This is a genomic window from Pseudomonas sp. B21-031, from assembly GCF_024748985.1.
GTDB lineage: Bacteria > Pseudomonadota > Gammaproteobacteria > Pseudomonadales > Pseudomonadaceae > Aquipseudomonas > Aquipseudomonas kermanshahensis.
In genome coordinates, this window is sequence record NZ_CP087181.1 from 4,864,719 (window position 1) to 4,921,281 (window position 56,563).

Sequence of the window (56,563 nt, forward strand, 5' to 3'; positions counted from 1 at the left end):
TGACACCCGACGCGTTGCCTGCGGTGACCGTCTTGTCCGGGCCATTGACCGGCTTGAGCTTGGTCAATGCTTCCAGGGTGGTTTCCGGGCGCAGGTGCTCATCACGCTCGATGATAGTTTCGCCCTTCTTGTGGGCAATACGCACCGGCACGATCTCTTCGGCGAAGAAGCCGGCTGCCTGGGCCGCGGCGGCCTTTTGCTGGCTGCGCAGGGCGAATGCATCCTGGTCGGCGCGGGAAACCTGGTAATCGTCAGCGACGTTATCAGCGGTTTCCGGCATCGAATCGACGCCGTACTGGCTCTTCATCAGCGGGTTGATGAAACGCCAGCCGATGGTGGTGTCTTCAAGCTTCATGTTGCGCGAGTAGCCGCTTTCGGCCTTGCCCATGACGAAGGGTGCACGCGACATCGACTCAACGCCACCGGCGATGGCCAACTCCATTTCGCCACTGGCGATCGCGCGGAACGCCGTGCCGATGGCATCCATGCCCGAGGCGCACAGGCGGTTCAGGGTCACGCCAGGAATGCTCTCGGGCAGGCCCGCCAGCAGCAGCGCCATACGTGCCACGTTGCGGTTGTCTTCACCGGCCTGGTTGGCGCAGCCGAAGAACACTTCGTCGACCTGATCCCACTGCACCGAAGGGTTACGCTCGATCAGCGCCTTCAGCGGCACTGCCGCCAGGTCATCGGCGCGCACGCCGGCCAGGGCGCCGCCGAAGCGGCCGATCGGGGTGCGGATGGCGTCACAGATGAATACGTCGCGCATTAGGCTTCTCCTGCCATCTGGCCATGGGCCGCGGCGGTATGGGCTTCGAGGTCGCACAAGGCGGACAACTCGATTCGGGTGGATTCGGTGGTGGTCTGCACGTCGCCGGCAAAGCGGATCGCCCAGCGGATGGCCGCAACGATCTGCTCGCGGGTTGGCCCCCGAATGAACCGCAGCGACAGCGAATTCATGGGGTGCCGGCTCGCTTTGGAGACTCCCGGTCAGGGTTCATCAGTGCGTTCAGATTAAGGAGACTGGTAGGTCCCTTACAATCCGATAATCGACCTTATGTGCGATTATCGAACCATTTATGTATTTCTAAAGATGCCGCCATTGCCCCCCTGTAGGAGCAGCCTTGTGCCGCGAATGGGCCGCAAAGCGGCCCCCTTCGGCACTCAGGTCGCGTCCGCGTGGCTGACCAGCCCTTTCACGACCACACCTACCGTCGCCAATGCCGCCGGCACCAGCAGCGCTGTCAGCACCTGTTCGAAATTCCAGCCCAGGCCCAGCAGCGTCGCACCACTCCAGGCGCCGAGAATCGCGCCAAAGCGGCCGATGCCCAACATCCACGAAACGCCCGTGGCACGCCCTTGGGTTGGGTAGAAGCGGGCAGCCAGCGACGGCATGGCCGACTGCGCCCCGTTGACGCACATGCCAGCGACCAGTACCAGGGTGGCGAGCAGGGTGATGTTGCCCAGGCTCTGCCCAACCGCGTAGGCAAACACCCCGGCCAGCAGGTAGAAAATGCCGATGACCTTGTGCGGGTTGAAGCGGTCCATGGCCCAGCCCACCCCAACTGCGCTCAGCACGCCGCCAAACTGGAACAGTGCGCCAATGAACGCCGCCTGCTCCATGCTGGCCCCGCTATCACGCATCAGGGTCGGCAGCCAGCTGGTCAACAGATAGACAATCACCAAGCCCATGAAGTAAGTCAGCCACAGCAACATCGTGCCCAGGCCGTAGGTGCCGGAGAAGATGACCGCAAATACGTTGCGCGCCGCCACCGCCTTCTGCTCTGGCACGCTGAAGCTGGCCGCCTGGGCCACTACCTGCGGCGCAATCGGCGCCAAGGTTTTGCGCACTTTGTCCGTACCGCGATTACGCACTACCAGGAAGCGTGCCGACTCCGGCAACCAGATGAGCAACACCACCGCCAGCAACAGCGGCAGCACGCCACCGATCACCAGCAGGCTATGCCAGCCATACGCCGGGATCATCTTCGCAGAGATAAACCCACCGCCCGCCATGCCCAGGTTGAAGCCACAGAACATACTGGTCACCAGCAGCGATTTGAGCCGCTCAGGGGTGTACTCGGACAGCAGCGTCGTCGCATTGGGCATACCTGCGCCCAGGCCAAGCCCGGTGAGGAAGCGCAGGATCAACAACTGGTCGACATTGGTCGCGTAGGCCGAGGCCAGGCTGAAGCCGCCGAACACCAGCACGGCAGCCACCAGCACGCCTTTACGCCCGAAACGGTCGGCCAGCGGGCCTGAGCCCAGTGCGCCAAACACCATGCCGATCAACGCGGCACTCATGACCGGGCCGAGGCTGGCGCGGTCGATGCCCCACTCCTGCGACAAGGCCGGGGCGATGAAGCCCATGGCGGCAGTGTCCAGGCCATCGAGGAAAACGATCAGAAAACACAGCAGCACGACGCGCCATTGATAGCGGGACAGCGGCTGGTCGTTGATAAACGACTGGACGTCGAGGCATTTGCCGACGTTGGTTTGCGGTTGGTTCATTGTTGTTATCCAGAATTAGGGCACGGCCATGCCACTGCACTCAGCGCGCAAGTACAGGGTTCGATAATAGGAGGATGGCGGCCTGCGTCAGCCTGGATACAACAGTGCTGCGAGCGGGTGCGGCCGCGGCAGCGATGGGACAGTAGTCATGGTATGTGCCTCACATGTTTTTCTTGTTCGGTCGGCAAAGCCGACCGTTGCGAGAGACATTAATCAGCCTACCGGGACGACGCAATTCACTGAGTACGACATTGTGCGTTTATCGAACAGGAAAGGCGTCCGTGCTCGATAATGGGGCAATGAAGGGCGCTCAGCGGCCCTCCCTTGCGTTGCATCAACCAAACAATTGATGGCAAAGGTCTCGACTGGCTGCCAGCAGGATAGGCAAGAAGCGCTGCTCCAGTTCGCTGCGCGTCACACGCCCGACGTGGGTGCTGACGTTCAATGCAGCCAGCACCTGCCCCGAAGCGTCATAGATCGGCACAGCGATGGAACGCAGCCCTTGCTCCAGCTCCTGGTCCACCACGCACCAGCCCTGCGCACGCACCTGCTGAATGCAGGCAAACAACGATTCGGCATCGTGCAAGGTGCGACTGGTGCGCGGCTTGAGGTCAGCCCGGTCGAGGTACTCGCGCAGGCTGGTATCGTCCATCGCCGCCAGCAGAATGCGGCCCATCGACGTGCAGTAGGCCGGCAAGCGCCCGCCTACCGACAGGTCGACCGAGATCAACCGCTCCACAGTCGCCGATCGGGCTATATAAAGGATGTCGTCGCCTTCGAGGGTGGCCATGTTGGCCGCTTCGTGCAGTTGGTCACTGATGCGGTCCAGATACGGCTGGGCAGAAATCGCCAATGGCGTCGACGACAGGTAGGCATGGCCCAGGGTCAGCACCTTGGGCAGCAGTGAATACGTACGCCCGTCAGTCGTCGCATAGCCCAGCTTGATCAACGTATGCAGGCAACGGCGCACGGCTGCGCGAGGGATTTCGGTGCGGTGGCTGATCTGGGCGATGGTCAGGTGGCGCTTGCGCTCCTGAAATGCCTGGATAACTGCCAGCCCACGCGCGAGGGAGGTCATGAAATCCGGGTCGCCGGTAAACGCCTGAATTCGCTTGGCCGGCGACGCCACGATCGGCGGCGCCAGGGCGGGTGCGGCAGGGCGTGCCGACTCTGGGTTGGCAGATTCGTTGGCCGCTGTTTCGTCGCTCATCGCTCACCTCAAAAAAAACGCTGGTTCGTGCGATTATCGAACGAACGGCCGATAATCGCAATTGACCGCTGACACTTTTGCTTATACCTTTCTCATGCCACTTTGTGGCTTCTTTGGAGAGACTGGTCAGGTACCCACCGTAGAAGTCCCAGGCAACGGCCTCGCCTTGTGCGAGGCCGTTTTACTTTCTGCATTCGCCACGGCTGGGCGGAGAACTTTTGCCGCTCGCACCTTTCAAAGTTATACGCACGGTGTGACGCGTTACCCATTGAGCCCAACTACTTCGACGGGCGTGTCAGGCTTTGGTAAATATCCCTGTTCGAAGAATTATCGGTTGCTATAATCGATTGGGTTGTACGCCTTGTTGCTGTGGTAATGGAACACACCGCTGTCTCCAGCACTTACGGGCAACCCACGCATGTGCAGGTTCTGTATGGCACCCCCTCTGCTTTCCCTGTGGCATCCTTAGTATGCGCAGGGGCATGCTGTACAGCTAAAACAACAGTCTTAATTCAACTTACTCAGGTACTACTGTGACGAAAGATGAACTGCGCGCAGAACTCGAGCGCCAGGCTGAACGTTACAAGGATGTTTACGGTGGTGAAGTGACCACTTACGCCGCTCAACCGGACCCCGAACGCAAACCGTGGCGCAAGCGCGCCAGCGTGCGTGACCAGGCGTTCAACCAGGAACTGGAAAAAATGGAAAAGGAACTGCGCAGCGACAAGCCGTAAGCGCAACGTTCCGCCTTCCGCGTCGTCGCCCGGCGTGCCCGGGCGCGGTCGATCTTTACCCAGAGGTCGATGATGAAATGGAATTACACAAATTTCATACGGCCGTTTGAATCAGTCAAGCGTCGATTATTTCCCAGACATTTGCCGATTTTTTGAATATTTCACGCTTTTTTGCGTACGCTACTGCTCATGCAAGCGTTGGCAAGCGCGTGAAGGCTGCGTCACAGCGCGTGCTATTGGTCTGTAGCAGGTGCATCGATTGCCAATATTTTCTGGCATAATCCCGCCCCCCTAAGACCGCCAGACAACCTTCATGATCGATTTATTCAGCGGACTGGATGCCTGGGTGTTGGTGAGCCTCTTGCTCGCCTTGACCTTCGTACTCGCCTTCGAGTTCATCAATGGCTTTCATGACACCGCCAACGCGGTAGCTACCGTCATCTATACCAAAGCCATGCCGCCGCACCTCGCCGTGTTCTTCTCCGGCGTGTTCAACTTCCTCGGCGTTCTGCTCGGTGGTGTCGGGGTGGCCTATGCCATCGTTCACCTGCTGCCGGTAGAGCTGCTGATCAATGTGAACACCGGACACGGCCTGGCCATGGTCTTCTCGCTGTTGGCTGCGGCCATCACCTGGAACCTGGGCACCTGGTACTTCGGTATCCCTGCTTCCAGCTCGCACACGCTGATCGGCTCGATCCTCGGTGTTGGCCTGGCCAACGCCCTGATCAACGACATCCCGCTGGGCGATGGCGTCAACTGGCAGAAGGCGATCGACATCGCCATGTCGCTGGTGGTCTCGCCCATGGCCGGCTTCGCGGTCGCTGCGCTGGTGCTGATCGGCCTTAAATGGTGGCGCCCGCTGTCGAAGATGCACAAGACGCCTGAACAGCGCCGCAAGCTCGACGACAAGAAGCACCCCCCGTTCTGGAACCGCCTGGTACTGGTGATTTCTGCCATGGGCGTGAGCTTCGTGCACGGCTCCAACGATGGCCAGAAAGGCATTGGCCTAATCATGCTGGTGCTGATCGGTATCGTGCCGGCCAAGTTCGTGCTCGACCTGAACAGCACCACCTACCAGATCGAACGCACCCGCGACGCCACCCTGCACATGAGCCAGTTCTACGAGCGCAATGCCGCCACCCTGGGTGAGTTCCTGGCGCTGGGCAAGGCCAAGGCGAGCGACCTGCCGGAGCAGTTCAGCTGCAACCCGCAGCAGACCGAGCCGACCATCGCCGCATTGCAGGCCTCGCTCAAGGGCGTGACCGACTACCACACCCTGGATGCCGAGAAGCGCGTGGAAGTTCGCCGCTACCTGCTCTGCCTGGATGACACGGCGAAAAAGGTCGGCAAGCTGCCAGGCCTGGATGCCCGTGAAAAGGCGGACCTTGAGAAGCTGCGCAAAGACCTCACCGCCACCACCGAATATGCACCGTTCTGGGTGATCGTGGCCGTTGCCCTGGCCTTGGGCCTGGGTACCATGGTCGGCTGGAAGCGCGTGGTCCTGACCGTTGGCGAGAAGATCGGCAAGCAGGGCATGACCTACGCCCAGGGCATGTCGGCGCAGATCACCGCGGCCTGCGCCATCGGCATGGCCAACGTGTTCAGCCTGCCGGTATCGACCACCCACGTGTTGTCGTCCGGCGTCGCCGGTACCATGGTCGCCAACAAGAGCGGCCTGCAAGGCGGCACCGTGAAGACCATTCTGCTGGCCTGGATCCTGACCCTGCCTGCCTCGATGGGCTTGGCAGCTGGCCTGTTCTGGCTGGCGTCCAAGGCGATCGGCTGAGCGATACCGCTGTAGAAAAAGGCGCCTTCGGGCGCCTTTTTCATATTACCGCGCCGCTGTAGGAGCAGCCTTGCGCTGCGAAGAGGTCGGCAGAGTCACTACAGCTTCATGGGCTGCACCGGCCTCTTCGCAGCGCAAGGCTGCCCGTACAGTGGTGGCGCTGCTAGCGCTTCTTGCCCCCCAACAACGACCCCATCAGCCCGCGCACCAACTGCCGCCCCAACTGATTGGCCGCCTGCCGCACGGCGGACTTGATCGCCTGCCCCGCTGCACTCTGCAAAAAATCGCCAGCCTTGTCGGCAAAGCTCTCTTCATCGGCCTTCGGTACTGGCGCTGGCTCGACAGGCTCACCTTTGCGCTGAGTGAGCATTTCATAAGCCGATTCACGGTCCACCGGCTTGTCATAACGCCCAGCCAGCGGTGACGAGGCAATCAATGCCGTGCGCTCAGCCGCACTCAATGGTCCGATACGCGACTGCGGCGGCGCGATCAGCACCCGCTGCACCATGGCCGGGGTGCCCTTCTCCTCCAGCGTACCGACCAACGCCTCACCAATGCCCAGCTCAGTCAGCACCGCCAAGCTGTCGAACGCGGGGTTGGGGCGAAAACCATCGGCCACGGCCCGCAGCGACTTCTGCTCTTTTGCGGTGAACGCACGCAAACCATGCTGGATGCGCAAACCCAATTGGGCCAGCACGGCATCCGGCAGATCACCTGGCGACTGGGTCACAAAGTAGACCCCCACGCCCTTGGAGCGAATCAGCCGAACCACCTGCTCCAGGCGGTCCTGCAACGCCTTGGGCGTGCCATTGAACAGCAAGTGCGCTTCATCGAAGAACAGCGCCAGTACCGGCTTGTCGGCATCGCCGCGCTCTGGCAACTGTTCGAACAATTCCGCCAACAGCCACAGCAGGAAGGTTGCATACACCTTCGGCGCTTCATGCACCAGCCGGCTGGCATCGAGCAGGTGGATGCGCCCACGGCCGTCACTGCCGGGCCGCAGCAAGTCTTCGAGTTGCAACGCGGGCTCACCGAACAGCGCCTCGGCACCTTGCTGCTCCAGTGTCGCCAGGCGACGCAGCAAGGCCTGGGTGGAGGCACTGGTCATCAGCGCGCTGTCTTCACCCAGCATCTGCGGGTTGTCCTTCAGGTGCGCCAGCAGCGCCTTGAGGTCCTTGAGATCGAGCAATAGCAGGCCTTCACGGTCGGCCACCTTGAATGCCGCATACAAGGCTGCCTGCTGGCTGTCGGTCAGTTCCAGCAGGTTACCCAGCAGCAGCGGCCCCATTTCGCTGAGGGTCGTGCGCAAGGGGTGGCCGGACTGCCCGGCGATATCCCACAGGCTTACCGGATAAGCCTGCGGCGTATGCCCCAACCAAGGCATGCCGGCAATGCGTTCAGCCACCTTGCCCTGCGGCGCCCCAGCCGCGCCCAGGCCGCACAGGTCGCCTTTTACATCGGCCGCGAACACTGCCACGCCGGCATCACTGAACACCTCGGCCAGGTGCTGCAAGGTGACCGTCTTGCCGGTGCCAGTGGCGCCGGCGACCAGGCCGTGACGGTTGGCGAGGCGCATGGCTTGATTGACAGGCTGACCATCAAGGCCCGCCCCTACAACTATTTGCGAAGAATCCGACATCTTCTTTCATCCTCTTCTCAAGCTTTGCCGCGTATCGGCCGATACCTCGGGGTGATATTCGCCTAGAACACAGTAACAACCCAACTAGGACTTCCCGGGATGTTGCACTGTCTTGCAGATGTATTCGTGCGAACGCCCGATAAAACCTTAGCGGAACCGATTACTCCATGAGCAAAAGCCTTCGTTTCAGCCACAAGATTCTCTTGGCGGCCTCACTGATCGTGATACTCGCCTTCAGCCTGTTCACCCTCTATAACGATTATCTCCAGCGTAATGCCATCAGAGAGGATCTGGAGAATTATCTGACTGAAATGGGCGAGTCGACTTCGACCAATATCCGCAACCTGTTCGAAGGCCGTATAAAGCTGGTGGAGAACCTGGCACAGAACATTGCCCAGGCACCCAACGACGCTGAAACCCTGATGGGGCAGAATGCGCTGATCACAAGCTTCCTCACGGTGTACCTGGGCAAAGTCGATGGCGGTTTCAGCGTGCGCCCGGACGCCAAGATGCCTGAGGGTTATGACCCGCGTACCCGCCCCTGGTACAAGGACGGCATGAACGCCTCTGGCGCGACCCTGACCGAACCGTACATCGACATGACCACCAACAAGATGGTCATCGGCATCCTCAGCAAGGTCTCCAACAGCGTGGGCGTGGTCGGCGGCGACCTGGCCCTCGACGGCCTGGTGCAGATCATCAACTCGCTGAACTTCGGCGGCATGGGCTACGCCTTCCTGGTCAACGACCAAGGCAAGATCCTGGTACACCCGGACCAGAGCCTGGTGATGAAATCGCTGTCAGACCTGTTCCCTCAGCACACGCCGAAACTGTCCGGTGAGCTGACAGAAGTCCAGGCCCAGGGCGAGACCCGCCTGCTCACCTTCACCCCGATCAAAGGCCTGCCTTCGGCCAACTGGTACATCGGCCTGTCAGTGGACAAGGACAAAGCCTTCTCCATGCTCAGCACCTTCCGCACCTCGGCGGTAATCGCCACGCTGGTCGCGGTGGTCATCATCATCGGCCTGCTAGGTCTGCTGATTCGCGTACTGATGCAACCGTTGCTGACCATGACCCGCGCCATGGAAGACATCGCCGAAGGCGAAGGCGACCTGACCAAACGTCTGCGCATCCACAACCACGACGAATTCGGCCTGCTCGGCAGCGCCTTCAACCGCTTCGTCGAGCGTATCCACGGCTCCATCCGCGAAGTGTCCTCGGCCACCGAGCAGGTCAATGAAGTGGCCCTGCGCGTGATCAGCGCCTCGAACTCGTCGATGACCAACTCGGACGAGCAATCCAACCGCACCAACAGCGTCGCCGCCGCCATCAACGAACTGGGCGCCGCGGCACAGGAAATCGCCGGCAACGCCGCCCAGGCTTCGCAACACGCCAGCTCTGCACGGCTGCTGGCCGAAGAGGGCCAGCAGGTGGTCGAGCGCAACATCGCCGCGATGAACCGCCTGTCCGACCTGATCGTCACCTCCAGCGCGCACATCGAGACGCTCAACAGCAAGACCGTCAACATTGGCCAGATTCTCGAAGTCATCACCAGCATCTCCCAGCAGACCAACCTGCTGGCCTTGAACGCGGCGATCGAAGCCGCCCGTGCCGGTGAAGCCGGGCGTGGCTTTGCCGTGGTCGCCGATGAGGTGCGCAACCTGGCACACCGCACCCAAGAGTCGGCACAACAGGTGCAGACCATGATCGAAGAGCTGCAGGTTGGTGCCCGCGAGTCGGTCGACACCATGGGCCAAAGCCAGCGCCACAGCCAGGACAGCGTGCAGATCGCCAACCAGGCCGGCGAGCGGCTGGACAGCGTGACGGTGCGTATCGGCGAGATCGACGGCATGAACCAGTCGGTGGCCACCGCCACCGAAGAGCAGACAGCCGTGGTCGAGGCGATCAACATGGACATCAACGAGATCAACATGCTCAACCAGGAAGGTGTCGAAAACCTGCAGGCCACCCTGCGCGCGTGTTCGGACCTGGAGCAACAGGCTTCGCGCCTGAAACACCTGGTGGGCAGCTTCCGCATCTAGTGACTGCTCAATAGCCCCCCTGTAGGAGCAGCCTCGCGCTGCGAAGAGGCCAGTTCAGCTCACAAAGCTGTAGCGTGCGTGCCGACCTCTTCGCAGCAAAAGGCTGCGCCTACAAGCCCGCAGCAAGCAGCCCAACCTCGATCGAACAAACTATCCTTCTGGTAGGTCAACCTTTAGGCGCGTCATCGCCGGCCCATTACGGCCGGATGACAGACCCGAAGACGATCCCGGAGGGATGCTGATCGTGCACATTGCCGACATCACCATGTTCTACGCCCCCGCCAGTGGTGGCGTACGTACCTATCTTGATGCCAAACACCGCCGCCTCGATGCCACCCAGGGCGTGCGCCACAGCTTGTTGATCCCCGGCGCCAGCGCGCAACACACCGATGGCATTTACCAGGTGCCGGCCCCCCCCCTGCCCTTCGGCAATGGCTACCGCTTCCCGGTGCGCCTGGCGCCCTGGTGCAATGTGCTGCGCAGCCTCAAACCTGACCTGATCGAAGTCGGCGACCCGTACCTGACCGCTTGGGCTGCCCTGGAGGCACGCCGCCAGCTCGATGTGCCGGTGATCGGCTTCTACCATTCCGACCTGCCTTTGCTGGTCAGCAACCGCATGGGCAATTGGTTCACGCCCAATGTCGAAGCCTACGTCAGCAAACTGTACGGCAACTTCGACCGGGTGCTGGCCCCCAGCCAGGTGATGGCCGACAAATTGCGCCGGCTGGGCATACGCGATGTGCATGTGCAGCGCCTGGGCGTAGACCTGGCCACCTTCAACCCCGACCACCGCGACCCGCACCTGCGCGCGGAACTTGGGATTGCCGACACCAGCCGCCTGCTGATCTACGCCGGCCGTGGCTCGCGGGAGAAGAACCTGCCAGTACTGCTCGACTGCATGCAGCGCCTGGGGCGGCCCTACCACCTGTTGCTGGTGGGCTCCAACATGCCAGTGAATGTGCCGCAGAACGTCAGCGTGATCGACCACTTCTGCCCGCCACAGGAGGTCGCCAGGCTGATGGCCAGTGCCGACCTGCTGGTGCATGCCGGCGACCAGGAAACCTTCGGCCTGGTCATTCTCGAAGCCATGGCCAGCGCGACGCCAGTGGTGGCGGTGCGTGCTGGTGCCTTTGGCGAGATCGTCAACGAACAGTGCGGGCGGTTGTGCCAGGCCAATGACGGAGCGGCGATGGCGCAGGCCGTACGCCAGGTGTTCGAAGAGGGCGTGCGGACCCTCGGCACCCAAGCCCGCCGCCATGTCGAGCAACACTATTCATGGGACAACGTGGTCGCCGGCCTGCTGCAGCATTACCAGGCCGTGCTCGGCCATCAACCGCGGGCGCGGGCCCATGGCTGAAACCGGCAGCGCAGCACGCAGCCTGATGCTGGTGCTGCACGATATCGCGCCCGAGACCTGGCCCGACTACCAACCCTTTGTCGAAGCCGTCGACAAGATCGGCGGTGTGCCCATGACCTGGCTGGTGGTGCCAGACTTTCACCACCGCAACCCCCTGCACCGCTCGCCCACGTTCTGCCGCCTGCTCGAACGGCGCCTGGCGCGGGGTGATGAGTTGGCGCTGCATGGCTACTATCACGCCGACGACGGCGCGCCACCGCGCAGCCCCGGCGCATTCTTCATGCGCCGCATCTATACCCATGAAGGCGAATTCTACGGGCTGGATCAACGTCAGGCGCTAGCACGCCTGGAACAAGGCCTGGCGGTGTTCGAGCGGCAAGCCTGGCCGGTTGCCGGCTTCGTCGCCCCCGCCTGGCTGATGAGCGAAGGCACGCGCCAAGCCCTGCGCCAATTGCCGCTGCGCTACACCAGCACACCGCAGCACCTGTACCGCCTGCCTGAGTTCACCGCCATCGAGGCCCCCGGCCTGGTGTGGAGCGCACGCAGCGCCTGGCGCCGAAGGGTGTCGAAGGTGCTTTGCGACTGGCAATGCCGGCGCTGGCGTGGAGCAGACACCTTGCGCCTCGGCCTGCACCCGGTGGACATGCGCCACCGCGTATCACGCGACTACTGGTTACACACCTTGCAGGCGCTGCTGGCAGAGGGCCGCGAGCCATTGACCAAATCCGCCTGGCTGGACCGCCAGGCCAGCACATGAATCGCCTGGGCTGGCTAGGCCTGGCCCTGCTGGGCGCCGTGCTGGTACCGACACTGCTGGGCGGCAGCGAACTGCTGCCCAGGCTGCAACGCTTCGACCCCAGCCTGTTGCTGATGCTACTGGGCATGATCGTGCTGTGCTGGGTGATCAACGCCATTCGCCTGCGCCTGCTGCTCGGCCAGCAAGGCGCACAACTGCGGTACCTGCGCAGCCTCGGCGTGGTCATGGCCACCGAGTTCGCCATCTGTACCACGCCTGGCGGCAGCGGCGGCCCGCTGACCCTCATGGCCCTGCTGGCGCGCGACCGCATTGGCCCGGCGCGCAGCGGCGCGGTATTCGCCATGGACCAGTTGAACGACTTGCTGTTTTTCTTCTGCGCGATGCTGGCGATCGCCGGCTATGCGTTGTTCCACCGCCTGGGGCACAGCCAGCAAAGCATGTTGCTGGGCAGCGCACTGCTGCTGTGTGCGGCATTGGTGATAGTGCTGGGGCTGCTGCGCTACCGGCGTGGGCTGATGCGCTTGAACGGTCGCCTGTTACAGCGCCTGGGGATGTCTGCGGGGCGTAAACGCCGCTGGGCGCGCAAGCTGCTGCACTTCATCGACGCCCTGGCACAAACGTGGCGCCTGCCCAAGCGCACGCTGGCACTGGTATTCACCCTGACCTGCGCGCATTGGGGCCTGCGCTACAGCGTGCTGTACCTGGTGCTGAAGGGGTTGGGTGTGGAACTGGCGTGGATCCCCAGCTTCCTGGTGCAGATGCTGTCGCTCAGCGCCGGCCAGTTCAGCCTGTTGCCGGGTGGCGCAGGTGCCGCCGAATTGACCTCGGCAAGCCTGCTCACACCTTTGGTGGGCAGTTCGACAGCGGCCGCAGCGATCGTTATCTGGCGCGCGGTCACTTACTACTTTTATCTGCTGGCGGGTGGGCCGGTGTTCGCTTGTTTGCTGGCACGCCCGCTGCTGGAGCGTTGGCGGCGTCAGGCGGGTTGAGTTGCTGCCAGAGTTCGGCTGCACCGGGGAACTCGGTGCCGTCGGCGTCACTCAGGGCCTCGGGGTCATAGCGGGCCAGGCAGCCCTCGCCGAGGGTTGGCGGTGGTGAGGCGCCAGCTTTGTCACGTGGATCTGGCATGAGCGTTTCCTCGCGATTGAGGGGGCGCTTTGCGCCCCATCGCCGGCAAGCCGGCTCCCACCCGAACTGTGTAGCCTCCAAGGCTAGCGCCACACCTGTGGGAGCTGGCTTGCCGACGATGGGGCCAAACAAGCACCACAAGACAGTTGCTCCCACCCGAACTGTGTAGCCTCCAAGGCTAGCGCCACACCTGTGGGAGCTGGCTTGCCGGCGATGGGGCCAAACAAGCACCACAAGACAGTTGCTCTCACCCGAACTGTGTAGCCTCCAAGGCTAGCGCCATACCTGTGGGAGCTGGCTTGCCGGGGATGGGGCCAAACAAGCACCACAAGACAGTTGCTCTCACCCGAACTGTGTAGCCTCCAAGGCTAGCGCCGCACCTGTGGGAGCTGGCTTGCCGGCGATGGGGCCAAACAAGCACCACAAGACAGTTGCTCTCACCCGAACTGTGTAGCCTCCAAGGCTAGCGCCGCACCTGTGGGAGCTGGCTTGCCGGCGATGGGGCCAAACAAGCACCACAAGACAGTTGCTCTCACCCGAACTGTGTAGCCTACAAGGCTAGCGCCATACCTGTGGGAGCTGGCTTGCCGGGGATGGGGCCAAACAAGCACCACAAGACAGTTGCTCCCACCCGAACTGTGTAGCCTCCAAGGCTAGCGCCGCACCTGTGGGAGCTGGCTTGCCGGCGATGGGCTGCGAAGCAGACCGGCTCGGTATCAGTCGAACACCACGGTCTTGTTGCCGTGCACCAGCACGCGGTCTTCCAGGTGATAACGCAGGCCGCGGGCCAGCACCATCTTCTCGACATCACGGCCGAAGCGGACCATGTCTTCGATACTGTCGGCATGGCTGACACGTACCACGTCCTGCTCAATGATCGGGCCGGCATCCAGCTCTTCGGTCACGTAGTGGCACGTCGCACCGATCAGCTTCACGCCGCGCAGGGCCGCTTGATGGTACGGCTTGGCGCCGACGAAGGACGGCAGGAAGCTGTGGTGGATGTTAATCACTTTTTCAGCGTAGTCCTGGCACAGCTGCGGCGGCAGGATTTGCATGTAGCGAGCCAGCACTACCACGTCGGCCGCGTGCTCCTGGACCAGGCGCGACACTTCGGCGAAGGCTGGCGCCTTGTCCTTGGGGTCGACCGGTACATGGAAGAACGGAATGCCGTGCCACTCGACCATGCTGCGCAGGTCGTTGTGGTTGGAGATAACGCAGGGGATATCGCAATCCAGCTCATCGGTGTGCCAGCGGTGCAGCAGGTCGGCCAGGCAGTGGGATTCGCGGCTGGCCATCAACACCACGCGCTTCTTTTGCGCCGAGTCGGTCACACGCCAGGTCATGGAGAACTCTTCGGCGATGGGCGCGAACGCCTCGCGGAATGCCTCAATACCGAATGGCAGGGATTCGGCACGGATTTCATGACGCATGAAGAACCAACCACTCTGTTCATCGGAGTGGTGGCTGGCTTCGTTGATCCAGCCATTGTACAAGGCCAGGAAATTACTGACTTTCGCCACGATGCCAACACGGTCGGGGCAGGCGATCACCAGACGATAGGTGCGCATGAATGAGACTCCAGAACTTCGCAAAGGCGCTCATTCTAGCGGCCCGCCAGGAAAAACGCAGTATGGATCGCACCGCGTGCGTTGTGCACACCGCCAGGCACACAAGACGTGGTCCTGTTCAGCGGCATGACAAAACGCAGGGCTAATGTAAATTTTTGTTCACGCAGAGAAATGTTGTCACAGCTTAATTAACAGTTAATGGCCCATTTGTATGTTTACTTGCGAGTATCGCCTGTCTATTATTGGCCCACACATTTCTGAACACGCATTAAAGGAACTCTCCATGTCCCTGATTAACGAGTACCGCGCCACCGAAGAAGCCATCAAGGAACTTCAAGCCCGCCTGGCCAACCTGTCGCAAGACGACAAGCTGAAGCAAGAGCTGGAGTTCGAAGGCAAACTGCGCACGCTGATGGGCGAGTACTCCAAGTCGCTGCGTGATGTGATTGCCCTGCTCGACCCAGAGTCGAAACTGAGCAAAGCACCTCGCGGTGCGGTCAAGCCTACTGCCACTAAGCGTGCGCGCAAGGTCAAGCAATACAAGAACCCGCACAATGGTGAAGTGATCGAAACCAAAGGCGGCAACCACAAAACCCTGAAAGAATGGAAAGCCAAGTGGGGTGGTGACGTGGTTGAAAGCTGGGCGACCCTGCTGGACTGATAGTCCGCACGCTCAACGTTGCTTAGCGCAACAAAAAAACGCCGGCTCAATGCCGGCGTTTTTGTTTTTCCGTTCACTGCCCAATTGCAAATTGGGCCTGCAGTTTTCGCGCGTGTTCCTGCCACGCATCCAGCACCCGCCGGCCCGCCTCGTCGGCGCCTTCCCAGGCACGTTGCCGCGCCTGCTCGAAATCACCCAGGGTATTCGGCGCGCCCCACTGCGGGTCGCTCAGGCGTTGCTGGCAGAAACCATACCAACGCTGACGCTCTTCACTGTTCAGGGTCTCAGGGAAGTTGCGAGCCCGATAACGGAACAACAGTTCAGGCATGCGCGGGTCATCGAACATCCAGTGCCCCTGGCCCAATTGCGCGGGTTCCAGCGTGCGAACTTGCTCACACAAACGCCGATCACGGTCGCCCAGAAAACCGTCATACAACTGTTGTTCAGGATCTTCACTTGGCGTGAAATCATCCTTGCCGTAGATGTGTTCAAGCTTGTCTTGCCATTGTGCTTGTTGATTGGCCAGCTGTTCGCCACGCGATTGTAACAACGTCAAGTCGATGCCCAACCGTTGTTGATCGGCCGGGCGCAATACCGAGAGTGGCGCCAGCACTGGGCAACGATTGATCTGCACCAATTTAAGCGGAACGGGTAATTCGCCCTCGGCCAATTCTTCGTGGCGGGTATACAAGCGCTGACGAAGAACTTCAGGACTTTCCCGCAATAACGGTAGGGTTTCCTGATGCAGGTCGCAGACAATCAGGGCATTGCGATTGCGCGGGTGCCACGCCAACGGCAGGACCACACCCAGGTAATTACGCGCCGCCGAAAAACGCCCCGAAATATGTACCAGCGGCTGCAACAAACGGACCTGTTCCATCACTTTTTGTTTACTGCGAAGCTGAAACAGCCACTCATACAATTTCGGCTGTTTCTGCCGGATCAAGCGCGCCAGGGCAATGGTGGCCCGCACGTCGGAAAGTGCCTCGTGGGCATGGCCATGGTCGATGCCATTGGCTTTGCTGAGCAGCTCCAGACGCAGGCTGGTACGGCCATCCTGCTGCGGCCACTCGATGCCTTCAGGGCGTAAGGCGTAGGCCGTACGCACGATGTCGATCAGGTCCCAGCGGCTATTACCGCCCTGCCACTCACGGGCGTAAGGGTCGAAAAAGTTGCGATAAAGGCTGTAGCGCGTCACTTCATCGTCAAAGCGCAGGGTGTTGTAGCCGGCGCCACAGGTGCCTGGGCGCGCCAGTTGCGCGTGCACCCGGGTCATGAATTCGGCTTCGCACAGCCCTTGGGTTTCCAGCTGTTGCGGGGTGATGCCGGTGACCAGGCAGGCAGCCGGGTGCGGCAGGATGTCGTCCGAGGGGCGGCAATAGAGGCTGATCGGTTCTTCGATTTCGTTAAGGTCGAAGTCGGTGCGCACACCGGCCACCTGCAGCGGTCGGTCGCAGCGCGGGTTGATGCCAGTGGTTTCGTAGTCGTGCCAGAAAATGCTGGAGCTCACGGGGTCGTCCTGTATCGAGGTCGACCCGATTCTAGCGCGATTCTGGCGAGCCAAGGCTCACGGGGGGGCTCAGGCAGATGCGTTGGCCGGGCGGAAACTGAAATAGTCGTGCAGAGAGCGAACGAACTCGTCGTACTCGCGGGGCGCCTGCAGCAACATGAAGCCGGAGTCGTAATGGCCGGGCGTCTGGTCTTCGCGGCACCACAGGCAACTGGCGGTGAGGTTGATGAACTGGTGCCCGCCACCGGCCAGCGGCAAGCGCAATTGCAGCTCGTAATCCGGCCCGACCAGCACCGGCAGTTGGCTGATGAGCATCAAACCGTCTACTGAGGCATTACCCAGCTGGCCGATCGGCTGATCGGTAAAACGGTTGAAGACCTTGAGAACGCAGGGCAACTGATGGCGTTCGATATGCCGCTTGTTGAAGATGATCACAAGTGCAGTCCGTACCCGGTGCCAGGAATGCGCGGTACTGGCGGTTGTTGTAACAACTGAGTTACAGATTAGCGCAGCGCGCGCGGATAATCCCGTGAAATAAATCACACCTTGGTGTTAACGCCAAGGGGTGGTCTGCACCGGGTTGGCCACGGCAGCCTCGGCGCCACGGTAATGGCCAAGCTTCTCGAGGGTCTGCAGCCGGGCCTGGGCGCGGTACGCGTATTCGTTGCCCGGGTAGGCATGGATCATGTACTCGTAGGTCTGTGCAGCATCCACGAACAGCTTCTGGCGCTCCAGGCACTGGCCACGCAGCAGCGACACCTCGGGGTGGACGAACGGTCGCGCGCGGCTGGTGCGGTCGACCTGCGAAAGCTCCAGCATCACCCGCTGGCAATCACCGCGGTCGTAGGCACGGTAGGCATTGTTCAAGTGGTGGTCCATCGACCAGCGGGTGCAGCCGACGGCGCTGGCCGCCAAGGCTAAAACGATCAGGGCTCGCATGAGGGGTCTCCTTTGATGCCAGTGTATCGGCCTTTGCCCATAAATCTTCACACCCTTTTGCAAGGATGCCCTGACCGTTCAAACGCTACCCTGCCTTGGTCGCAGGTAGTGCAACGGAACAATGACTACAGCGAGATTCAGGAGTAGCCTTTCGCTGCGCTTCACTATAGGAGTCTGTGCATGACCATCCGCCGTACCAAAATCGTCGCCACCCTTGGCCCCGCCAGCAACTCGCCGGAAGTGATCGAACAACTGATCCTTGCCGGCCTGGACGTGGCACGTCTGAACTTCTCCCACGGCACGCCGGACGAGCACAAGGCGCGCGCTCGCCTGATCCGTGAAATCGCGGCCAAGAACGGCCGCCACGTCGCACTGCTGGGCGACCTGCAAGGTCCGAAGATCCGCATCGCCAAGTTCAGCAACAAGCGCATCGAACTGAAGATCGGTGACAAGTTCACCTTCTCCACCGCCCACCCGCTGACCGAAGGCAACCAGGACATCGTCGGTATCGACTATCCCGACCTGGTCAAGGACTGCGGCGTCGGTGACGAACTGCTGCTCGACGACGGCCGTGTGGTCATGCGCGTCGAGACCGCCACTGCTGATGCACTGCACTGCGTAGTGATCATCGGTGGCCCGCTGTCGGACCACAAAGGCATCAACCGCAAAGGTGGCGGCCTGACCGCACCGGCCCTGACCGAAAAAGACAAGGCCGACATCAAGCTGGCCGCGGAAATGGACCTGGACTACCTGGCCGTATCGTTCCCGCGTGACGCCAGCGACATGGAATACGCCCGCAAGCTGCGTGACGAGTCCGGCGGCAGCGCCTGGCTGGTGGCCAAGATCGAGCGTGCCGAAGCCGTTGCCGACGACGAAACCCTCGACAAGCTGATCGCCGCCTCCGACGCCGTCATGGTTGCCCGTGGCGACCTGGGCGTGGAAATCGGCGACGCCGAGCTGATCGCCATCCAGAAGAAGATCATCCAGCACGCCCGCCGCAACAACAAAGCGGTAATCGTCGCGACCCAGATGATGGAGTCGATGATCCAGAACCCGATGCCGACCCGCGCCGAAGTGTCCGACGTGGCCAACGCCGTGCTGGACAACACCGATGCGGTGATGCTGTCGGCCGAAAGTGCCGCCGGTTCCTACCCGATCGAAGCCGTCCAGGCCATGGCCCGCATCTGCCTGGGTGCCGAGAAGCACCCGACCAGCCAGAAGTCCAGCCACCGCCTGCACACCACCTTCGAGCGTTGCGACGAGAGCATCGCCCTGGCGGCCATGTACACCGCCAACCACTTCCCGGGCGTCAAGGCGATCATCGCCCTCACCGAGAGTGGCTACACCCCGCTGATCATGTCGCGCCTGCGTTCGCACGTGCCGATCTTCGCACTGTCGCCGCACCGCGCTACCCAGGCGCGCGCCTCGATGTTCCGCGGTGTCTACCCGATCGCCTTCGACCCGGCTTCGCTGCCGGCCGACAAGGTGAGCCAGGCGGCGGTCGACGAACTGCTCAAGCGTGGTTTGGTGGCGCAAGGTGACTGGGTGATCCTGACCAAGGGCGACAGCTACCACACCATCGGTGGCACCAACGGCATGAAGATCCTGCATGTCGGTGATCCGCTGGTCGGCTGATAGCCTTCAAGGGGGGCCGCTCTGCGGCCCTTTCGCGGGACAAGCCCGCGAAGAAGCCAGCATGAACACCTCAGACATTCAGGCATGCTCGACAAACACATCGGCAAACACCTGATTCCTCGGCACCCCGGCAATAAACAGCCGCCGCGCAAACCGCTCCACACTCCCCGCCGAGCCACACAGCAGCGCGACTGTCTGTCGCGATGACGGCCGCAACCGTGCCAGCGCTTCATCCAGTTGCTCCGTCAGCACCCGCTCCACCGTCACCCCCTCCATGGCCAGCAACGGCTCATGCAAATAGTGCCCAACGGGGTCACGTGCCACGTGCATCACCCGAATCTCCCCCCGATGCCCCTGCCGCAGCGCTTCCCGCAAAAGCCCCCACAGCGGTGCCAGCCCGGTGCCTGCCGCCAAAAACCAGAGCGGACGCTCCTGCCAGTCCAGGTCGTAGTGCAACGCCCCGCCTCTCAGCTCGCCCAGGCGCAGCTCATCGCCAACCCGCAAGCCCCGAGCGCTGTCACAAAAAGCCCCTGGCCGGCGGCAGTCGATATGAAACTCGAGAAAATCATCCTCACCCGGCAGGCTTGCCAAGGAATATGGCCGCGCGACCGCACCGTTCCACAGCACCAGATGCTGGCCGGCCTGGTACCGCAGTGCGCGCTCTGGCCGCAGGCGCAAGCGCAACACATCACCAAACCAGTCCAGCTCAGACACCGTTGCGGGCATGCCTTCGAGCAGCGGGTCGAACACCGCCACGCGCAGGTCATCCACCACCCGGCACTGGCACGCCAGGCGCCAGCCCTGTGCGTGTTTGTCCAGCGCCAAGGCCTCGGGCAGGGCATCCGCCGGTTGCCCGTCCAGGCAATGCACCAGGCAGGCGTGGCAACTGCCTGCGCGGCAGCTGTAGGGCACATTCAAGCCCGCCGCGTTCAAGGCATCGAGCAGGTTGCTGCCGGTGGGCACCGTCCAGCGGCGCTCGCCCACACAGAGTTCAGGCATGGTCATCATTTCTCCGGGTACACATCGTCACTCTAAGGCAAGCCGCTATTGGCAGCAAAAAGGATGCCCGTCAGCCTGCCGACCATGGTCCAGACCACACGCAGGTGTTTCGCACGGTGAGGCGCGCTATACTGCCGCGCCTTTTTACGTCGGCCTGACCTGCCGACGCCTTGCCAGGCGTTTCGACACACAGGTGTGCAGTGTCGAAGGGCCTTTACGAATGTTCCCGTCTTTAAGAGGAGCGCGCTGCATGACCGTGATCAAGCAAGACGACCTGATTCAGAGCGTTGCCGACGCCCTGCAATTCATCTCGTACTACCACCCCGTCGATTTCATCCAGGCGATGCACGAGGCCTACCTGCGTGAAGAGTCGCCTGCCGCGCGCGACTCCATCGCCCAGATCCTGATCAACTCGCGCATGTGCGCCACTGGCCACCGCCCGATCTGCCAGGACACCGGTATCGTCACCGTGTTCGTGCGCGTCGGTATGGACGTGCGCTGGGACGGCGCCACCCTGAGCGTCGACGACATGATCAACGAAGGTGTGCGTCGCGCCTACAACCTGCCTGAAAACGTCCTGCGCGCCTCGATCCTGGCCGACCCGGCCGGTGCTCGCAAGAACACCAAGGACAACACCCCAGCCGTCATCCACTACTCGATCGTCCCTGGCGACAAGGTCGAAGTCGATGTCGCAGCCAAAGGCGGCGGCTCGGAAAACAAGTCGAAGATGGCCATGCTCAACCCGTCCGACTCGATCGTCGACTGGGTGCTGAAGACCGTTCCGACCATGGGCGCTGGCTGGTGCCCACCTGGCATGCTCGGCATCGGCATCGGCGGTACCGCCGAAAAAGCTGCGGTCATGGCCAAGGAAGTGTTGATGGAGTCCATCGACATCCATGAGCTGAAAGCCCGCGGCCCGCAAAACCGCATCGAAGAGATCCGCCTGGAGCTGTTCGAGAAGGTCAACCAGCTGGGCATCGGTGCCCAGGGCCTGGGCGGCCTGACCACCGTGCTCGACGTCAAGATCATGGACTACCCGACCCACGCGGCCTCGCTGCCGGTGTGCATGATCCCGAACTGCGCCGCCACCCGTCACGCGCACTTCGTGCTCGATGGCTCCGGCCCAGCCGAGCTGGAAGCGCCGTCGCTGGACGCCTACCCAGAAATCGTCTGGGAAGCCGGCCCAAGCGCCCGCCGCGTCAACCTCGACGACATCACCCCGGAAGAAGTCGCCAGCTGGAAGCCAGGCGAGACCATCCTGCTCAACGGCAAGATGCTCACCGGCCGCGACGCCGCGCACAAGCGCATGGTCGAAATGCTCAACCGTGGCGAAGAACTGCCAGTGGACCTCAAAGGCCGCTTCATCTATTACGTCGGCCCAGTCGACCCGGTCGGTGACGAAGTGGTTGGCCCAGCCGGCCCGACCACCGCTACCCGCATGGACAAGTTCACCCGCCAGATCCTCGAGCAAACTGGCCTGCTGGGCATGATCGGCAAGTCCGAGCGAGGCCCGACCGCCATCGAAGCGATCAAGGACAACAAGGCCGTGTACCTGATGGCCGTCGGCGGCGCCGCTTACCTGGTAGCCCAGGCGATCCGCAAGTCGAAGGTCCTGGCCTTCGCCGAGCTGGGTATGGAAGCGATCTACGAGTTCGACGTCAAAGACATGCCAGTCACCGTCGCGGTGGACAGCAACGGTGAGTCGGTGCACATCACCGGCCCTGCGCTGTGGCAGAGCAAGATTGCCGAAAGCCTGGCTGTTGAAGTGAAGTAATTCGCTTCTGGCCTGATCGAAAACGCCCGGCATCCGCCGGGCGTTTTCATTTACAGCATCCGCTCGAACTGCTCTGGCCAGTCGCGCCGGGTAAACACCTGCCCCGCCTTCCTCACCCGCCGTACGGCCTCAAGGTCTACCTCACACATCAGCCATTGGCTGCCGACCGGGTCGAGCTGATCACTCAGCGCCACCACGCCATCTGCGGGCATCCCATGGTCCGGCGGTACAAACAACCCCGCACGCCCAACGTTTTCATCCAGCGCTGGCGACCACGGCGCCAGCCCTACCGTCGGGCTCTGCAGCACGGCAATCTGGTTTTCCAGCGCCCTGGCCTGGGCGCCGATACGCACCCGGTTGTAACCGGCTTCAGTGTCGGTGCAACTGGGGGCCAGAATCAGGTCGGCGCCCGCTTCAGCCAGGTGCCGGGCCAGCATCGGAAACTCGTTGTCGTAGCAGATCAGAATGCCCAGCTTGCCAAGCTTGGTCTCGAATACCTTCAGCCCCTCGCCCGGCGCGATATCCCATTGCTCGCGCTCGAAGCGGGTCATGATCAGTTTGTCCTGATAACCGAGCACACCGTCGGGGCCAAACAGCCAGGCGCGATTGCGAAAGCGGCCATCGCTGTCCTGCACCGGCAGGCTGCCGGGTTGCAGATAGATACCCCAGCGCCGGGCAATGCGCTCGCACAAGGCCTTCCAGGGTTCGATCAACGGCTGGATACCGGCGATGGAACCCTTTAGGTCACCCCGCTGCTCCTCGCGCAGCAGCCCGCTGAGCACCAGGCCCGCGTACTCCGGCAACAGCAGCAACTGGGCGCCATCTTGCACGGCTTCGGCGCACAGGCGCTGCAGGTGATCGACATAAGCATCCCAGGTCTTGTGCAGCGCGATGGCGTACTGGCAGGCCGCCAGACGGATCATATCGGCAGTTCCTTGAGCCAGAACGACATGATCTTTTCGGACGTTTCCTGCTCATCCAGGTCGCGCCAGCCATAGGTGGTGCGCAAAGAGGGGTCGTGCAGAAAGCCTCGATTGCGCCAAAACCCTTGCAAGGGCCTGTAATCGGCCGGCCGCCGGGGGTGCACGCCTGGGCGCTCGACGGCACAGAAGGCGCAATAGTCGAATTCGGCGAGCTTGTGGGCATAGGACTCGCGTTCGATAAAGAAGCGCACGCCCAGGCCTTGACCCCGGTACTCCGGCAACACGACCGATTCACCGAAGTAGTACACGCTGGCAGGGTCACGCCCTTGGGCCAGGAACGGTTGCTGGAACTCGGCGGCAACGTCCACCAGCGGCAGGCCAGTGGCGGCACCCACCACCCGGCCGGCGTCCAGCGCCAGCACCACCAGGCTGCGCCCGGAGCGGGCGTAAGTAGACAGGTAGTCGGCCTCATACTCCGGCGTGCCGTCGTAAAGGTAGGGAAACTCGCGGAACACGGTCAGGCGCAGGCGAGCGAGGTCATCGATGTAAGGCGCGATAGCGGCGCCGTGCAACAGGCGTATTTCCATGCTTGGCGGTCGTTTTGTCGATGTGGATGACGCGCTCGGCTAAGCCGGGCTTGAGGGGAAACCCTATCATCCGAACCCACGCTCCGCCTTTTCCCTACACGACAGGTATTGTTCCATGACCGCTACCGAACTGGTAAATGCATACTACGCAGCCTTCAATGCCGGTGACATGCCAGGCTTTCTCGCCCTGCTCAGCGAAGACGTGATCCACGACATCAACCAGGGCGAGCGGCAGATGGGCAAAGCCAGGTTTGCCGCATTCATGGACAAGATGAACCGCTGCTACCGCGAACGCCTGGCCGATATCGTGGTGATGCAGAATGCCGACGGCAGCCGGGCGGCGGCGGAGTTCACGGTGCATGGCGAATACCTCGCCGATGACGACGGGCTGCCCGCGGCCAATGGGCAGACGTATGTGCTGTCAGCAGGGGCGTTTTTCTATATTCACTGCGGCAAGATTGCCCGGGTGACCAACTACTACAACCTCAATGACTGGGTTGAGCAGGTTGGTTAAGGCTGTTCCAGCTGTGCTTCCTGTACGGGCCCTTTCGCGGGCAAGCCCGCTCCCACAGCTGCTCCACTGAACTGAAAAACAGCAGGTACCCTGTGGGAGCGGGCTTGCCCGCGAATGGGCCGGTTCAGGAAATGCGAGTCCCCAGCACCTTCAAAAATGCCGCCAGCCAGGCCGGGTGCGCAGGCCACGCCGGCGCAGTCACCAGGTTGCCATCCACGTGCGCCTGGTCCACCGCGATATCAATGAACGTGCCTCCCGCCAAGCGCACCTCCGGTGCACACGCCGGGTAAGCACTGCACTCGCGCCCTTCCAATACGCCAGCCGCTGCCAGCAACTGAGCCCCATGGCACACTGCGGCAATCGGCTTGCCCGCCTCGTTGAACGCCCTGACCAGGTCCAGCACTTTGTTATCCAAGCGCAGGTATTCAGGGGCACGGCCACCGGGGATCAGCAAGGCGTCATAGCTTTCGGCACGCACGCGCACGAAGTCATAGTTCAGGGCAAAGTTATGCCCCGGCTTCTCGCTGTAAGTCTGCTCACCCTCAAAGTCATGGATGGCAGTGCGCACGGTCTGACCTGCCAGCTTCTCGGGGCACACGGCATGCACCGTATGGCCCACCATGCTCAGGGCCTGGAACGGCACCATCGCCTCGTAATCTTCGACGTAATCACCCACCAGCATGAGAATCTTCTTCGCCGTCATCACATCCACTCCTTCCATTGCCTGTGAACAGTCACTGCACGATAGTCGCTCTTAGTCACGGCGGTCGAGTACGTTGACCACCAGCCGGTCGAGCCACCCCCACACCCGCTGTTTCACCCGCCGCCACAGCGGCCGGGCATGCCAGTGAGCGAGGTCGACTTCTTCGCTCAAGGCGAAATCACGCTCGAAACTGGCCACCACGGCAGCGGTCAGCGGCGGGTCCAGTGCCTCGATGTTGGCCTCGAGGTTGAAGCGCAGGTTCCAGTGGTCAAAGTTGCACGAGCCGACGCTGACCCAGTCGTCCACCACGGCCATTTTCAGGTGCAGGAAACACGGCTGGTACTCGAATATCTTCACCCCGGCGCGCAACAGACGTGGGTAATAGCGATGCCCGGCATAGCGCACCGACGGGTGGTCGGTACGCGGCCCGGTCAGCAACAAGCGCACGTCCAGGCCCTTGCTGGCTGCGCGGCGTAACGAGCGGCGCACGCTCCAGGTCGGCAGAAAATACGGCGTGGCCAGCCAGACCCGCTGCTTGCCGCTGTTCAGCGCACGCACCAATGCATGCAGGATGTCCTGATGCTGACGGGCGTCGGCATAGGCTACCCGGCCCATGCCCTGCCCTTGTGCTGGCACCTTGGGCAGGCGTGGCAGGCCAAAGCCTTCAGCCGGCCGCCAGGCGGTGCGGCGGTTGTTGGCGTGCCATTGGCGGTCGAACAGCAGTTGCCAGTCGGTGACCACAGGGCCTTCTATTTGCACCATCACCTCATGCCATTCGCTGGTAGCGGTGCCCGGCGTCCAGAATTCATCGGTGACACCCGTGCCGCCCACCGCCGCCCAGCGCTCGTCCACCAGCAGCAGCTTGCGGTGATCGCGGTAGAGGTTACGCAGGCCACGCTTCCAGCGCAGACGGTTGTACCAGCGCAGGTACACGCCGGCCTCAAGCAGCCGCTGGCGCAAGGCGCTGTTGAAGGCCAGCGAACCATAGTCATCAAACAGGCAGCGCACCCTCACACCGCGCCGGGCGGCTTGTGCCAGCGCGTCGACCACCGCATCGGCGCACGCGCCCGCTTCGACCAGATACAGTTCGAGGTCGACCTGGAACTCGGCACGCGTGATCGCCTGGAGCATGCGTGGAAAGAACTCGGGGCCGTCGATCAGCAGTTCGAACTGGTTGCCATCCCGCCAGGGGAAGACCGGCCCCGGCATGTCAGCGGGCGGTAAAGATCAGCACCGCATTAACCGGTACCGATGGGTTGATGGACTTGAGCCCAGCGAACTTGCGCAGGCTCTCCAGGCCCGGCACCAGGCCGAAATCCTCGGCGCGCAGTACCAAGGGCTCCAGGGTCACTACCTGGAAGCGCCGCTCGTCCAGCCGTGTGGCCAGCAGCAAGGCGTTGTAGCTGTGGGACTGGCCATGCAGCGTCACCGTCAGTGGCAAGCGCAGTTCGATCTGCGCACCGTTGGCCAGGTCGTTGATCGGCCGCAGGTCCAGCTGTGCCTTTACCGTGGCCTCGGCGAACCGCTCCACCTCGAACAGGCCGTCGCGCATGCGTTCGTCGCGCAGCGGGATGCCACTGCTGACCGAATCCATTTCGATACGCAGGCCAGCCGCCCCCTTGCGGTCCACCGTGCCATGCAGCACCAGAAAGCGATGAACTTCGGCTGTATCACCGTTTTTGCCGGTAATGAACGACAGGCGTGATGACTCGCCATCGAGGTGCCAGTTGGCGTGAGCGGGAAGGCATAGGGCCAGCAACAATGCGGGCAGGAGACGGGGCAACTTGAACATGACAGATCTCGTGAAACAAGACCGCAACCTTACCCGCCCGCCATCATGGCAGCAAGCGGCAGCCCTCGCGCATGCCCTGCCATGCAGCCTGGTTACGCCGGCCCAGGCCTTCGGCGGTAACGCGCCGTTGCTCGCTGCTTTCTTCAAGCAGGCTCAGCGGCAGCCACTGTTTCACGTAGGCGCGGCAGTAGGCCGGGTCGAACCCCATGACGAAGCGGCACGAGCAATACTCCTTGGCCGAATAGGCCGAGAGAATGCCCGGGAAATCCGCCAGCGCCTGGCGCGCCTGCCACGCGCTCCAGCCCAGCGACACGGCAAGCAGCGCCACAAGCACCCGCAGCGCCCGCCTCATGCGCCCTCCCCGGCCAGCGCCGCCAGCACCCGCTTGAGCAGTTGGTCATGCTGGTAGGTGCCGTCGCGGTCATCGGCATAGCGGACAATCACCAGTTTTTGCCTAGGCAACACGTACAGCGCCTGGCCCCAATGGCCCAGCGCAGCGTAGGTGTCGGCGGGGGCATCCGGCCAGGCCTGCGCATCGTTGAGCCACCAGTGCCCACCCGGGTTGGCTTCGCCCGGCACTGGCTCGGCCGGTGCAAATGGCGTGCGATTGAAGGCGACCCAGGTTGCAGGCAGCAGTTGCCGATCCCCCCAGCGCCCCTCGCGCTGCATCAGCAGGCCAATGCGCGCCAGATCCCGGGCAGTGAGGTACAGGTACGAAGCGCCGACATAGGTCCCGGCAGCATCGCGCTCCCACACCGCGCTGTGAATGCCCAGCGGCGTAAACAGCGCCTGCCAGGGGTAGTCGGGGTACTGCCCGGCATCGAGCATGCCGCGTAACGCTGCAGCCAGCAGGTTGCTGTCACCGCTGGAATACAAAAAATGCTGCCCTGGTATGCGGGCCGCTGGCCGCGCCGCTGTGTAGGCCGCCATGTCCTTGCGACCGCGGGTGTAGAGCATGGCCACCACGGAGGAGTTTAACGGGGCGTACTCATAGTCTTCCTGCCAGTCCAGGCCGCTGGCCCAGTGCAGCAGGTCGGCCAGGCGCACGTCCGGGTGGGTTTGCATGGGTGGATAGAAGCGCGCGACCGGGTCCTGCAGTTGGAAACGGCCTTCGCCTTGGGCGATACCCAGCAGCGTCGCCAGCACGCTCTTGCTCACGGACCAGGTGAGGTGCGCGGTATGGGCGGTTGTGGGGTTGGTGTAGCGTTCATAGAGAATGCGGCCGTCGCGGATGATCAGCAGGGCATTGGTATGGATGCTGCGGTCAGCGGGGAAGGCGTAGGCGTCGACGGCTTGCCAGTCGAGGGGGGCAGGGTCGGTTTGCCAGTCGGGGGCTGGCCAGTGTTCGGCGCGGGCCGAGGACATGACAAGCCACAGCAGGGCCAGCAGGACCTTTTCCATCTTGAGCTCACAGAGTATGGGGCTGCGTTGCAGCCCCAACATTCAAATGTTCACCCAAGTCTGCCGGCCCTTTATGACAATCCTGCAGCCGCCCAGGCCTTGGCCAGGCGCTTCTCCCGCGCTGCCGCAGCCAGCGCCATCACCCCTTGATCACGCTGCCACAATTGCGCCCACTGCTTGGGCCCAGCCAGCAACGCCTCATCAATATCAGCGCGCAACGTCTGAAACTGCGCAAACAACCCCGCCAGCAACAAATGGCAACCCACACTGTCCGCACACTGACGGCTGCCCTCGGCACACCCGGCCAACACGCTCAGCAGGCGCAAACGCAACGCCTGTGGCCACGCACACTCCTGGCCGACGCCATACAGCCAGGCCGTCAAGCCGGTAAGTACGTACAAGTCTTCGAGCGAACGAAACGGTTTGACGTAGGCATCCCAACCCTCTCCGGCCAGCAATTCGCACGCCGCCTGCTCCAGGAGCAACCGGCCATGGCCGACTTCGGGCATCAGCGGCAAGGTCGGCAACGCCTCTAACGTCACCCCCGGCTCGCCCGGGTACACCACCGCCAGGTTCAAACGTGGTGCCTCGCCTGCCGCTTCACTGCGCGCCGCCACCAGTAACCATTCCGCCTCAAGCCCGGCGGTAACGAAATCCTTGCTGCCGGTCAGGCGCAACCCGTCGATACGCGTGCGCATGTCCGCCGGCCGCACGCTGCGCCGCTCGGTGGCGCACAGGGCGCCGAGGCTGGCCGGCGCGCTGGGCCAGAGCACGCGCAAGGCGGCCTGGTAACCGACGAGAAAGGCCAGGCCAGGCGTGGCCATCGCGCGTCCGCCGAGCACCGCCAATTCGAACGGGGCAACCTGGCCAAGGCGCTCGAGCAGCGCGGCGTAGGTTTCGCCCAGGGTGCCGGCCACAGGTTGGCGCAGCGGGTCGTTGAGTCGTTGTAGCCAGGCCATCGGACGCAGCTCCTTGCGGGGGGTTGAGGGCGGGTGTCACGCAAGCATCACCAAAGATTCACAGGGGTGACACCCCGTCTACCTAGGCTGACTTTGCACAACAAAGCCGACCGGCCGCAACCCTTCATGGCTGGCTTATGGAGACTCGTAATGACTCGGATCGCTCACACCGGCGACAACAGCACTGAACGCCGTCTGCAAGCCGAACGCCTGGTCGGCGCCACGGCCCTGCAGGAAGCCCAGGCCTTGCGCTATAAAGTGTTCAGCGCAGAATTCAAGGCCAAACTCAAGGGTGCCGAACACGGTCTGGACATGGATGACTATGACCCGCACTGCCGCCACATCGGCGTGCGCGACCTGAGCACCGGCGAACTGGTCGCCACCACCCGGCTGCTCGACCACCAGGCTGCCAGCAGCCTTGGCCGTTTCTACAGCGAAGAAGAGTTCAGCCTGCACGGCCTGTTGCAGTTGCAAGGGCCGATTCTTGAACTGGGCCGCACCTGCGTGGCCGCCGAATACCGCAACGGCGGCACCATCGCCGTGCTCTGGGGCGAGCTGGCCGAAGTGCTCAATGAAGGGCGCTACAGCTACCTGATGGGGTGCGCCAGCATCCCCATGCAGGACGGTGGCGTGCAGGCCCATGCGGTCATGCAGCGCCTGCGCGAACGCTACCTGTGCAACGAGCACCTGCGCGCCGAGCCTAAAAACCCGCTGCCGAAGCTGGCCCTGCCAAACAATGTCATCGCCGAAATGCCACCGCTGCTCAAGGCCTACATGCGCCTGGGGGCGAAGATTTGCGGCGAACCCTGCTGGGATGAGGACTTCCAGGTCGCCGACGTGTTCATCCTGCTCAAGCGCGACGACCTCTGCCCACGCTACGCCCGCCACTTCAAGGCGGCGGTCTGATGCTGAAGCTGCGGGTACTCGCCCGCCTGACACGGCTGATGCTAGTGCTGCTGCTCGGCCTGCTGATGGCCAGCGTGATCGCCCTTGGCGAACGCGTAGGCTTGACGGCTTCGATCGAGCGCCGGCAACGCTGGAGCTGCTGGTTCATGAAACGCCTGGTGGCAGCCTTGCCCTTCGACGTGCGGGTAGTGGGCGAGCTGCCGCAGCGGCCGATGCTGTGGGTCAGCAACCATGTCTCGTGGACCGATATCCCCCTGCTCGGCATGCTGCTGCCGCTGTCGTTCCTGTCCAAGGCCGAGGTGCGTCATTGGCCGGTGGCAGGTTGGCTAGCGGAAAAAGCCGGCACGCTGTTCATTCGCCGTGGCGGGGGTGACAGCCAGCGCCTGCGCGAACAGATCGCCGGGCAACTGGGGCTGGCCCGGCCGCTGCTGATATTCCCTGAAGGCACCACGACCAGCGGTCGCATCTTGCGCACCTTCCATGGCCGCCTGCTGGCAGGTGCCATCGACTGCGGCGTGGCGGTGCAGCCGGTGGCTATCCAGTATTTGCGTGATGGCCAGATAGACCCGATTGCGCCGTTCATTGGCGATGATGACCTGGTGTCGCACCTGATGCGCCTGTTTGCCCAGCCACGGGGCGAGGTGTGCATTAACCTGCTGCCACCTGTCGGCAGCGTGGGCAAGGAACGGGCGGTGCTGGCGTTGCAGGCGCAGCAGGCGATTCACATGGCGCTGTTCGGGGTTGAAGAAGTGCCACGGCGGCAGGCGCGGGCTGCCTAGATTTTATGTGCTGTCAGTACTGGCCTTATCGCCGGCAAGCCAGCTCCCACAGGCACTCCACAGGCCTTGAAGCTGTTGCTCAACCTGGACTGCCCCCAAGAAGTTGGACACCAATCCAACCCTTGGGGGATCTATGGGCAAGTACACCGAGCAGTTCAAGCTCAAGGCGATTGCAGCCTACCTTGATGGCAGCGACGGCTTCCGAAAAGTGGCTCGCCACTTTGGCATCGATTTCAGCCTGCTGAGGCGCTGGGTGGCCAGCCACCAAGCCGACTCCAGCATCGGCCAACGTCCTCACGGCCGGCGTTACAGCGAAGAGTTCAAGCACCGGGTGTTGAAGTACATGCATGAACATCGGCTCTCTTTGCGCCAAACAGCCGCCCACTTTGATCTCGGACAGTCTTCGCAGATAGGCATTTGGCAACGACGGTACTACAGTGGTAGCCCCGCAGCGCCTACTGCCGCCAAACCAAGAAAGCCTACTCACGTGCCAAAGAAAATTAAGCCAGTCGAGCCCACTGATACCGATGACGCGCAAAAGCCCCGCGAGCAGCTGCTGGCTGAGCTCGAATACCTGCGCATGGAGAACGCTGTCCTAAAGGAGCTCAAAGCTATGCGCGAGGAGAAGGAGCGAATACAGACGAAAAAGTCCTGATCGTCTGCAAGCTCAAGCGCAGATTTCCTCTACCTGACCTTCTGCGGATGGTCAGGCTGGCGCGCAGCACCTTCTACTACCAGCTCAAAAGCCAACAGAAGCCGGACAAGCATGCTGAGCTCAAAGAGCAGATACAGCGTGTCTATCACGAGCACAAAAAGCTGTATGGCTATCGACGCGTGGCGCTCGTGATCAGAAACAACGGGACCCTGGTTAACAAGAAGGTCGTTGAGCGGTTGATGGCTGAGCTAGACCTGAGATCGGTCGTGCGGCCCAAGAAATACCGTTCCTACCGGGGCGTAGTGGGCAAAGTAGCAATGAATCTTTTAGAGCGTAACTTCGTGGCTCAACGGCCCAACCAGAAATGGGTAACCGATGTAACCGAGTTCAAGGTCGCCGAGCAAAAGCTCTACCTCTCACCCGTCATGGACTTGTACAACGCCGAGATCGTGGCATACGAAATGGCCAGCCGGCCCTGTTATAGCCTGGTTGGAAACATGCTGGACAAGGCGCTTAAGAAGCTGGGCGAGACGCCAAAGCTGGTGATGCACTCGGATCAGGGCTGGCACTATCAACAGCCTCAGTATCGTCACAAGCTCTATCAGCGCGGCGTAAAACAGAGCATGTCGCGTAAAGGAAATTGCCTGGACAACGCGGCCATGGAAAGCTTCTTTGGTACGCTCAAGTCAGAGTTCTTCCACCTGAAGCGATTTGAAAGCGTCGAAGAACTGAAGGCGGGTCTGGATGAGTACATTCATTACTACAACCATGACCGCATCAAGCTAAGGCTGAACGGCCTGAGCCCCGTTGATTACAGGGCTCAGGCTGCTAGCTGAAACTGTCCAACTTTCTGGGGGCAGTCCAACCTGTGGGAGCTGGCTTGCCGGCGATAGGGCCGGAACAGGCGAATAGAATCAGCTGCCAGACACCCGCTCGGCCACCGCAAACGCCTGCAACTGCGGATAAAACTCGCGAAAGTCCGCCATCAGCGGCTCATACAACCGCTCCAGTTCAGGCATCACGCCAGCCATCCCCTCCGGCCGCGACAACCGCCGCGCAATGCCGTTGAACACCTGCTCCAGGGTCGCAAAATCGCCATACGCCCCCAGCCAGTCATCCGCCGCCATAAACGGCGCAATGCGCGCCAGGCGCCCGGGCAACTCAGGCTCCGCCAGCAGCACCCGATAGAAATCACCGGTGAACTGCGCCAACGGCTGCTGGGCATAGTCGGCCCAATGCCGCGCCAGGCAATGATCGAAAAACACATCCAGGACAATGCCGGCAAACCGCCGCCGCTGAACAGGGAACCGCGCCAGCGCGGCCAGCACCAGCGGATGACGGTCGGTGTAGCTGTCAATATGCCGGTGCAGCCGGATAGCGGCTTCCAGCGCCGGAGGAAAGCGCCCTTCCAGCGAGCCCTTGACGAAATCGCCATACAGGCTGCCGAGCAATTGCTGCGGCGCGGGGCCGCCGAGGTGCAAGTGTGCGAGGTAGTTCATGGCGTCAGTCTAGCACCGCCAACGCCTATATCGTCATAACACGATATAGCGATTGGTGCTCAGCTCAGAACCTCTTCATATTTGTATATCGCGAAATACCGATTTACAGTCAATCGACCGCTTCACCATGAGCCACACCCCATGCCCCTCGATCTAGACGACATAATAAAAGCCCTGGCCCACCCGGTCCGGCGAGAAATCCTCGACTGGCTGAAGGACCCGGCAACGCAGTTTCCTGACCAGCACCACAGCACCGAACACGGTGTCTGTGCCGGGCAGATCGACCAACGCTGCGGCCTGTCGCAATCGACCGTCTCTGCTCACCTGGCCATCTTGCAGCGCGCCGGCCTGATCAGCAGCCAGAAGATCGGCCAATGGCACTTCTTCAAACGCAATGAGGAGACCATTCAGGCCTTCCTCGCACAGTTGAGCCAAGCGCTCTGAAAAGGAAACCGCATGACTACGCTCTTCGACCCGATCACGCTGGGCGACCTGCAACTGCCCAACCGCATCATCATGGCCCCGCTGACCCGCTGCCGCGCCGATGAAGGCCGGGTGCCCAACGCACTGATGGCCGAGTACTACGTGCAACGGGCCAGCGCCGGGCTGATCCTCAGTGAGGCGACGTCGGTCTCGGCGATGGGGGTCGGCTACCCAGACACCCCAGGCATCTGGAACGACGAACAGGTGCGTGGCTGGAACAATGTCACCAAGGCCGTGCATGGCGCCGGCGGGCGCATCTTCCTGCAACTGTGGCATGTCGGCCGCATTTCTCACCCCAGCTACCTGAACGGCGAACTGCCGGTGGCCCCCAGCGCGATCCAGCCCAAGGGCCATGTCAGCCTGGTGCGCCCGCTCAGCGACTACCCGACCCCGCGTGCGCTGGAAACCGAAGAGATCGGCGACATCGTCGAGGCCTACCGCAGCGGCGCCGAAAACGCCAAGGCCGCAGGTTTCGATGGTGTGGAGATCCACGGTGCCAATGGCTACCTGCTCGATCAGTTTCTGCAAAGCAGCACCAACCAGCGCACCGACCGCTACGGTGGCTCGCTGGAAAACCGCGCACGCTTGCTGCTGGAAGTCACTGACGCCGCCATTGAAGTGTGGGGGGCCAACCGCGTAGGCGTGCACCTGGCGCCGCGTGCCGATTCACACGACATGGGCGACGCTGACCGTGCCGAAACCTTTACCTACGTGGCACGCGAATTGGGCAAGCGCGGCATCGCCTTCATCTGCTCGCGGGAGAAGGAAGCGGACGACAGCATCGGCACGCTGATCAAAGAGGCCTTTGGTGGCCCGTACATCGTCAACGAGCGCTTCAGCAAGGCCACTGCCAATGCCGCGCTGGCCACTGGCAAGGCGGATGCCGTGGCGTTCGGCGTGCCGTTCATTGCCAACCCAGACCTGCCAGCGCGCCTGGCGGCGGATGCGCCCTTGAACCAGGCACACCCGGAAACCTTCTATAGCAAGGGGCCGGTGGGGTATATCGACTACCCACGGATGTGATCGGGTACGCGCAGCCTTGTGCTGCGAAGAGGCGTGCAGGCTTGCACGTAACGGTTATGCCTACACTGGCCTCTTCGCAGCACAAGGCTGCTCCTACAGGGCACGCGGGGTCTTCAGGGGCGCGCTTTGATCTGCTGCTGCAGGTTCTGGATCTGGCTCTGAAGCGTGTTGATGCTGCGGGTGGTCTGCCCGCGGAAGGCATCGAACTCCTGCACCGAGGCACCGCCCGACGCCGCCGCCGGGCGATTGTCGACCTGGCTCTTCAACACCAGCATGTCCTGCTCCAGGCTCTGGATCGCCGCGCTCGGGTTACCCTGCTTTTTCAGCGCCGCCACCTCGTCGCTCAGGTTCTTGAGCTGCCCGTCGAGCTTGCCGCCATCGACCTGGCCTGACTTCAGCGCCGCCAGCTCGCCATTCACGGCCTTCAATTGCGCCTGCAACTGGCTCTGCAGCTCGGTCACGGCCTTCTGTTGTTCACGGGTATCGGCCAGCACCTGCTCCAGACGCTTGCCCAGGTCGCCGGTCTGCCCCGCTACACCCTGCTGCTGCTTGCCCTGCTCGGCCAGGCTGGCCTGCAGTTGGCGGATCTGCAGCTTCAGCGCCTCACTGCCGGTGCTGGTCGTCGACTCGCTGGCATCGACCTTGCCGCTGATGGCCTGCAGTCGTCCGGCCGCCTCTTCACTGATACGGGCGAAGCTTTCTTGGGTCGCGACCAGTTGCTGCTCCATCAGCGAGATCTGCTGAAAGCTCCACCAGCCCAACCCCGCCAAGGCAATCAGTGACGCCACCAACAGCGCCCACAAAGGTGCCGTACTGGCCCCCCGCTCGGCTTTCTGCCGGCTGCGCATCACGTGCGCGGGTATCAGTTCATCATCGTCGGGCGTGCCGGCCCTTAGGGTAGGCACATCATCGTAATCGTCGTGAGCAGGCTTACGCATGAGTACATTCAACCGCGGTAGTCGCAAAGAGGCACGAGTATAAACCGCTCGCGCGGCGTGGTGATGACCATCGTTGCATCAGCCGATTTTCAGGCCTTCAGGCTGGTGCTTCCACCAGGCGCAGAATTCGTCGAGGGCCGTCCACAGGCTGACCTTGGGCTGGTAGTCCAGGTACTGCCGTGCGCGGCTGATGTCCAGTGTGAAATCGCGGCTCATCACCTGCATGCCCATGCGCGACAAGGTGGGCTGAGGCCGCCCCGGCCACAGCATGCACGCCGCTTCGTTGAGCGCCGCCAGGCTGTAGGCCAGGCCGTAGGAGCGGTACCGCGTCACTTGCGGCAATTGCATCTGGCGCATCACGTAGTTGACCACATCCCACAATGGCAACGGGTGGCCATTGCTGATGTTGTAGGCTTGGCCCAGGGCGCGGTCGTCGGCGAACAGGGCACTGAGCAACGCCTCGTTGAGGTTGTGCACGCTGGTGAAGTCGACCTTGTTCAAGCCGTTGCCGATGATCGCCACGCGGCCCTTGCGTTGCATCTGCATCAGCCGCGGAAAAATACTGGCATCGCCAGCCCCAGTGACGAAGCGCGGGCGCAGCGCCAGCACTTCCAGGCCGAACTCCTGGGCACCGAACACCTTCTGCTCGGCCAGGTGCTTGGTCAGCGCATAGTGATCATGGAAGCGGCGAGGCACCTGGTCCTCACGGATGTCCAGGCGCGAACGGCCATTGAAATAGATCGACGGCGACGACAGGTGCACCAGGCGCCGCACATGCTCCTTCAGGCAACCCTCGACCACGTTTTCGGTGACCACCACGTTGCCTTGGTGAAAATCCTGGTAGCGCCCCCAGTTGCCCACCGCGCCTGCGCAGTGCACCACCGCTTCGACGCCCTGGCACAGGCGCCGGGCCAGCTCGGCATCGCCCAGGTCGCCGGGGATGAACTGCGCGCCGCGCTTGACCAGGTGCTCGACACCTTCGGCACGTCGGCCGCTGACCCGCACGTCCAGGCCCTGCTCCAGGGCAACGCGCGCAAAGCGCCCGCCGATGAAGCCGCTCGCGCCGGTGACCAGAATTCGCATGTAAGACTCCGCCTTGCCAGATTTCAGATGCAACTGACGCCGGCCGTGGCTACAAGGGCACCAGCCATTGCCGTGCCGTGTGCCGCAGGTGATCGGTCAGTTGCGCGAGCAGTTGCCCGCCATTGCGCCAATGATGCCAGTACAGCGGCACATCGATGGGAGTATCGGCGCAGATTTCCACCAATTGCCCGCTGGACAGTTGCTCGCGCGCCTGTAATTCAGGCACCAGCCCCCAGCCCAACCCCGCTTCGGTCATGCGCAGGAACCCTTCGGACGAGGGGCACAAGTGGTGCAGGAAACCATCCTCAATGCCCAGCGATGCCAGGTAGCGGTGCTGCAGGAAGTCGTCCGGGCCGTACACGATCGCGGGCGTACGTGCCAGGCGCTTGACCTCGAACCCATGGGGGAAATGCCGCGCCATGAACACCGGGCTGGCCAGTGCACGGTAGCGCATCGCGCCCAGCGGCAGGCTGCGCGCGCCAGCCACTGGCCGCTCGCTGCCACACAGGCAGGCTGCCACTTCACCGGCACGCATGCGTTTAAGGCCGACTTCCTGGTCCTCCACCACCAGGTCGGTGAGCACGTTCTGTTCGGCACAGAACCGGCCGACCGCGCCTGCCCACCAGGTGGCCAGGCTGTCGGCGTTAAGGGCAATCCGCAAACGCTCCGGCATGCCCTCCTCGTCCAGCGCCGGCACCTGGCGTTGCAGGTCGCGCTCAAGCAGACGCACCTGCTGCACATGGTTGAGCAACTGGCGCCCGACCTCGGTCGGGCTCGGTGGCGTGGCCCGCACCAGCACCGGCTGGCCAACCCGCGCTTCGAGCAGCTTGATGCGCTGGGAAATGGCCGATTGCGACAGCCCCAGCACCTGCGCCGCACGCTCGAAGCCACCTTGCTCGATCACCGCCGCAAGGGCGGCCAGCAGCTTGTAGTCGAACATCGATATTCCTAATGCCTGATCAGCTTTATTTGTTTTTCTTATACAGCGCCAATCACCACAATAGCCAGCATCGTTTATGGCTCATTTTCTGGAGTACACCGCCATGTGGCAAAGCTATCTGAACGGCATGCTGGTGGCCTTCGGCCTGATCATGGCCATCGGCGCGCAGAACGCCTTCGTCCTCGCGCAAAGCCTGCGCCGCGAGCACCACCTGCCGGTGGCGGCCCTGTGCATCGTCTGCGACGCCCTGCTGGTCGCTGCCGGGGTGTTCGGCCTGGCCACGGTACTGGCGCACAACCCGACCCTGCTGGCCATCGCCCGTTGGGGTGGCGCGGTGTTCCTGCTCTGGTACGGCGCCAAGGCGCTGCGCAGCGCCTGCTCCAAGCAGAGCCTGCAGCACCAGCAAGGTCAGGGCATGCGCTCGCGCCGCGCGGTATTGCTCAGTGCACTGGCGGTGACCCTGCTCAACCCCCATGTGTACCTCGACACCGTGCTGCTGATCGGCTCGCTCGGTGCCCAGCAGACAGTGCCCGGGGCCTATGTGGCGGGGGCGGCCAGTGCATCGCTGCTGTGGTTCTCGACCTTGGCGATTGGTGCGGCCTGGCTGGCCCCGTGGCTGGCGCGGCCAGCGACCTGGCGGATGCTCGACCTGATGGTGGCGGTGATGATGTTCGCGGTGGCGGCGCAACTGATTTTTAGCTGAATGGGGACGTGTTTGGCACGGCAGTTTCAGCGCCTGGGAGATCGAGCGCCGCCGGCGCGGCGCATCGCGAGCAACGCTCGCTCCTACGTTAGTTTCGGGCCAATTATTCCTGGGGCAAACGCGCGCGACCGCCTTGGCGCATGACTCGATATCGCGTCGAACAAACAAGGCGGTCGCGCCCACTGGCACAGGCGTGACTGGCCCGAAACAAATGTGGGAGCAGCCTTGTGCTGCGAAGCGCCGCGCGGGCGGCGCTCGATCTCACAGGCGATACAAACGCCGCGGCAAACACCACTGGTCGGCGCCGGCCAACCGCTCTGGAACCTCTATTCCCTATCTTTGTTGCGTGGTTATGCGCCGGGCCCGGTGCTATGATCCAGCCCTCGCGTCGCAAAGAGTACAAACTCGCCGACGTTGATCGGGCCGCCCGTGATCGGCCTTGCGCAAACCGCAAATAGACCTGAATCAGGAGATCCACCATGGCTTTTGAATTGCCGCCGCTGCCGTACGCCCACGATGCCCTGCAGCCGCACATCTCCAAGGAAACCCTGGAGTATCACCACGACAAGCACCACAACACCTATGTCGTGAACCTGAACAACCTGGTCCCAGGCACCGAATTCGAAGGCAAGACCCTGGAAGAGATCGTCAAGACCTCTTCGGGCGGTATCTTCAACAACGCCGCTCAAGTCTGGAACCACACCTTCTACTGGAACTGCCTGGCGCCTAACGCCGGTGGTCAACCGACCGGTGCCCTGGCCGAAGCCATCAACGCCGCTTTCGGTTCCTTCGACAAGTTCAAGGAAGAGTTCACCAAGACTTCCGTCGGCACCTTCGGCTCCGGCTGGGGCTGGCTGGTGAAGAAAGCTGACGGTTCCCTGGCCCTGGCCAGCACCATCGGCGCCGGCAACCCGCTGACCAATGGCGACACCCCGCTGCTGACCTGCGACGTCTGGGAACACGCCTACTACATCGACTACCGCAACGTGCGTCCGAAGTATGTCGAGGCGTTCTGGAACCTGGTCAACTGGGCTTTCGTTGCCGAACAGTTCGAAGGCAAGACCTTCAAGGCCTGATGCATATCCAGCCTTGAACGAAGAACCCGGCCTTGGTGCCGGGTTTTTTTATGGGCCTGTAACAGCCTCTTGCTCAGCACGGATTGCACGCTAACATCAAACCTCTGGAAACTTGATACAGCGCACTCAAGTTGCAGGGCCAGGCGACCGATATACTGCCCAGGACAACCCCGCTTCTCGCGCTGTGTCCGTGGCACACCGGCCGATAGTGTATTGGTTTCATTGATGGCAAAATGATGCCATGCGCATGGATTAAGGAAACCCCATTGAAGCTGGAATTGCGGAACAGCTTGTCGGTCAAGTTGCTCAGGGTCGTGCTGCTGTCGGCGCTCGCAGTGGGCGTCGTGCTCAGTTGTGCGCAAATCGTCTACGACACCTACAAGACCCGCCAGGCTGTCGACAACGATGCCCAGCGCATCCTCGACATGTTCCGTGACCCCTCTACCCAGGCGGTGTACAGCCTTGACCGGGAGATGGGCATGCAGGTGATGGAGGGCCTGTTCCAGGACGAGTCGGTGCGCATGGCGTCCATCGGCCACCCCAACGAAACCATGCTGGCCGAAAAATCCCGCCCGCTGCAGGACATGTCCATGCGCTGGCTGACCGACCTGATCCTCGGCCAGGAGCGCACCTACACCACCCAACTGGTCGGCCGCGGCCCCTACAGCGAATACTACGGCGACCTGAGCATCACCCTCGACACCTCGTCGTACGGCGAAGATTTTTTGATCAACGCCGTGATCATCTTCATCTCCGGCGTGCTGCGCGCCCTGGCCATGGGCCTGGTGTTGTACCTGGTGTACCACTGGCTGCTGACCAAGCCACTGTCGAAAATTATCGAGCACCTTACCCAGATCAACCCCGATCGCCCCAGCCAGCACCAGATCCCGCTGCTCAAGGGCCACGAAAAAAACGAACTGGGGCTGTGGGTGAACACGGCGAACCAGCTGCTGGCCTCCATCGAGCGCAATACCCACCTGCGCCACGAGGCCGAGAACAGCCTGCAACGCATGGCCCAATACGACTTCCTCACCGGCCTGCCCAACCGCCAGCAACTGCAGCAACAGCTGGACAAGATCCTGGTCGATGGCGGCCGCCTGCAGCATCGCGTGGCAGTGCTGTGCGTAGGCCTGGACGATTTCAAAGGCATCAACGAGCAATTCAGCTACCAGGTCGGTGACCAGTTGCTGCTGGCCCTGGCCGACCGCCTGCGCGCCCACAGTGGCCGCCTGGGGGCGCTGGCGCGGTTGGGTGGCGACCAGTTCGCGCTGGTTCAGGCCAACATCGAGCAGCCCTATGAGGCTGCCGAGCTGGCCCAGAGTATCCTCGACGACCTGGAGGTGCCCTTCGACCTCGACCATCAGCAGATCCGCCTGCGTGCCACCATCGGCATCACCCTGTTCCCCGAAGACGGCGACAGCACCGAGAAGCTGCTGCAAAAAGCCGAACAGACCATGACCCTGGCCAAGGCCCGCTCACGCAACCGTTACCAGTTCTACATCGCCAGCGTCGACAGTGAGATGCGCCGCCGCCGCGAGCTGGAAAAAGACCTGCGCGAAGCCCTGCCGCGCAATCAGCTGTACCTGGTGTATCAGCCGCAGATCAGCTACCGCGACCACCGCGTGGTTGGCGTCGAGGCCCTGCTGCGCTGGCAACACCCGGAGCTGGGCATGGTTCCGCCCGACCAGTTCATCCCGCTGGCCGAGCAGAACGGCAACATCATCACCATCGGCGAATGGGTACTCGACCAGGCCTGCCGGCAGCTGCGCGAATGGCACGACCTGGGCTTCAGCGACCTGCGCATGGCGGTCAACCTGTCGACCGTGCAGTTGCACCACAGCGAACTGCCGCGCGTGGTCAACAACCTGCTGCAGGCCTACCGCCTGCCGCCGCGCAGCCTGGAGCTGGAAGTGACCGAGACCGGCCTGATGGAAGACATCAGCACCGCCGCCCAGCACCTGCTCAGTCTGCGCCGCTCCGGGGCACTGATCGCCATTGACGACTTCGGTACCGGCTACTCGTCGCTCAGCTACCTGAAGTCGTTGCCACTGGACAAGATCAAGATCGACAAGAGCTTCGTCCAGGACCTGCTCGACGACGATGACGACGCCACCATCGTGCGCGCCATCATCCAGCTGGGCAAAAGCCTGGGCATGCAGGTTATCGCTGAAGGCGTGGAAACCGCCGAGCAGGAGACCTACATCATCGCCCAGGGTTGCCACGAGGGTCAGGGCTACCACTACAGCAAGCCACTGTCGGCCCGCGAGCTGACCAGTTACCTCAAGCAGGCACAGCGCAATCAGGTGTCCATGCTGTAGCCCTGGCGGCCCCGGTTACAGGCCGTGACGGGCATTTACATGAATTGCGCGCTCGCCTCTTTACAGCAAATGCAAATCTTTCGCATGATGTTGCGGTTTCGCGTGCCATGGCGCACGGTCCAACCACACGACGCAGGGAAACCAACAATGATTCGAATGCCTCTGGCCTCCGCCAGTCTGCTGGCCATCGCCATCGCGCTCGCCGGATGTGGCGAAAAGGATGACAAGGCCGCTGCTCCGCAAGCGCAAGCGCCTGCTGCCGCCAGCACCACCGCCGCCGCGCCTGGGGCTGTCGATGAAGCGGCCGGCAAGGCCGTGGTCAAGCATTACGCCGACATGGTCTACGCCGTGTACAGCGACTCGCTGAGCACCGCCAAGGCCCTGCAGACGGCAGTCGACGCGTTCCTGGCCAAGCCCAACGACGAAACCCTGAAAGCCGCCAAGGACGCCTGGGCTGCCTCGCGCGTACCTTACCTGCAAAGCGAAGCCTTCCGCTTTGGCAACACCATCATCGACGACTGGGAAGGCCAAGTTAACGCCTGGCCGCTGGACGAAGGCCTGATCGACTACGTCGACAAGAGCTACGAGCACGCCCTGGGCAACCCAGCGGCCAGTGCCAACATCATCGCCAACACCGAGATCCAGGTCGGCGAAGAGAAGGTCGACGTCAAGGACATCACCCCAGAGAAGCTGGCCAGCCTGAACGAGCTGGGCGGTTCTGAAGCCAACGTCGCCACCGGCTACCACGCCATCGAATTCCTGCTCTGGGGCCAGGACCTGAACGGCACCGGCCCAGGCGCCGGCAACCGCCCTGCTTCCGACTACCTGGAAGGCAACGGTGCCACTGGCGGCCACAACGACCGCCGTCGTGCCTACCTGAAGGCGGCCACCGACCTGCTAGTCAAGGACCTCGAAGAGATGGTCGGCAACTGGGCACCGAACGTTGCCGACAACTACCGCGCCACCCTGGAAGCCGAGCCGGTCAACGACGGCCTGCGCAAGATGCTGTTCGGCATGGGCAGCCTGTCGCTGGGCGAACTGGCGGGCGAGCGCATGAAGGTCTCGCTGGAAGCCAACTCGCCTGAAGACGAGCAAGACTGCTTCAGCGACAACACCCACTACTCGCACTTCTACGACGCCAAGGGTATCCGCAACGTCTACCTGGGCGAGTACACCCGCGCGGATGGCACCAAGCTGACCGGCCCGAGCCTGTCGTCGCTGGTGGCCAAGGTCGACCCAGCTACCGACGCCACCCTGAAGGCCGACCTGGAAGCCACCGAAGCGAAGATCCAGGTGATCGTCGACCACGCCCTGAAAGGCGAGCACTACGACCAACTGATCGCTGCCGACAACGCCGCTGGCAACCAAGTCGTGCGTGACGCCATCGCCTCGCTGGTCAAGCAGACCGGCGCGATCGAACAGGCTGCAGGCAAGCTGGGCATTGCCAACCTGAACCCGGACACTGCGGATCACGAGTTCTGATTCGGCTGTAGCGGTTCTGGAAAAGGCGACCTCCGGGTCGCCTTTTTTGCTTCTGGCCCTTTCGCGGGCAACAGATGTAGCTGACACTGATTTCATCCAGCAATTGCAAATTGCTCTTATTCAAACATCCCCACTTTGCTAAGCTTGCACGCCGGTTTTTCGCTCACGCCCAGGATCCTTGATGTCCTCGTCGCTGTTCAGACTCTCTCCCCTGCTGCTGGCCTTTGCCCTCGCCGCCTGTGACGACGCCCCGCGTTTCACCCAGGCAGAGCCCGGCGAAGCGCTGTCGGGTGGCAAGGCGACGGTGCAGCGCAGCGATCGCAATGCCTATTCCCTGCCCTCGGCCAACCTTTCGCCCGAGCGGCGCCTGGACTTCGCCGTCGGCAACAGTTTTTTTCGCAACCCCTGGGTGATCGCCCCCTCCACCACCACCGCGCGCGATGGCCTCGGCCCGCTGTTCAACACCAATGCCTGCCAGAACTGCCACGTGCGCGATGGCCGCGGCCACCCGCCCGAGCTTGATGACAGCAACGCGGTGTCGATGCTGGTGCGCCTGTCGATCCCCGACCAGCCTTACCTGGCCAAGGTGGTCGAGCGCCTGGGCGTGGTCCCCGAGCCCGTGTACGGCACCCAGTTGCAGGACATGGCTATCCCCGGCGTGGCGCCGGAGGGCAAGGTCCGCGTGACTTACGCCAACCAGACCGTCACGTTCAAGGACGGCCACCAGGTCGAACTGCGTCGGCCCAGCTTGCAGATCACCCAGTTGGGCTACGGGGCAATGCACCCTGATACCCGCTTCTCGGCCCGTGTTGCGCCGCCGATGATCGGCCTCGGCCTGCTCGAAGCCATCCCCGAAGCCGACCTCCTCGCCAACGAAGACCCGGACGACCGCAACCGCAACGGCATCCGCGGCCGAGCCAACCGGGTCTGGGATGATGCCCAGGGCAAGACCGTGGTGGGCCGCTTCGGCTGGAAAGCCGGGCAACCCAACGTCAACCAGCAGAACGTCCATGCGTTTGCCGGCGACATGGGCCTGACCTCCACCCTGCAACCCAAGGACGACTGCACCGCAGCGCAAGTCGACTGCCTAGCCGCGCCCAATGGCGATGGCATGGGGGGCGAAAAGGAAGTCAGCGACAACATCCTGCGCCTGGTCACCTTCTATACCCGCAACCTGGGTGTGCCTGCCCGTCGTGATGTGGGTGCGCCGCAGGTGCTGGCAGGCAAGAACCTGTTCTTCCAGGCCGGTTGCCAGGGCTGTCACACCCCGCAGTTCACCACCGCCGCAAACGCGGCCGAACCTGAGCTGGCCGGCCAGGTGATCCGCCCCTACAGCGACCTGCTGTTGCATGACATGGGGCCGGGCCTGGCCGATGAACGCACCGAATTCGCGGCCAATGGCCAGGACTGGCGCACCCCGCCGCTGTGGGGCATCGGCCTGAGTGAAACGGTCAGTGGCCACAGCCAGTTCCTGCACGACGGCCGCGCCCGCAACCTGCTCGAAGCCGTGCTCTGGCACGGTGGCGAAGCCGAAGCGGCACGTAATTTCGTCCTCACCTTCAATGCCGAGCAGCGTGCCGCGCTGCTGGCTTTCCTGAACTCACTTTAAAACGCGCAAGGAGCCGGGCATGTTCCGACCCAAACTGTTGTTCACCAGCCTCGCCGCACTCGCCCTCGGTGCCTGCTCGCCGCAGGACCCGCAAGCCGTGACCTCCGCCGCCATCGCCAAGCAGGTGATCCTGCCGACCTACAGCCGCTGGGTCGAAGCCGACCGCCAGCTGGCCGTCAGCGCCCTGGCCTATTGCGAAGGCAAGGCGAACCTGGACACCGCCCGCGCCGACTTCCTCACTGCGCAAAAAGCCTGGGCCGAGCTGCAACCGTTGCTGGTCGGCCCGCTGGCCGAAGGCAACCGCGCCTGGCAGGTGCAGTTCTGGCCCGACAAGAAGAACCTGGTCGGCCGCCAGGTCGAGCAGTTGGTCAACGGTGACAAACCCGTCGACGCCGCTGCCCTGGGCAAGGCCAGCGTCGTGGTGCGCGGCCTGTCGGCTTACGAGTACATCCTCTTCGACAGCAAGCCAGACGTTGCCACGGCAGAGCAGAAAGCCCGCTACTGCCCACTGCTGGTGGCCATCGCCGAGCACCAGAAGGCCTTGGCCGAAGAGATCCTCAAGGGCTGGAACAGCACCGACGGCATGCTCTCGCAGATGACCAAGTTCCCCAACCAGCGCTACGCCGATTCCCACGAGGCCATCGCCGACCTGCTGCGCGCCCAGGTCACCGCCCTGGACACCCTGAAGAAGAAGCTTGGCGCCCCCATGGGCCGCCAGAGCAAGGGCATTGCCCAGCCGCTGCAGGCCGAGGCCTGGCGCAGCCACGCTTCGCTCAAAAGCCTGGAGGCCAGCCTCAAGGCCGCCCAGGCGGTCTGGGTCGGGGTCGACAACAAGGGCCTGCGTGGCCTGTTGGGCAGCGACCAGAAAGCCTTGGCAGACAAGATCGACGACGCCTACGCCACTGCGCTCAAACAGCTGGCCGACAATCAGAAAACCCTCGGCGAGCTGCTGGCCGACGACGCCGGCAAGCAGACCCTCAACCAGATCTACGACAGCCTCAACGTTGTCCACCGCCTGCACGAAGGCGAGCTGGCCAAGGCGTTGAACATCCAGCTGGGCTTCAATGCCAACGACGGTGACTGATCATGCTGCGACGCCAGGCCCTCAAACTCGGTAGCGTACTGCTCAGCGCCCTCACCCTGGGCGGCTGGAGCCTGTTCCGCAACAAAGGCAGCGAACCCCTGCTGCTCTCGGCGCGCGACGACGGCGATGGCAAGCATTACGCCGTCGGGTTCCGCCTGGACGGCACCCAGGTGTTCAGCACCCAGGTTGCCCAGCGTTGCCATGCCATCATCAACCACCCCACGCTGCCGATCGCCCTGTTCGTCGCCCGCCGCCCAGGTACTGAAAGCTACCTGGTCGACCTGCGCGACGGGCGGCTGCTGCAAACCGTGGTCTCGCAGCCCAACCGCCATTTCTACGGCCATGCGGTCATCCACAAGGGCGGGGAATGGCTGTACACCACCGAGAACGACACCACCGACCCGGGTCGCGGCTTGCTCGGTGTCTACCGTTTTGAAGGCGAACGCCTGGTGCACAGCGGCGAGCTGTCGACCCACGGCATCGGCCCGCATGAAGTGGCCTGGCTGCCGGACGGGGAAACCCTGGTGGTGGCCAACGGCGGCATCCGCACCGAGGCCGAAAGCCGCGTAGAGATGAACCTCGACGCCATGCAACCAAGCCTGGTCCTGATGCAGCGCGACGGCACCCTGCTGAGCAAAGAAACCCTCGCCCAGCAGATGAACAGCGTGCGTCATCTGGCAATTGGCGACGACGGCACCATTGCCGCCTGCCAGCAATTCATGGGCGACGCCGACGAAACCGCCGAGCTGCTGGCGATCAAGCGCCCGGGCGAGCCGTTCAAGGCCTTCCCGGTGCCGGAGCGGCAGTTGCAGGCCATGGCCCAGTACACCGCCAGCGTGGCGATTCACAGCGACCTGCGGCTGGTGGCACTGACGGCGCCGCGGGCCAACCGGTTGTTCGTCTGGGACTTGGACAGTGGCGCGGTCAAGCTGGATGCGCCGATGCCAGATTGCGCAGGGGTTGGCGCGGTGAAGGATGGCTTTGTCGTGACCTCCGGGCAGGGGCGTTGCCGGTTCTACGATTGCCGCAAGGCTGAGCTGATCGGGCAACCGATGGACCTGCCTTCCGGGTTCTGGGACAACCACCTGCACCTGGCCTGATTGCCCTGGCACATCGCGGCCCGTGTAGGAGCAGCCTTGCGCTGCGAAGAGGCCCGAGCCAGCACTGTAAATCTCCAGTGCTTGCTCGGGCCTCTTCGCAGCACAAGGCTGCTCCTACACGGCAGTGCACGCGCCAGTGTTTGAATAATCCCGTTGCACCCGCCCTTCCGCACCAGCCAAAAACAGTCAATACTTCCCCCATCCACACGTGGGCAGGATCGCCCGTTGTCGTGTCAAAACGAATAACAACCACGCTTCCAAGGAACCGGACCTATGCTTCGCCGCCGCATGCTCATCATGTTGGCCGTCGTTCTGCTGATCGTGTTGGCCCTGGGGGGCTACAAGGCCTTCTCGATCTACCAGCAGATCCAGGTGTTCACAGCCCCCAAGCCGCCGATCACCGTGGCGGCAGCGCTGGCCGAAGAACGCCAGTGGCAAGAACGCCTGCCCGCCGTCGGCAGCCTCAAGGCCCTGCAAGGCGTCGAGCTGAGCCTTGAGGTGGAAGGCATCGTCAAAAGCCTGCACTTCGACTCCGGGCAGAAGGTCAAGGCCGGGCAACTGCTGCTGCAGCTCAATGACGAACAGGAAACCGCCCTGCTCGGCACCGCCCAGGCCGACCTGGGGCTGGCCAAGGTCGATTTCGGCCGCGGCAGCCAGCTGGTCGGCGACTCGGCCATCTCCCGTGGCGAGTACGATCGCCTCACCGCCCAGTACCGGCGCAACCAGGCCGTGGTCGATCAGCTCAAGGCCTCGAAGACCAAAAAAAGCATCAGTGCGCCCTTCAGCGGCACCATTGGCATTCGCCAGGTGGATGTCGGCGACTACCTGGCTGCCGGCACGGTGATCGCCACCCTCCAAGACCTGTCCAGCCTCTACGTCGACTTCAACGTGCCCGAGCAGGCCCTGCCGCACCTAAGCCTGGGCCAAGAGGTGCTGGTGCAGGTCGCCGCCTACCCCGGCCAGACCTTCACCGCCAGCCTCAGCGCCATCAACCCCAAGGTCGAGGAAAGCACCCGCAACTTGCTGGTCCGCGCAACCTTGGCCAACCCTGACGGCAAGCTGCTGCCTGGCATGTTCGCCAACCTGCTGATTCTGCTGCCCGCGCCACAGCCGCGGGTGGTGGTGCCGGAAAGTGCCATCACCTACACCCTGTATGGCAACTCGGTGTATGTCGCCACCCCGAAAAAGGACAAGGACGGCAACCCGGAAAAAACCGAAAACGGCCAACCCCCGCTCATCGCCGAGCAGCGCACCGTGCAGACCGGCGAGCGCCGCGACGGCGTGGTGGTGGTCAGCAAGGGCCTGCAGGCCGGCGAGCAGGTGGTCACCGCTGGGCAACTCAAGCTCACCCCCGGCGCAGCGATCCGCATCGGCCAGGACAACGCGCTCACACCTGAGCAAGGCGCTCCTGATCCAGGCAAGGCTGATCAAGGCACCCCGCACAACGACTGACAGGAGGCAGGCATGGCGTTCACCGACCCGTTCATCCGTCGCCCGGTCCTGGCCAGCGTCGTCAGCCTGCTGATTCTGCTGCTGGGCTTTCAGGCCTGGAGCAAACTGCAGATTCGCCAATACCCGCAGATGGAAAACGCCCTGATCACGGTGACCACCGCGTACCCCGGCGCCAACGCCGAGACCATCCAGGGCTACATCACCCAGCCGCTGCAACAGAGCCTGGCCAGCGCCGAAGGCATCGACTACATGACCTCGGTGAGTCGGCAGAACTTCTCGATCATCTCCATCTATGCGCGCGTCGGCGCCGACAGTGACCGTTTGTTCACCGAACTGCTGGCCAAGGCCAACGAGGTGCGCAACAAGCTGCCGCAAGACGCCGAAGACCCGGTGCTGAGCAAAGAGGCCGCCGACGCCTCGGCGCTGATGTACATCAGCTTCTACAGCAAAGAAATGAGCAACCCGCAGATCACCGACTACCTGTCCCGAGTGATCCAACCCAAACTGGCCACCCTGCCGGGCATGGCCGAGGCGGAGATCCTCGGCAATCAGGTGTTCGCCATGCGCATCTGGATCGACCCGGTGAAACTGGCCGGCTACGGCCTCTCGGCCACCGACGTGACCAACGCCGTGCGCCGTTACAACTTCCTCTCGGCGGCCGGTGAGGTAAAAGGCGAGTACGTGGTCACCAGCATCAATGCCAGCACCGAGCTCAAGTCTGCCGAAGCGTTCGCTGCCCTGCCGGTCAAGACCAGCGGCGACAGCCGGGTGCTGCTGGGCGATGTGGCACGGGTCGAGATGGGTGCAGAAAACTATGACACGGTCAGTTCGTTCGACGGCATCCCTTCCGTCTACATCGGCATCAAGGCCACACCGGCCGCCAACCCGCTGGAGGTGATCAAGGAAGTCCGGCGCATCATGCCGGAACTCGAAAGCCAATTGCCCTCGGCGCTGAAGGTGTCGATTGCCTACGACGCCACGTTGTTCATCCAGGCCTCCATCGACGAGGTGATCAAGACCCTCGGCGAAGCGGTGCTGATCGTCATCGTCGTGGTATTCCTGTTCCTCGGCGCGTTGCGCTCGGTGCTGATCCCGGTGGTGACCATCCCGCTGTCGATGATCGGCGTGCTGTTCTTCATGCAGATGATGGGCTACTCGCTCAACCTGCTGACCCTGTTGGCGATGGTGCTGGCCATCGGCCTGGTGGTGGACGATGCCATTGTCGTGGTGGAGAACATCCACCGGCACATGGAAGAAGGCAAGACGCCGTTCGACGCGGCGCTGGAAGGTGCACGGGAAATCGCCATGCCGGTGGTGTCGATGACCATCACCCTGGCCGCGGTGTATGCCCCCATCGGCTTCCTGACCGGGCTCACAGGCGCGTTATTCAAAGAATTCGCCCTGACCTTGGCCGGTGCAGTGATCATCTCCGGTGTCGTCGCCCTGACCCTGTCACCGATGATGTGCGCGCTGTTGCTGCGCCAGGAACAGAACCCCTCGGGCCTTGCCCATCGCCTCGACCTGCTGTTCGAGCGCCTCAAGGTGCGCTACCAGCGCCTGCTGCACGCCACCCTGGACAGCCGGCCGGTGGTGCTGGTGTTCGCGGTGATTGTCCTGTGCCTGATTCCGGTACTGCTCAAATTCACCCAGAACGAGCTGGCGCCCAACGAGGACCAAGGGGTGATCTTCATGATCAGCAGTTCGCCGCAGCCAGCCAACCTCGACTACCTCAACGCCTACACCGACCAGTTCACGCCGTTGTTCAAAGCCTTCCCCGAGTATTACTCGTCGTTTCAGATCAACGGTTTCAACGGTGTGCAGAGCGGCATTGGCGGCTTCCTGTTAAAGCCTTGGAACGAGCGCGAGCGCACGCAGATGGAGCTGCTGCCGCTGGTGCAGGCCAAACTTGAAGAAATCGGCGGCCTGCAGATCTTCGGCTTCAACCTGCCATCGCTGCCCGGTACCGGCGAGGGCCTGCCGTTCCAGTTCGTGATCAACACCGCGGGGGACTACCCGGCCCTGCTGGACGTGGCCCAACGTATCAAGACACGCGCCCAGGCATCGGGCAAGTTCGCCTTCCTCGACATCGACCTGGCCTTCGACAAACCGGAAGTGGTGGTCGACATCGACCGGGCCAAAGCGGCGCAGATGGGCGTCTCGATGGACGCCCTGGGCGGCACCTTGGCCACCCTGCTGGGCGAGGGGGAAATCAACCGCTTCACCCTGGAGGGCCGCAGCTACAAGGTGATTGCCCAAGTCGAGCGGCCGTACCGCAACAACCCCGGCTGGCTCAACAACTACTACGTGAAGAACGACCAAGGCCAGTTGCTGCCACTGTCGACCCTCATCACCCTCAGCGACCGCGCCCGCCCGCGCCAGCTCAACCAGTTCCAGCAGTTGAACTCGGCCATCATCCAAGGCGTGCCCATGGTCAGCCTGGGCGAAGCATTGCAGACCGTGCAGGCCATCGCCCGCGAAGAAGCCCCGGAAGGCTTCGCCTTCGACTATGCCGGGGTGGCGCGCCAGTATGTTCAGGAAGGCAGCGCGTTGTGGGTAACCTTCGGCCTGGCGCTGGCGATCATCTTCCTGGTGCTGGCGGCGCAGTTCGAAAGCTTCCGCGATCCGCTGGTGATTCTGGTGACCGTGCCGTTGTCGATCTGCGGGGCGCTGTTGCCGCTGTTCCTGGGTATTTCCAGCATGAACATTTATACCCAGGTCGGGCTGGTGACACTGATCGGGCTGATCACCAAGCACGGTATTCTGATCGTCGAATTTGCCAACCAGTTGCGCGAAGAAAAAGGCCTGACCGTGCGTGAGGCAATCGAGGAAGCGGCCGCCATCCGCCTGCGGCCGGTACTGATGACCACGGCGGCGATGGTGTTTGGCATGGTGCCGTTGATTCTGGCGACCGGCGCAGGGGCAGTGAGCCGGTTCGATATCGGCACGGTGATTGCGACCGGGATGTCGATCGGGACGTTGTTTACCTTGTTTGTGCTGCCTTGTATCTACACCTTACTGGCGCACAAGACGGTGGCCAAGGCACCTGTGCCAGCTGACATTTCCCGGTAGGAGCAGCCTTGTGCTGCGAAGAGGCCGGTGGCAGCAGCGAAGATTGAGGGTGTTTTCACCTGCCTCTTCGCAGCACAAGGCTGCTCCTACCGGAATCGTAGTTGGCCGACGGCGCTCACAGACAAAAAAACCAGAGGCCCCGCTATGCAGGGCCTCTGGTTTTCAAGCACCACCCAGGTTCAGCCGAACGGCCGCAATCCCTGACGCATACCGAACAGGAACAGCAAAAGATCCTGGTCCGGCTTGACCTGTTCCTGCGGCTTTGCCACATGTGGCAAAGCGCACTGGTCAGCCATCTCGGCCTTGCTGAACACCGTCGGCTTCGGCTCTTCCCAGGCAGCCACCGCCACAGTGGTCACGGCCAATCCAGCCACCAGGAACAAAGCTCGAGCGATTTCTAGTTTCATTGCCCTAACCCTTTGACAACGCTGCCAAACGCCATTTGGTAAAAGTAGAGCAATGTCTGCCATTCCGCATCAGTGAACGACGAGTGGCGGCGCAGCTGACGCAGGTCATTCGCCGCCGCACGTTGGCAACTGATGCGCCGCCGGCACTTCTCAAGGTCCAGCAAAGCGACTTCGACCCGGGCCTGGTCGCCCTCGCCGATCACCTTGACGAACACATGCTTGCCATACAGGCAGCCATGCTGCCAGTGCCCCAGGTGCATGCGCGCCAGGTTATCCGCCAAGTCCTTGAGCATGCGCTCATGCACCACCTGGGGATAACGCTCGCGGGCACCTTCGGCGTGCCAGGTGTCGAGCTCGACAAAGCCATCCAGCGCTTCGCTGACCAGCAGCGCGCGCCATTGATGATCGGCATCGCGCTCGGCACCACAAAAGACGATGTGCGGAACACGTACACCCAATTGCTCGAAGCTGTTGATGGCATCGAGTTCACGCAATACGGTCGGCCGGCCAAAGGGGTGCAGCAGGCTGCGGTAGATGTGCCCGACCTGGCGCTTGGCATACAGCAGTTTGCCGTTGGCATCGTTGAGGCGTTGCACGCCACTCTCGCCGCCACGCCGCTGGTTGGGTTCCTCGACCCATTCGCCCTGCTGGCGCCAGTAAAAATCGAACCGCGACTCCCCACTCTGGGCTACAGCCATCAAACACTACCCCTTACGCAATACATAGACTCGCCACATGGCATAGAACGGCAGGAAGTCCAAGCGTTCCTGGATTCTGAAACCGGCTGCCTCAAATTCTTCTTCGACCGTGTCCGCTGGTAACACGAAACGATTCTGGTAATTGTCCTGCTCGGCTTTGGCGCTGCGACGCTGTTCGAGCTTTTTCCGGCGCCAGGCTTTGAAATTGCCGTCCACCCACAGCGACAGAATCACACTATCACGGCTAACCCTTTGAAATTCCGAAAGAATTGTCTTTCTGTGGGCCGCTTCGCCGATGTGATGGAACAGCCGCATGCAGAAGATGCTGTCGACCGAATTGTCAGGAAGGTCAATGGCGAACGCAGAAGTCTGCAAGGGGCGTACCCGGGCGACCACCTCTGGCGGTTGCGCGGCACAGGCTGTCTCGATCATCGCCTCGGAGTTGTCGGCGCCGATGATCACCCGGTTGGGTTTTTCCGCCAGCAACGGCCAGAAGCGCCCAGCACCGCAGGGCAGGTCAAGTACCAGGCCCGGCTCACCGGCCAACGCCAAGGCGCGACGTGCCAACTGCTCGTCACGCTTGTGGGAAAGGCGTCGGGCCAGACCATCCTGATGCTTGAGGAAATACTCGCGCGCGTGGTCTTTGTCGTATTTCTCGGAAAATTCAAGCTTGATGGGGCTACGCATTGGGCATCTCCTGACTCCAGTGCGCTCACCTTAGGTAAGCAAGCGTTGGAATCAGGTTATGCCAATGTGAAAAAAGTGTTAGTTCTTTGGAGAGGTATTACCAAAAATTACCCGACCAACCCCGAAGGGCTGCCCTTCTCCACACTTTGGCTCAGGTCCACCTGAAAGCGGCAGCCGTGCGGCAAGGTCGAGGTCAGGGTGACGCGCCACCCCTGGTCGTCACAGATGCGCTGCACCAGCGACAGGCCCAAGCCCAGCCCTTCGCCACGCCGCTCAGCGCCGCGCACGAAGGGTTTGAACATCGCCTCGCGCTGCTCCTCGGGTATGCCCACGCCACTGTCCTCGACGCTGAACCCATTCGCTTCCAGGCTCAGGCGAATGTAACCGCTGTCGGTGTAGTGCGCGGCGTTGCGCAGCAGGTTGCCCATCACCGATTGCAGGAAGGTGGCGTTGTACAGCACCGGGCTTGCGCTGACGCGGCCGTCGAAGTACAGCGTGAGCCCCTTCTGCTCGATCGTTTCGCGCCAAACCCCAGTGAGTTCATCCGCAACCTCGCGCAAGGTCGCTTGGGAGGCCACGGCACCCTCATCGCGTTGGGCGCGGGCAAGCATCAGGAAGGTCTTGACCAATTCGCGCATTTCTTCGGTCGCCCGCGCCACCCGCTCGACCTGGCTACGTGCACGCGGGTCCAGTGCCTGGTTTTCCAGCAGCAGTTCACACGACGTGGCCAGCACCATCAGCGGGGTTCGCAGCTCGTGGCTGACGTCGCTGGTGAACAGCCGCTCGCGGGTCAAGGCGTCGCGCAAGCGGCCCAGCGTGTCGTCGAAGGCCACGGCCAATTGGCCCACTTCGTCGGCCGCGTAATCGGGTGCCAGTGGCGGTGCCAGGCCGAGTAGCTGGTCGCGGTGGCGCACTTGACGCGCCAGGCGGATCACCGGCGCCATCACCCGGCGCGCCACCAGCCAGCCCAAAATCACGGCCAGCACCAGGCTGAGCACGAAGCCGACGACCACAACAGCGAACAGCACACGCTCGCGCTCTTCGAAGTCGCTCTGGTCTTGCAGCAATACGTAGCGACGGCCATCGACGATCTCGACCATCGCGTGGTACGACAGCTGGTCGCGAAACACTTCGTGGAAGCCGCTGTTGAGGTGGCGCAAGTCTTTGGGTAACTCGAAATCGTCACGCCCGCCACTGAAGTAGAACAGCTGGTCCGGACGCGGCCGATGGCTCCAGTCACTGACGCTGTCCATGCGCAACAGGCGTTGCAGGTCGCCGCCCAGCACGGTGGAAATCAGCCGCTCTTCAACCAGGTGCACCGTGGCGACGATGCCGAAGGCAAAGGCGCCGGCCACCAGCGCGCTCATCAACGCAAAGGCGATGATGATGCGCTGGGCAAGGCTTTGCTTAAACTCCATCGCGGCCCTCGGCGAGGCGATAGCCGACGCCATGGACGGTATGCAGCAACGGTTTCTCGAACGGTTTGTCGATCACCTGGCGCAACTGGTGCACATGGCTGCGCAGGCTGTCGCTGTCAGGGCAGTCGTCGCCCCACAGGGCTTCTTCCAGTACTTCGCGTCGCAGCACGTGTGGGCTTTTCTGCATCAACACGGCAAGCAGCTTGAGGCCGACCGGGTTGAGCTTGAGCAGGCGGCCTTGGCGCGTGACTTCCAAGGTATCGAGGTCGTAGCTCAGGTCGGCGACCTGCAAGGTGCGACGCCCACCACCTTGGGCACGGCGCAGCACCGCTTCGATGCGCGCGGCCAGCTCCGACAGCGCAAACGGCTTGAGCAGGTAGTCGTCGGCACCCGAGCGGAAGCCTTGCAGGCGGTCGTCCAGCTGATCGCGGGCGGTGAGCATGATCACCGGGGTGTCACGCCGGGCGTCTTCGCGCAGGCGTTTGCACAGGGTGTAGCCATCGATGCCGGGCAGCATGATGTCGAGGACGATCAGGTCGTAGTGCTCGGTGGCCGCCAGGTGCAAGCCCGACAAGCCGTCCTGGGCGCAATCGACGGTGTAGCCTTTCATGCCGAGGTAATCGGCCAGGTTGGCAAGAATATCGCGGTTGTCTTCAACCAATAGAATGCGCATCGGGTTCTCCTGTGCGGCGCTTCGCTGTGGTGCGCGGCAGGCGCAGCTTAAGGCCAATGCCTGCACTGTGCCACCCCTGGGGAAAATTCACCGGAGTTGACAGTTTTTTCACCGATCCTTCACGGACACAGGATAGCGCCCACTCGATAATGCCCGATCTTTTTTGCGCCCTGGAGTCGTCATGCACGAACGTACCCGCCCTCGCCCGCTCAATCTCTGGCTGTACCTGGGCATTCCTCTGGTGACGGCAGTGGCCTTGATCCTGCTTGAGCTGACCTCGGTCGACATGGACGTGGCCAACCTGTTCTTCGACCCGGCTGCCGGGCAATTCATCGGCCGGCACAGCTATTTGCTGGAGAACGTACTGCATGATGGGGTCAAGCAGGTGGTGATCCTGCTGGGGCTGCTGGCCTTGCTGACCTTTGCCGTGAGTTTCTTCTGGAGGCGTTTGTTCAGTTGGCGTCGGGAGCTGGGTTGCCTGGTGTTGGCGCTGGGCTTGTCCACGGCGTTTGTGACACCGCTGAAGAAGGTCACCCAGGTGCAGTGCCCTTGGAGCCTGAGCCAGTTCGGCGGCAAGGAAACCTACAGCAAGCTGCTGGAGGCACGCCCCGCCACCGATAAGCCGGGGCTGTGCTGGCCAGGCGGGCATGCTGCGACCGGCTTCTGCCTGTTCGCGTTGTTCTTTGCGCTGCGTGATCGACGCCCGCGCCTGGCACGGGTGGCGTTGGGGGTGGCGCTGGTCGCCGGTTCGGTGCTGTCGGTCGGGCGGATGATGCAAGGGGCGCACTTCTTGTCGCACAACGTGTGGACGGCGGTGTTCTGCTGGTTGATCGGGTTGGGGTCGTATTACCTGGTTCTGTACCGGCGCGGGCGGGTTGAGGCGCCTGCTGTGGAGGCCAGTGTTGCCTGAGTGAGGGGCCGCTGTGCGGCCCATTCGCAGCACAAGGCTGCTGCTACAAAAAGCAGCACGGTGTCATGTGTAGGAGCAGCCTTGCGCTGCGAATGGGCTGCAAAGCAGCCCCAATGCTCACCACCGAAGCACAAAAAAAGCCCCGGCTCTCACGAGCCGGGGCTTTTTTATGACGCTAGGGGTAAGGCTGGCTTACATCATGCCGCCCATGCCACCCATGCCGCCCATGTCTGGCATGCCGCCGCCAGCTGGAGCTTCGCTCGGAGCATCAGCAATCATGGCTTCGGTGGTGATCATCAGACCGCCAATCGAAGCAGCAGCTTGCAGTGCCGAACGGGTTACTTTAGCTGGGTCCAGGATGCCCATCTCGATCATGTCGCCGTATTCGCCAGTAGCAGCGTTGTAACCGAAGTTACCCGAACCCTGCTTGACCTTGTCGGCCACA

52 protein-coding genes and 3 pseudogenes (2 of these 55 only partly in view) are annotated in these 56,563 nt (G+C 62.6%); 26 read left to right on the forward strand and 29 right to left on the reverse strand.

Translation table 11 applies throughout. From position 1 onward, the window contains the following. From pcaF to pcaR, 4 genes and pseudogenes are all read right to left on the reverse strand, one after another. Positions 1–766 carry the 5' portion of a 3-oxoadipyl-CoA thiolase gene (pcaF, locus tag LOY53_RS21670; protein WP_252825718.1) on the reverse strand. Its footprint begins 437 nt before the window's first position, so 766 of the gene's 1,203 nt are visible here — the first part of the coding sequence; it begins with the start codon at positions 764–766; its stop codon lies beyond the left edge, outside the window. Beyond that, positions 766–964: pseudogene (locus LOY53_RS21675) on the reverse strand (CoA-transferase subunit beta); the annotation flags it as partial. The pseudogene LOY53_RS21675 and the gene pcaF, both read right to left, overlap by 1 nt. Positions 965–1,161: 197 nt before the next feature. After that, entirely contained in the window at positions 1,162–2,508 is a 1,347-nt protein-coding gene (locus LOY53_RS21680) for an MFS transporter (protein ID WP_252825720.1), read from the reverse strand. 334 nt (positions 2,509–2,842) lie between these two features. Further along, complete coding sequence (gene pcaR, locus LOY53_RS21685; RefSeq protein WP_050580745.1) at positions 2,843–3,718, reverse strand: pca regulon transcriptional regulator PcaR; 876 nt, start codon at positions 3,716–3,718, stop codon at positions 2,843–2,845. A gap of 533 nt (positions 3,719–4,251) precedes the next feature. Between pcaR and LOY53_RS21690 the strand changes: the two genes are divergently transcribed. Both LOY53_RS21690 and LOY53_RS21695 read left to right on the forward strand, forming a co-directional pair. Beyond that, positions 4,252–4,452, forward strand: a complete 201-nt coding sequence (locus LOY53_RS21690) for a hypothetical protein (RefSeq protein WP_027594085.1) — start codon at positions 4,252–4,254, stop codon at positions 4,450–4,452. 313 nt (positions 4,453–4,765) lie between these two features. Beyond that, a complete protein-coding gene (locus tag LOY53_RS21695) occupies positions 4,766–6,238 on the forward strand; it encodes an inorganic phosphate transporter (protein ID WP_027594084.1) in 1,473 nt (490 codons plus the stop codon). 163 nt (positions 6,239–6,401) lie between these two features. Here LOY53_RS21695 and LOY53_RS21700 read toward each other — a convergent pair whose 3' ends face one another. Beyond that, positions 6,402–7,877, reverse strand: coding sequence for a DUF853 domain-containing protein (locus LOY53_RS21700; protein ID WP_258703277.1), 1,476 nt, complete (start codon positions 7,875–7,877; stop codon positions 6,402–6,404). 311 nt (positions 7,878–8,188) lie between these two features. Here LOY53_RS21700 and LOY53_RS26945 point away from each other — a divergent pair. From LOY53_RS26945 to LOY53_RS21720, 5 genes and pseudogenes are all read left to right on the forward strand, one after another. Next, positions 8,189–9,061 (forward strand): annotated as a pseudogene (locus LOY53_RS26945) (cache domain-containing protein); the annotation flags it as partial. Positions 9,062–9,322: 261 nt separating this feature from the next. Next, positions 9,323–9,919: pseudogene (locus LOY53_RS26950) on the forward strand (methyl-accepting chemotaxis protein); the annotation flags it as partial. Positions 9,920–10,154: 235 nt separating this feature from the next. Next, complete coding sequence (locus LOY53_RS21710) at positions 10,155–11,276, forward strand: glycosyltransferase family 1 protein (RefSeq protein WP_258703278.1); 1,122 nt, start codon at positions 10,155–10,157, stop codon at positions 11,274–11,276. Further along, positions 11,269–12,033, forward strand: coding sequence for a DUF2334 domain-containing protein (locus LOY53_RS21715; protein WP_252825724.1), 765 nt, complete (start codon positions 11,269–11,271; stop codon positions 12,031–12,033). Before LOY53_RS21710 ends, LOY53_RS21715 begins: the two co-directional genes overlap by 8 nt. Next, complete coding sequence (locus tag LOY53_RS21720; RefSeq protein WP_252825725.1) at positions 12,030–13,022, forward strand: lysylphosphatidylglycerol synthase transmembrane domain-containing protein; 993 nt, start codon at positions 12,030–12,032, stop codon at positions 13,020–13,022. Before LOY53_RS21715 ends, LOY53_RS21720 begins: the two co-directional genes overlap by 4 nt. Here the strand turns inward: LOY53_RS21720 and LOY53_RS21725 are convergent. After that, positions 12,928–13,161 (reverse strand): hypothetical protein, encoded by a 234-nt coding sequence (locus tag LOY53_RS21725; RefSeq protein WP_258703279.1) that lies wholly within the window; start codon positions 13,159–13,161, stop codon positions 12,928–12,930. The genes LOY53_RS21720 and LOY53_RS21725 overlap by 95 nt on opposite strands. 716 nt (positions 13,162–13,877) lie before the next feature. Beyond that, positions 13,878–14,729 (reverse strand): formyltetrahydrofolate deformylase, encoded by an 852-nt coding sequence (gene purU / locus LOY53_RS21730; protein WP_027594078.1) that lies wholly within the window; start codon positions 14,727–14,729, stop codon positions 13,878–13,880. Between the two features lie 283 nt (positions 14,730–15,012). Between purU and mvaT the strand changes: the two genes are divergently transcribed. Continuing rightward, positions 15,013–15,390, forward strand: a complete 378-nt coding sequence (gene mvaT, locus LOY53_RS21735; protein WP_027594077.1) for a histone-like nucleoid-structuring protein MvaT — start codon at positions 15,013–15,015, stop codon at positions 15,388–15,390. A 73-nt stretch (positions 15,391–15,463) separates the two neighbouring features. Here the strand turns inward: mvaT and sbcB are convergent, their stop codons facing one another. The 3 genes from sbcB to LOY53_RS21750 all read right to left on the reverse strand — a co-directional run bounded on the left by sbcB (position 15,464) and on the right by LOY53_RS21750 (position 17,839). Further along, positions 15,464–16,900, reverse strand: coding sequence for an exodeoxyribonuclease I (sbcB, locus tag LOY53_RS21740; protein ID WP_252825727.1), 1,437 nt, complete (start codon positions 16,898–16,900; stop codon positions 15,464–15,466). 69 nt (positions 16,901–16,969) lie between these two features. Beyond that, the gene (locus LOY53_RS21745) at positions 16,970–17,329 is read right to left on the reverse strand and encodes a PilZ domain-containing protein (RefSeq protein WP_099455896.1); all 360 of its coding nucleotides are present in this window, start codon (positions 17,327–17,329) and stop codon (positions 16,970–16,972) included. 123 nt (positions 17,330–17,452) lie between these two features. Beyond that, complete coding sequence (locus tag LOY53_RS21750) at positions 17,453–17,839, reverse strand: tol-pal system YbgF family protein (RefSeq protein WP_099430337.1); 387 nt, start codon at positions 17,837–17,839, stop codon at positions 17,453–17,455. Between the two features lie 180 nt (positions 17,840–18,019). Here LOY53_RS21750 and pyk point away from each other — a divergent pair, with 180 nt between their 5' ends. Then, positions 18,020–19,474, forward strand: a complete 1,455-nt coding sequence (gene pyk, locus LOY53_RS21755) for a pyruvate kinase (protein WP_099455208.1) — start codon at positions 18,020–18,022, stop codon at positions 19,472–19,474. A gap of 78 nt (positions 19,475–19,552) precedes the next feature. Here the strand turns inward: pyk and LOY53_RS21760 are convergent, their stop codons facing one another. Beyond that, positions 19,553–20,473, reverse strand: coding sequence for an iron-sulfur-binding ferredoxin reductase (locus LOY53_RS21760; RefSeq protein ID WP_258703280.1), 921 nt, complete (start codon positions 20,471–20,473; stop codon positions 19,553–19,555). A gap of 250 nt (positions 20,474–20,723) precedes the next feature. Between LOY53_RS21760 and LOY53_RS21765 the strand changes: the two genes are divergently transcribed. Then, positions 20,724–22,247: a fumarate hydratase gene (locus LOY53_RS21765; RefSeq protein ID WP_027594070.1), complete on the forward strand. Its 1,524-nt coding sequence runs from the start codon at positions 20,724–20,726 to the stop codon at positions 22,245–22,247. A 50-nt stretch (positions 22,248–22,297) separates the two neighbouring features. On the opposite strand, the gene LOY53_RS21770 is transcribed toward LOY53_RS21765, so the two are convergent. Together LOY53_RS21770 and LOY53_RS21775 are read right to left on the reverse strand one after the other, a co-directional pair. Then, a complete protein-coding gene (locus LOY53_RS21770; RefSeq protein WP_258703281.1) occupies positions 22,298–23,170 on the reverse strand; it encodes a carbon-nitrogen hydrolase family protein in 873 nt (290 codons plus the stop codon). Then, positions 23,167–23,757: a GNAT family N-acetyltransferase gene (locus LOY53_RS21775; RefSeq protein ID WP_258703282.1), complete on the reverse strand. Its 591-nt coding sequence runs from the start codon at positions 23,755–23,757 to the stop codon at positions 23,167–23,169. The genes LOY53_RS21770 and LOY53_RS21775 overlap by 4 nt, the downstream gene beginning before the upstream one ends. A 115-nt stretch (positions 23,758–23,872) precedes the next feature. Here LOY53_RS21775 and LOY53_RS21780 point away from each other — a divergent pair, with 115 nt between their 5' ends. Further along, the gene (locus LOY53_RS21780; protein WP_252825728.1) at positions 23,873–24,271 is read left to right on the forward strand and encodes a nuclear transport factor 2 family protein; all 399 of its coding nucleotides are present in this window, start codon (positions 23,873–23,875) and stop codon (positions 24,269–24,271) included. Between the two features lie 124 nt (positions 24,272–24,395). On the opposite strand, the gene LOY53_RS21785 is transcribed toward LOY53_RS21780, so the two are convergent. The 6 genes from LOY53_RS21785 to LOY53_RS21810 form a co-directional block, all read right to left on the reverse strand. After that, positions 24,396–24,977 (reverse strand): DJ-1/PfpI family protein, encoded by a 582-nt coding sequence (locus LOY53_RS21785; RefSeq protein ID WP_252825729.1) that lies wholly within the window; start codon positions 24,975–24,977, stop codon positions 24,396–24,398. Between the two features lie 48 nt (positions 24,978–25,025). Continuing rightward, positions 25,026–26,183, reverse strand: a complete 1,158-nt coding sequence (locus tag LOY53_RS21790) for a phosphatidylserine/phosphatidylglycerophosphate/cardiolipin synthase family protein (protein WP_085273617.1) — start codon at positions 26,181–26,183, stop codon at positions 25,026–25,028. A 1-nt stretch (position 26,184) separates the two neighbouring features. Beyond that, the gene (locus LOY53_RS21795) at positions 26,185–26,766 is read right to left on the reverse strand and encodes a YceI family protein (protein ID WP_099455211.1); all 582 of its coding nucleotides are present in this window, start codon (positions 26,764–26,766) and stop codon (positions 26,185–26,187) included. Positions 26,767–26,809: 43 nt separating this feature from the next. Further along, entirely contained in the window at positions 26,810–27,118 is a 309-nt protein-coding gene (locus LOY53_RS21800) for an amidase (RefSeq protein WP_252825730.1), read from the reverse strand. Beyond that, on the reverse strand, positions 27,115–28,167 hold the full coding sequence (locus LOY53_RS21805; protein ID WP_252825731.1) for a serine hydrolase: 1,053 nt from the start codon (positions 28,165–28,167) through the stop codon (positions 27,115–27,117). Before LOY53_RS21805 ends, LOY53_RS21800 begins: the two co-directional genes overlap by 4 nt. Positions 28,168–28,238: 71 nt before the next feature. Then, a complete protein-coding gene (locus LOY53_RS21810; protein WP_258703283.1) occupies positions 28,239–29,126 on the reverse strand; it encodes an acyl-CoA dehydrogenase family protein in 888 nt (295 codons plus the stop codon). A gap of 150 nt (positions 29,127–29,276) precedes the next feature. On the opposite strand from LOY53_RS21810, the gene olsB reads away from it, so the two are divergent. From olsB to LOY53_RS21825, 3 genes are all read left to right on the forward strand, one after another. Beyond that, positions 29,277–30,032: an L-ornithine N(alpha)-acyltransferase gene (gene olsB / locus LOY53_RS21815; protein ID WP_027594060.1), complete on the forward strand. Its 756-nt coding sequence runs from the start codon at positions 29,277–29,279 to the stop codon at positions 30,030–30,032. Then, on the forward strand, positions 30,032–30,811 hold the full coding sequence (locus LOY53_RS21820) for a lysophospholipid acyltransferase family protein (protein WP_252825733.1): 780 nt from the start codon (positions 30,032–30,034) through the stop codon (positions 30,809–30,811). Before olsB ends, LOY53_RS21820 begins: the two co-directional genes overlap by 1 nt. A 133-nt stretch (positions 30,812–30,944) precedes the next feature. Beyond that, a protein-coding gene (locus LOY53_RS21825) for an IS3 family transposase (protein WP_408981312.1) occupies positions 30,945–32,302 on the forward strand; the annotation gives its coding sequence in 2 pieces (ribosomal slippage) (positions 30,945–31,418 and positions 31,421–32,302; 1,356 coding nt in all). Positions 32,303–32,380: 78 nt separating this feature from the next. On the opposite strand, the gene LOY53_RS21830 is transcribed toward LOY53_RS21825, so the two are convergent. Further along, entirely contained in the window at positions 32,381–32,965 is a 585-nt protein-coding gene (locus tag LOY53_RS21830; protein WP_252825734.1) for an ACP phosphodiesterase, read from the reverse strand. A gap of 141 nt (positions 32,966–33,106) precedes the next feature. Between LOY53_RS21830 and LOY53_RS21835 the strand changes: the two genes are divergently transcribed. Both LOY53_RS21835 and LOY53_RS21840 read left to right on the forward strand, forming a co-directional pair. Continuing rightward, entirely contained in the window at positions 33,107–33,409 is a 303-nt protein-coding gene (locus tag LOY53_RS21835; RefSeq protein WP_027594057.1) for a helix-turn-helix transcriptional regulator, read from the forward strand. 12 nt (positions 33,410–33,421) lie between these two features. After that, positions 33,422–34,471 (forward strand): alkene reductase, encoded by a 1,050-nt coding sequence (locus LOY53_RS21840; protein WP_252825735.1) that lies wholly within the window; start codon positions 33,422–33,424, stop codon positions 34,469–34,471. 113 nt (positions 34,472–34,584) lie between these two features. Here the strand turns inward: LOY53_RS21840 and LOY53_RS21845 are convergent, their stop codons facing one another. From LOY53_RS21845 to LOY53_RS21855, 3 genes are all read right to left on the reverse strand, one after another. Beyond that, positions 34,585–35,409, reverse strand: a complete 825-nt coding sequence (locus LOY53_RS21845; protein WP_258703284.1) for an ATPase — start codon at positions 35,407–35,409, stop codon at positions 34,585–34,587. Positions 35,410–35,487: 78 nt separating this feature from the next. Continuing rightward, on the reverse strand, positions 35,488–36,492 hold the full coding sequence (locus LOY53_RS21850; protein WP_099455218.1) for an NAD(P)-dependent oxidoreductase: 1,005 nt from the start codon (positions 36,490–36,492) through the stop codon (positions 35,488–35,490). A 49-nt stretch (positions 36,493–36,541) separates the two neighbouring features. Next, positions 36,542–37,438, reverse strand: coding sequence for a LysR family transcriptional regulator ArgP (locus LOY53_RS21855; protein WP_172961410.1), 897 nt, complete (start codon positions 37,436–37,438; stop codon positions 36,542–36,544). A 97-nt stretch (positions 37,439–37,535) separates the two neighbouring features. Here LOY53_RS21855 and LOY53_RS21860 point away from each other — a divergent pair, with 97 nt between their 5' ends. The 9 genes from LOY53_RS21860 (at position 37,536) to LOY53_RS21900 (ending at position 51,325) form a co-directional block, all read left to right on the forward strand. Next, positions 37,536–38,135 carry a LysE/ArgO family amino acid transporter gene (locus LOY53_RS21860; protein WP_027594052.1) on the forward strand — a complete coding sequence of 200 codons (600 nt, stop codon included), beginning with the start codon at positions 37,536–37,538 and terminating at the stop codon, positions 38,133–38,135. A gap of 479 nt (positions 38,136–38,614) precedes the next feature. Further along, positions 38,615–39,211: a superoxide dismutase gene (locus LOY53_RS21865; protein WP_027594051.1), complete on the forward strand. Its 597-nt coding sequence runs from the start codon at positions 38,615–38,617 to the stop codon at positions 39,209–39,211. 266 nt (positions 39,212–39,477) lie between these two features. Next, positions 39,478–41,529 carry a bifunctional diguanylate cyclase/phosphodiesterase gene (locus LOY53_RS21870; protein ID WP_027594050.1) on the forward strand — a complete coding sequence of 684 codons (2,052 nt, stop codon included), beginning with the start codon at positions 39,478–39,480 and terminating at the stop codon, positions 41,527–41,529. Positions 41,530–41,676: 147 nt separating this feature from the next. Then, positions 41,677–43,011 (forward strand): imelysin family protein, encoded by a 1,335-nt coding sequence (locus LOY53_RS21875; RefSeq protein ID WP_252825737.1) that lies wholly within the window; start codon positions 41,677–41,679, stop codon positions 43,009–43,011. A 181-nt stretch (positions 43,012–43,192) separates the two neighbouring features. Beyond that, complete coding sequence (locus LOY53_RS21880) at positions 43,193–44,620, forward strand: di-heme oxidoredictase family protein (protein ID WP_252825738.1); 1,428 nt, start codon at positions 43,193–43,195, stop codon at positions 44,618–44,620. Between the two features lie 19 nt (positions 44,621–44,639). After that, positions 44,640–45,704 (forward strand): imelysin family protein, encoded by a 1,065-nt coding sequence (locus LOY53_RS21885; RefSeq protein ID WP_099430352.1) that lies wholly within the window; start codon positions 44,640–44,642, stop codon positions 45,702–45,704. Between the two features lie 2 nt (positions 45,705–45,706). Then, the gene (locus tag LOY53_RS21890; RefSeq protein ID WP_258703285.1) at positions 45,707–46,804 is read left to right on the forward strand and encodes a DUF1513 domain-containing protein; all 1,098 of its coding nucleotides are present in this window, start codon (positions 45,707–45,709) and stop codon (positions 46,802–46,804) included. A gap of 273 nt (positions 46,805–47,077) precedes the next feature. Then, positions 47,078–48,256, forward strand: coding sequence for an efflux RND transporter periplasmic adaptor subunit (locus LOY53_RS21895; RefSeq protein WP_252825739.1), 1,179 nt, complete (start codon positions 47,078–47,080; stop codon positions 48,254–48,256). A gap of 12 nt (positions 48,257–48,268) precedes the next feature. After that, complete coding sequence (locus LOY53_RS21900) at positions 48,269–51,325, forward strand: multidrug efflux RND transporter permease subunit (protein ID WP_252825740.1); 3,057 nt, start codon at positions 48,269–48,271, stop codon at positions 51,323–51,325. Positions 51,326–51,504: 179 nt separating this feature from the next. Here LOY53_RS21900 and LOY53_RS21905 read toward each other — a convergent pair whose 3' ends face one another. From LOY53_RS21905 to colR, 5 genes are all read right to left on the reverse strand, one after another. After that, positions 51,505–51,732 (reverse strand): hypothetical protein, encoded by a 228-nt coding sequence (locus LOY53_RS21905; protein WP_252825741.1) that lies wholly within the window; start codon positions 51,730–51,732, stop codon positions 51,505–51,507. Continuing rightward, positions 51,729–52,430 carry a lipopolysaccharide kinase InaA family protein gene (locus tag LOY53_RS21910; protein ID WP_252825742.1) on the reverse strand — a complete coding sequence of 234 codons (702 nt, stop codon included), beginning with the start codon at positions 52,428–52,430 and terminating at the stop codon, positions 51,729–51,731. The genes LOY53_RS21905 and LOY53_RS21910 overlap by 4 nt, the downstream gene beginning before the upstream one ends. Before the next feature lie 6 nt (positions 52,431–52,436). After that, on the reverse strand, positions 52,437–53,117 hold the full coding sequence (locus LOY53_RS21915; protein WP_027594041.1) for a class I SAM-dependent methyltransferase: 681 nt from the start codon (positions 53,115–53,117) through the stop codon (positions 52,437–52,439). 107 nt (positions 53,118–53,224) lie between these two features. Further along, complete coding sequence (locus LOY53_RS21920) at positions 53,225–54,535, reverse strand: HAMP domain-containing sensor histidine kinase (RefSeq protein WP_099455226.1); 1,311 nt, start codon at positions 54,533–54,535, stop codon at positions 53,225–53,227. After that, on the reverse strand, positions 54,525–55,208 hold the full coding sequence (colR, locus tag LOY53_RS21925) for a two-component system response regulator ColR (protein WP_003255215.1): 684 nt from the start codon (positions 55,206–55,208) through the stop codon (positions 54,525–54,527). The genes LOY53_RS21920 and colR overlap by 11 nt, the downstream gene beginning before the upstream one ends. 181 nt (positions 55,209–55,389) lie before the next feature. Between colR and LOY53_RS21930 the strand changes: the two genes are divergently transcribed. After that, positions 55,390–56,118: a phosphatase PAP2 family protein gene (locus tag LOY53_RS21930; protein WP_258703286.1), complete on the forward strand. Its 729-nt coding sequence runs from the start codon at positions 55,390–55,392 to the stop codon at positions 56,116–56,118. 192 nt (positions 56,119–56,310) lie between these two features. Here LOY53_RS21930 and groL read toward each other — a convergent pair whose 3' ends face one another. Further along, positions 56,311–56,563, reverse strand: partial view of a chaperonin GroEL gene (gene groL, locus LOY53_RS21935; RefSeq protein WP_085273632.1) — the end only. Its footprint extends 1,391 nt past the window's final position; 253 of the gene's 1,644 nt are visible here — the last part of the coding sequence; its start codon lies off the right edge, out of view — the gene reads right to left on this strand; the stop codon is at positions 56,311–56,313.

What these genes read in the sequence shown, in the direction of transcription:
- LOY53_RS21680 (WP_252825720.1), bottom strand. Translation starts at nt 2,508, where the DNA reads ATGAACCAACCGCAAACCAACGTCGGCAAATGCCTCGACGTCCAGTCG.
- pcaR (WP_050580745.1), bottom strand. Translation starts at nt 3,718, where the DNA reads ATGAGCGACGAAACAGCGGCCAACGAATCTGCCAACCCAGAGTCGGCA.
- LOY53_RS21695 (WP_027594084.1), top strand. Translation starts at nt 4,766, where the DNA reads ATGATCGATTTATTCAGCGGACTGGATGCCTGGGTGTTGGTGAGCCTC.
- LOY53_RS21700 (WP_258703277.1), bottom strand. Translation starts at nt 7,877, where the DNA reads ATGTCGGATTCTTCGCAAATAGTTGTAGGGGCGGGCCTTGATGGTCAG.
- LOY53_RS21710 (WP_258703278.1), top strand. Translation starts at nt 10,155, where the DNA reads ATGCTGATCGTGCACATTGCCGACATCACCATGTTCTACGCCCCCGCC.
- LOY53_RS21715 (WP_252825724.1), top strand. Translation starts at nt 11,269, where the DNA reads ATGGCTGAAACCGGCAGCGCAGCACGCAGCCTGATGCTGGTGCTGCAC.
- LOY53_RS21720 (WP_252825725.1), top strand. Translation starts at nt 12,030, where the DNA reads ATGAATCGCCTGGGCTGGCTAGGCCTGGCCCTGCTGGGCGCCGTGCTG.
- LOY53_RS21725 (WP_258703279.1), bottom strand. Translation starts at nt 13,161, where the DNA reads ATGCCAGATCCACGTGACAAAGCTGGCGCCTCACCACCGCCAACCCTC.
- purU (WP_027594078.1), bottom strand. Translation starts at nt 14,729, where the DNA reads ATGCGCACCTATCGTCTGGTGATCGCCTGCCCCGACCGTGTTGGCATC.
- mvaT (WP_027594077.1), top strand. Translation starts at nt 15,013, where the DNA reads ATGTCCCTGATTAACGAGTACCGCGCCACCGAAGAAGCCATCAAGGAA.
- LOY53_RS21750 (WP_099430337.1), bottom strand. Translation starts at nt 17,839, where the DNA reads ATGCGAGCCCTGATCGTTTTAGCCTTGGCGGCCAGCGCCGTCGGCTGC.
- pyk (WP_099455208.1), top strand. Translation starts at nt 18,020, where the DNA reads ATGACCATCCGCCGTACCAAAATCGTCGCCACCCTTGGCCCCGCCAGC.
- LOY53_RS21760 (WP_258703280.1), bottom strand. Translation starts at nt 20,473, where the DNA reads ATGCCTGAACTCTGTGTGGGCGAGCGCCGCTGGACGGTGCCCACCGGC.
- LOY53_RS21765 (WP_027594070.1), top strand. Translation starts at nt 20,724, where the DNA reads ATGACCGTGATCAAGCAAGACGACCTGATTCAGAGCGTTGCCGACGCC.
- LOY53_RS21770 (WP_258703281.1), bottom strand. Translation starts at nt 23,170, where the DNA reads ATGATCCGTCTGGCGGCCTGCCAGTACGCCATCGCGCTGCACAAGACC.
- LOY53_RS21775 (WP_258703282.1), bottom strand. Translation starts at nt 23,757, where the DNA reads ATGGAAATACGCCTGTTGCACGGCGCCGCTATCGCGCCTTACATCGAT.
- LOY53_RS21780 (WP_252825728.1), top strand. Translation starts at nt 23,873, where the DNA reads ATGACCGCTACCGAACTGGTAAATGCATACTACGCAGCCTTCAATGCC.
- LOY53_RS21790 (WP_085273617.1), bottom strand. Translation starts at nt 26,183, where the DNA reads ATGCCGGGGCCGGTCTTCCCCTGGCGGGATGGCAACCAGTTCGAACTG.
- LOY53_RS21795 (WP_099455211.1), bottom strand. Translation starts at nt 26,766, where the DNA reads ATGTTCAAGTTGCCCCGTCTCCTGCCCGCATTGTTGCTGGCCCTATGC.
- LOY53_RS21800 (WP_252825730.1), bottom strand. Translation starts at nt 27,118, where the DNA reads ATGAGGCGGGCGCTGCGGGTGCTTGTGGCGCTGCTTGCCGTGTCGCTG.
- LOY53_RS21805 (WP_252825731.1), bottom strand. Translation starts at nt 28,167, where the DNA reads ATGGAAAAGGTCCTGCTGGCCCTGCTGTGGCTTGTCATGTCCTCGGCC.
- LOY53_RS21810 (WP_258703283.1), bottom strand. Translation starts at nt 29,126, where the DNA reads ATGGCCTGGCTACAACGACTCAACGACCCGCTGCGCCAACCTGTGGCC.
- olsB (WP_027594060.1), top strand. Translation starts at nt 29,277, where the DNA reads ATGACTCGGATCGCTCACACCGGCGACAACAGCACTGAACGCCGTCTG.
- LOY53_RS21820 (WP_252825733.1), top strand. Translation starts at nt 30,032, where the DNA reads ATGCTGAAGCTGCGGGTACTCGCCCGCCTGACACGGCTGATGCTAGTG.
- LOY53_RS21830 (WP_252825734.1), bottom strand. Translation starts at nt 32,965, where the DNA reads ATGAACTACCTCGCACACTTGCACCTCGGCGGCCCCGCGCCGCAGCAA.
- LOY53_RS21835 (WP_027594057.1), top strand. Translation starts at nt 33,107, where the DNA reads ATGCCCCTCGATCTAGACGACATAATAAAAGCCCTGGCCCACCCGGTC.
- LOY53_RS21840 (WP_252825735.1), top strand. Translation starts at nt 33,422, where the DNA reads ATGACTACGCTCTTCGACCCGATCACGCTGGGCGACCTGCAACTGCCC.
- LOY53_RS21845 (WP_258703284.1), bottom strand. Translation starts at nt 35,409, where the DNA reads ATGCGTAAGCCTGCTCACGACGATTACGATGATGTGCCTACCCTAAGG.
- LOY53_RS21850 (WP_099455218.1), bottom strand. Translation starts at nt 36,492, where the DNA reads ATGCGAATTCTGGTCACCGGCGCGAGCGGCTTCATCGGCGGGCGCTTT.
- LOY53_RS21860 (WP_027594052.1), top strand. Translation starts at nt 37,536, where the DNA reads ATGTGGCAAAGCTATCTGAACGGCATGCTGGTGGCCTTCGGCCTGATC.
- LOY53_RS21865 (WP_027594051.1), top strand. Translation starts at nt 38,615, where the DNA reads ATGGCTTTTGAATTGCCGCCGCTGCCGTACGCCCACGATGCCCTGCAG.
- LOY53_RS21875 (WP_252825737.1), top strand. Translation starts at nt 41,677, where the DNA reads ATGATTCGAATGCCTCTGGCCTCCGCCAGTCTGCTGGCCATCGCCATC.
- LOY53_RS21880 (WP_252825738.1), top strand. Translation starts at nt 43,193, where the DNA reads ATGTCCTCGTCGCTGTTCAGACTCTCTCCCCTGCTGCTGGCCTTTGCC.
- LOY53_RS21885 (WP_099430352.1), top strand. Translation starts at nt 44,640, where the DNA reads ATGTTCCGACCCAAACTGTTGTTCACCAGCCTCGCCGCACTCGCCCTC.
- LOY53_RS21890 (WP_258703285.1), top strand. Translation starts at nt 45,707, where the DNA reads ATGCTGCGACGCCAGGCCCTCAAACTCGGTAGCGTACTGCTCAGCGCC.
- LOY53_RS21895 (WP_252825739.1), top strand. Translation starts at nt 47,078, where the DNA reads ATGCTTCGCCGCCGCATGCTCATCATGTTGGCCGTCGTTCTGCTGATC.
- LOY53_RS21900 (WP_252825740.1), top strand. Translation starts at nt 48,269, where the DNA reads ATGGCGTTCACCGACCCGTTCATCCGTCGCCCGGTCCTGGCCAGCGTC.
- LOY53_RS21905 (WP_252825741.1), bottom strand. Translation starts at nt 51,732, where the DNA reads ATGAAACTAGAAATCGCTCGAGCTTTGTTCCTGGTGGCTGGATTGGCC.
- LOY53_RS21910 (WP_252825742.1), bottom strand. Translation starts at nt 52,430, where the DNA reads ATGGCTGTAGCCCAGAGTGGGGAGTCGCGGTTCGATTTTTACTGGCGC.
- LOY53_RS21915 (WP_027594041.1), bottom strand. Translation starts at nt 53,117, where the DNA reads ATGCGTAGCCCCATCAAGCTTGAATTTTCCGAGAAATACGACAAAGAC.
- LOY53_RS21920 (WP_099455226.1), bottom strand. Translation starts at nt 54,535, where the DNA reads ATGGAGTTTAAGCAAAGCCTTGCCCAGCGCATCATCATCGCCTTTGCG.
- colR (WP_003255215.1), bottom strand. Translation starts at nt 55,208, where the DNA reads ATGCGCATTCTATTGGTTGAAGACAACCGCGATATTCTTGCCAACCTG.
- LOY53_RS21930 (WP_258703286.1), top strand. Translation starts at nt 55,390, where the DNA reads ATGCACGAACGTACCCGCCCTCGCCCGCTCAATCTCTGGCTGTACCTG.